This is a genomic window from Halopseudomonas pelagia CL-AP6 (genome assembly GCF_000410875.1).
GTDB classification, from domain to species: domain Bacteria; phylum Pseudomonadota; class Gammaproteobacteria; order Pseudomonadales; family Pseudomonadaceae; genus Halopseudomonas; species Halopseudomonas pelagia.
This window is the reverse complement of the sequence record NZ_AROI01000009.1, coordinates 288,358-343,856: the sequence shown is the minus strand read 5'-3', so window position 1 is coordinate 343,856 and position 55,499 is coordinate 288,358. Positions and strand designations below refer to the sequence as shown.

61 protein-coding genes and 1 pseudogene (2 of these 62 only partly in view) are annotated in these 55,499 nt (G+C 55.4%); 36 read left to right on the top strand and 26 right to left on the bottom strand.

Annotated features, from left to right (window positions below; all coding sequences use genetic code 11):
- A protein-coding gene (locus K787_RS22670; protein WP_022962500.1) for a MiaE family protein crosses the window boundary here: on the bottom strand, positions 1-392 show its 5' portion. The gene continues 244 nt to the left of window position 1, outside the view; only the first 392 of its 636 coding nucleotides appear in the window; it begins with the start codon at positions 390-392; its stop codon lies off the left edge, out of view.
- Between the two features lie 173 nt (positions 393-565).
- Here K787_RS22670 and K787_RS0109155 point away from each other — a divergent pair, with 173 nt between their 5' ends.
- On the top strand, positions 566-1,426 hold the full coding sequence (locus K787_RS0109155) for a universal stress protein (RefSeq protein WP_022962499.1): 861 nt from the start codon (positions 566-568) through the stop codon (positions 1,424-1,426).
- Positions 1,427-1,475: 49 nt separating this feature from the next.
- Here the strand turns inward: K787_RS0109155 and K787_RS0109150 are convergent, their stop codons facing one another.
- Complete coding sequence (locus tag K787_RS0109150) at positions 1,476-1,931, bottom strand: DUF1289 domain-containing protein (RefSeq protein WP_022962498.1); 456 nt, start codon at positions 1,929-1,931, stop codon at positions 1,476-1,478.
- A 367-nt stretch (positions 1,932-2,298) separates the two neighbouring features.
- Between K787_RS0109150 and acnB the strand changes: the two genes are divergently transcribed.
- The 3 genes from acnB to rimO all read left to right on the top strand — a co-directional run bounded on the left by acnB (position 2,299) and on the right by rimO (position 6,729).
- Positions 2,299-4,893 carry a bifunctional aconitate hydratase 2/2-methylisocitrate dehydratase gene (gene acnB / locus K787_RS0109145; protein WP_028614774.1) on the top strand — a complete coding sequence of 865 codons (2,595 nt, stop codon included), beginning with the start codon at positions 2,299-2,301 and terminating at the stop codon, positions 4,891-4,893.
- Positions 4,894-5,048: 155 nt separating this feature from the next.
- Positions 5,049-5,267 carry a YgdI/YgdR family lipoprotein gene (locus tag K787_RS0109140; protein ID WP_022962496.1) on the top strand — a complete coding sequence of 73 codons (219 nt, stop codon included), beginning with the start codon at positions 5,049-5,051 and terminating at the stop codon, positions 5,265-5,267.
- Positions 5,268-5,397: 130 nt separating this feature from the next.
- Positions 5,398-6,729 (top strand): 30S ribosomal protein S12 methylthiotransferase RimO, encoded by a 1,332-nt coding sequence (gene rimO, locus K787_RS0109135; protein WP_022962495.1) that lies wholly within the window; start codon positions 5,398-5,400, stop codon positions 6,727-6,729.
- A 263-nt stretch (positions 6,730-6,992) separates the two neighbouring features.
- On the opposite strand, the gene K787_RS0109130 is transcribed toward rimO, so the two are convergent.
- Entirely contained in the window at positions 6,993-7,979 is a 987-nt protein-coding gene (locus tag K787_RS0109130; protein ID WP_022962494.1) for an integron integrase, read from the bottom strand.
- Positions 7,980-8,341: 362 nt separating this feature from the next.
- Here K787_RS0109130 and K787_RS0109125 point away from each other — a divergent pair, with 362 nt between their 5' ends.
- Positions 8,342-8,866, top strand: coding sequence for a hypothetical protein (locus K787_RS0109125; RefSeq protein WP_152486811.1), 525 nt, complete (start codon positions 8,342-8,344; stop codon positions 8,864-8,866).
- A 122-nt stretch (positions 8,867-8,988) separates the two neighbouring features.
- Positions 8,989-9,342 (top strand): hypothetical protein, encoded by a 354-nt coding sequence (locus K787_RS25040; protein WP_152486810.1) that lies wholly within the window; start codon positions 8,989-8,991, stop codon positions 9,340-9,342.
- A 37-nt stretch (positions 9,343-9,379) separates the two neighbouring features.
- Here K787_RS25040 and K787_RS0109120 read toward each other — a convergent pair whose 3' ends face one another.
- Positions 9,380-10,333 carry an IS110 family RNA-guided transposase gene (locus K787_RS0109120; RefSeq protein ID WP_022962492.1) on the bottom strand — a complete coding sequence of 318 codons (954 nt, stop codon included), beginning with the start codon at positions 10,331-10,333 and terminating at the stop codon, positions 9,380-9,382.
- A 272-nt stretch (positions 10,334-10,605) separates the two neighbouring features.
- On the opposite strand from K787_RS0109120, the gene K787_RS24280 reads away from it, so the two are divergent.
- Positions 10,606-11,226: a hypothetical protein gene (locus K787_RS24280; RefSeq protein WP_022962491.1), complete on the top strand. Its 621-nt coding sequence runs from the start codon at positions 10,606-10,608 to the stop codon at positions 11,224-11,226.
- Between the two features lie 167 nt (positions 11,227-11,393).
- Entirely contained in the window at positions 11,394-12,086 is a 693-nt protein-coding gene (locus K787_RS0109110) for a hypothetical protein (RefSeq protein WP_152486809.1), read from the top strand.
- Positions 12,087-12,114: 28 nt separating this feature from the next.
- Here K787_RS0109110 and K787_RS22660 read toward each other — a convergent pair whose 3' ends face one another.
- From K787_RS22660 to istA, 3 genes are all read right to left on the bottom strand, one after another.
- Positions 12,115-12,480, bottom strand: a complete 366-nt coding sequence (locus tag K787_RS22660) for a transposase (protein ID WP_268870405.1) — start codon at positions 12,478-12,480, stop codon at positions 12,115-12,117.
- Between the two features lie 145 nt (positions 12,481-12,625).
- Positions 12,626-13,423 carry an IS21-like element helper ATPase IstB gene (gene istB, locus K787_RS0109100; RefSeq protein ID WP_022962488.1) on the bottom strand — a complete coding sequence of 266 codons (798 nt, stop codon included), beginning with the start codon at positions 13,421-13,423 and terminating at the stop codon, positions 12,626-12,628.
- Positions 13,420-14,439 carry an IS21 family transposase gene (gene istA, locus K787_RS0109095; protein ID WP_028614773.1) on the bottom strand — a complete coding sequence of 340 codons (1,020 nt, stop codon included), beginning with the start codon at positions 14,437-14,439 and terminating at the stop codon, positions 13,420-13,422. The genes istB and istA overlap by 4 nt, the downstream gene beginning before the upstream one ends.
- Positions 14,440-14,492: 53 nt before the next feature.
- Here istA and K787_RS0109090 point away from each other — a divergent pair.
- The 4 genes and pseudogenes from K787_RS0109090 to K787_RS0109075 all read left to right on the top strand — a co-directional run.
- Positions 14,493-14,733: pseudogene (locus K787_RS0109090) on the top strand (transposase); the annotation flags it as partial.
- Between the two features lie 35 nt (positions 14,734-14,768).
- Positions 14,769-14,930 carry a hypothetical protein gene (locus tag K787_RS25210; protein ID WP_022962486.1) on the top strand — a complete coding sequence of 54 codons (162 nt, stop codon included), beginning with the start codon at positions 14,769-14,771 and terminating at the stop codon, positions 14,928-14,930.
- On the top strand, positions 14,903-15,145 hold the full coding sequence (locus K787_RS25840; protein ID WP_152486817.1) for a lysozyme inhibitor LprI family protein: 243 nt from the start codon (positions 14,903-14,905) through the stop codon (positions 15,143-15,145). Before K787_RS25210 ends, K787_RS25840 begins: the two co-directional genes overlap by 28 nt.
- A gap of 30 nt (positions 15,146-15,175) precedes the next feature.
- Positions 15,176-15,436 carry a DUF2164 domain-containing protein gene (locus tag K787_RS0109075; RefSeq protein ID WP_022962484.1) on the top strand — a complete coding sequence of 87 codons (261 nt, stop codon included), beginning with the start codon at positions 15,176-15,178 and terminating at the stop codon, positions 15,434-15,436.
- Positions 15,437-15,638: 202 nt separating this feature from the next.
- On the opposite strand, the gene K787_RS0109070 is transcribed toward K787_RS0109075, so the two are convergent.
- On the bottom strand, positions 15,639-16,085 hold the full coding sequence (locus tag K787_RS0109070) for a DUF3010 family protein (protein ID WP_022962483.1): 447 nt from the start codon (positions 16,083-16,085) through the stop codon (positions 15,639-15,641).
- A 179-nt stretch (positions 16,086-16,264) separates the two neighbouring features.
- On the opposite strand from K787_RS0109070, the gene K787_RS0109065 reads away from it, so the two are divergent.
- Together K787_RS0109065 and K787_RS0109060 are read left to right on the top strand one after the other, a co-directional pair.
- Positions 16,265-16,513, top strand: coding sequence for a DUF3297 family protein (locus tag K787_RS0109065; protein WP_022962482.1), 249 nt, complete (start codon positions 16,265-16,267; stop codon positions 16,511-16,513).
- Positions 16,514-16,629: 116 nt separating this feature from the next.
- Entirely contained in the window at positions 16,630-17,112 is a 483-nt protein-coding gene (locus K787_RS0109060) for a YehS family protein (RefSeq protein ID WP_022962481.1), read from the top strand.
- Between the two features lie 490 nt (positions 17,113-17,602).
- Here K787_RS0109060 and K787_RS25835 read toward each other — a convergent pair whose 3' ends face one another.
- Positions 17,603-17,734, bottom strand: coding sequence for a phage integrase N-terminal SAM-like domain-containing protein (locus tag K787_RS25835; RefSeq protein ID WP_370736726.1), 132 nt, complete (start codon positions 17,732-17,734; stop codon positions 17,603-17,605).
- 286 nt (positions 17,735-18,020) lie between these two features.
- Between K787_RS25835 and K787_RS0109055 the strand changes: the two genes are divergently transcribed.
- From K787_RS0109055 to K787_RS22655, 6 genes are all read left to right on the top strand, one after another.
- Positions 18,021-18,566 carry a GNAT family N-acetyltransferase gene (locus tag K787_RS0109055; protein ID WP_022962480.1) on the top strand — a complete coding sequence of 182 codons (546 nt, stop codon included), beginning with the start codon at positions 18,021-18,023 and terminating at the stop codon, positions 18,564-18,566.
- A gap of 92 nt (positions 18,567-18,658) precedes the next feature.
- Positions 18,659-19,060 (top strand): fosfomycin resistance glutathione transferase, encoded by a 402-nt coding sequence (gene fos / locus K787_RS0109050; RefSeq protein ID WP_022962479.1) that lies wholly within the window; start codon positions 18,659-18,661, stop codon positions 19,058-19,060.
- Positions 19,061-19,133: 73 nt separating this feature from the next.
- Entirely contained in the window at positions 19,134-19,832 is a 699-nt protein-coding gene (locus K787_RS0109045; protein ID WP_022962478.1) for a hypothetical protein, read from the top strand.
- Between the two features lie 159 nt (positions 19,833-19,991).
- Positions 19,992-20,405: a nuclear transport factor 2 family protein gene (locus K787_RS0109040; protein WP_022962477.1), complete on the top strand. Its 414-nt coding sequence runs from the start codon at positions 19,992-19,994 to the stop codon at positions 20,403-20,405.
- Between the two features lie 113 nt (positions 20,406-20,518).
- Positions 20,519-20,935, top strand: a complete 417-nt coding sequence (locus K787_RS0109035; RefSeq protein WP_022962476.1) for a hypothetical protein — start codon at positions 20,519-20,521, stop codon at positions 20,933-20,935.
- Positions 20,936-21,156: 221 nt separating this feature from the next.
- A complete protein-coding gene (locus tag K787_RS22655; protein WP_022962475.1) occupies positions 21,157-21,771 on the top strand; it encodes a pyridoxamine 5'-phosphate oxidase family protein in 615 nt (204 codons plus the stop codon).
- Positions 21,772-21,829: 58 nt separating this feature from the next.
- Here K787_RS22655 and K787_RS0109025 read toward each other — a convergent pair whose 3' ends face one another.
- Positions 21,830-22,489 carry a TetR/AcrR family transcriptional regulator gene (locus K787_RS0109025; RefSeq protein WP_022962474.1) on the bottom strand — a complete coding sequence of 220 codons (660 nt, stop codon included), beginning with the start codon at positions 22,487-22,489 and terminating at the stop codon, positions 21,830-21,832.
- Between the two features lie 82 nt (positions 22,490-22,571).
- Between K787_RS0109025 and K787_RS0109020 the strand changes: the two genes are divergently transcribed.
- Genes K787_RS0109020 through K787_RS0109010 form a run of 3 tightly spaced genes read left to right on the top strand, consistent with a single transcriptional unit; the run spans position 22,572 to position 25,859 of the window.
- Entirely contained in the window at positions 22,572-24,047 is a 1,476-nt protein-coding gene (locus tag K787_RS0109020; protein ID WP_022962473.1) for a flavin-containing monooxygenase, read from the top strand.
- Positions 24,048-24,061: 14 nt separating this feature from the next.
- Complete coding sequence (locus K787_RS0109015; RefSeq protein WP_022962472.1) at positions 24,062-24,880, top strand: SDR family NAD(P)-dependent oxidoreductase; 819 nt, start codon at positions 24,062-24,064, stop codon at positions 24,878-24,880.
- 28 nt (positions 24,881-24,908) lie between these two features.
- The gene (locus K787_RS0109010) at positions 24,909-25,859 is read left to right on the top strand and encodes an alpha/beta fold hydrolase (protein WP_022962471.1); all 951 of its coding nucleotides are present in this window, start codon (positions 24,909-24,911) and stop codon (positions 25,857-25,859) included.
- Here K787_RS0109010 and rarD read toward each other — a convergent pair.
- A complete protein-coding gene (gene rarD / locus K787_RS0109005; RefSeq protein ID WP_022962470.1) occupies positions 25,854-26,762 on the bottom strand; it encodes an EamA family transporter RarD in 909 nt (302 codons plus the stop codon). The genes K787_RS0109010 and rarD overlap by 6 nt on opposite strands.
- Positions 26,763-27,049: 287 nt before the next feature.
- Here rarD and K787_RS0109000 point away from each other — a divergent pair, with 287 nt between their 5' ends.
- From K787_RS0109000 to K787_RS22645, 3 genes are all read left to right on the top strand, one after another.
- Positions 27,050-27,592, top strand: a complete 543-nt coding sequence (locus tag K787_RS0109000; protein ID WP_022962469.1) for a DinB family protein — start codon at positions 27,050-27,052, stop codon at positions 27,590-27,592.
- Between the two features lie 188 nt (positions 27,593-27,780).
- Positions 27,781-28,761, top strand: coding sequence for a transglutaminase-like domain-containing protein (locus K787_RS22650; RefSeq protein ID WP_201765102.1), 981 nt, complete (start codon positions 27,781-27,783; stop codon positions 28,759-28,761).
- A 119-nt stretch (positions 28,762-28,880) separates the two neighbouring features.
- Positions 28,881-29,924: a hypothetical protein gene (locus tag K787_RS22645; protein ID WP_022962467.1), complete on the top strand. Its 1,044-nt coding sequence runs from the start codon at positions 28,881-28,883 to the stop codon at positions 29,922-29,924.
- Between the two features lie 16 nt (positions 29,925-29,940).
- Here K787_RS22645 and K787_RS0108985 read toward each other — a convergent pair whose 3' ends face one another.
- On the bottom strand, positions 29,941-30,564 hold the full coding sequence (locus tag K787_RS0108985) for a Crp/Fnr family transcriptional regulator (protein WP_022962466.1): 624 nt from the start codon (positions 30,562-30,564) through the stop codon (positions 29,941-29,943).
- Between the two features lie 113 nt (positions 30,565-30,677).
- On the opposite strand from K787_RS0108985, the gene K787_RS0108980 reads away from it, so the two are divergent.
- Positions 30,678-30,866, top strand: a complete 189-nt coding sequence (locus K787_RS0108980) for a YgaP family membrane protein (protein ID WP_022962465.1) — start codon at positions 30,678-30,680, stop codon at positions 30,864-30,866.
- A 25-nt stretch (positions 30,867-30,891) separates the two neighbouring features.
- A complete protein-coding gene (locus K787_RS0108975) occupies positions 30,892-31,338 on the top strand; it encodes a DsrE family protein (protein WP_022962464.1) in 447 nt (148 codons plus the stop codon).
- A 79-nt stretch (positions 31,339-31,417) separates the two neighbouring features.
- Here K787_RS0108975 and K787_RS22640 read toward each other — a convergent pair whose 3' ends face one another.
- Positions 31,418-33,337 (bottom strand): alpha/beta fold hydrolase, encoded by a 1,920-nt coding sequence (locus K787_RS22640; RefSeq protein ID WP_022962463.1) that lies wholly within the window; start codon positions 33,335-33,337, stop codon positions 31,418-31,420.
- Positions 33,338-33,642: 305 nt separating this feature from the next.
- Here K787_RS22640 and K787_RS0108965 point away from each other — a divergent pair, with 305 nt between their 5' ends.
- Complete coding sequence (locus K787_RS0108965) at positions 33,643-34,911, top strand: DUF1835 domain-containing protein (protein ID WP_022962462.1); 1,269 nt, start codon at positions 33,643-33,645, stop codon at positions 34,909-34,911.
- 9 nt (positions 34,912-34,920) lie between these two features.
- Here the strand turns inward: K787_RS0108965 and K787_RS0108960 are convergent, their stop codons facing one another.
- Entirely contained in the window at positions 34,921-35,784 is an 864-nt protein-coding gene (locus tag K787_RS0108960; RefSeq protein WP_022962461.1) for an oxaloacetate decarboxylase, read from the bottom strand.
- Between the two features lie 177 nt (positions 35,785-35,961).
- Positions 35,962-38,049 carry an elongation factor G gene (gene fusA, locus K787_RS0108955; protein ID WP_022962460.1) on the bottom strand — a complete coding sequence of 696 codons (2,088 nt, stop codon included), beginning with the start codon at positions 38,047-38,049 and terminating at the stop codon, positions 35,962-35,964.
- A gap of 221 nt (positions 38,050-38,270) precedes the next feature.
- Here fusA and K787_RS0108950 point away from each other — a divergent pair, with 221 nt between their 5' ends.
- On the top strand, positions 38,271-39,053 hold the full coding sequence (locus K787_RS0108950; protein ID WP_022962459.1) for a pseudouridine synthase: 783 nt from the start codon (positions 38,271-38,273) through the stop codon (positions 39,051-39,053).
- Positions 39,054-39,262: 209 nt separating this feature from the next.
- On the opposite strand, the gene K787_RS0108945 is transcribed toward K787_RS0108950, so the two are convergent.
- Entirely contained in the window at positions 39,263-40,045 is a 783-nt protein-coding gene (locus tag K787_RS0108945) for an EAL domain-containing protein (RefSeq protein WP_152486807.1), read from the bottom strand.
- 738 nt (positions 40,046-40,783) lie between these two features.
- On the opposite strand from K787_RS0108945, the gene K787_RS22635 reads away from it, so the two are divergent.
- The 5 genes from K787_RS22635 to K787_RS0108920 all read left to right on the top strand — a co-directional run bounded on the left by K787_RS22635 (position 40,784) and on the right by K787_RS0108920 (position 44,151).
- Positions 40,784-41,137, top strand: coding sequence for a helix-turn-helix domain-containing protein (locus tag K787_RS22635; RefSeq protein WP_022962457.1), 354 nt, complete (start codon positions 40,784-40,786; stop codon positions 41,135-41,137).
- A 461-nt stretch (positions 41,138-41,598) separates the two neighbouring features.
- On the top strand, positions 41,599-42,810 hold the full coding sequence (locus tag K787_RS0108935; RefSeq protein ID WP_022962456.1) for an NAD(P)/FAD-dependent oxidoreductase: 1,212 nt from the start codon (positions 41,599-41,601) through the stop codon (positions 42,808-42,810).
- 29 nt (positions 42,811-42,839) lie between these two features.
- On the top strand, positions 42,840-43,043 hold the full coding sequence (locus K787_RS0108930) for a DUF3185 family protein (protein ID WP_022962455.1): 204 nt from the start codon (positions 42,840-42,842) through the stop codon (positions 43,041-43,043).
- Between the two features lie 102 nt (positions 43,044-43,145).
- Positions 43,146-43,751: a DJ-1/PfpI family protein gene (locus K787_RS0108925; protein ID WP_022962454.1), complete on the top strand. Its 606-nt coding sequence runs from the start codon at positions 43,146-43,148 to the stop codon at positions 43,749-43,751.
- A gap of 61 nt (positions 43,752-43,812) precedes the next feature.
- Entirely contained in the window at positions 43,813-44,151 is a 339-nt protein-coding gene (locus tag K787_RS0108920) for a zinc ribbon domain-containing protein YjdM (protein ID WP_022962453.1), read from the top strand.
- Between the two features lie 65 nt (positions 44,152-44,216).
- Here K787_RS0108920 and K787_RS0108915 read toward each other — a convergent pair whose 3' ends face one another.
- From K787_RS0108915 to K787_RS0108900, 4 genes are all read right to left on the bottom strand, one after another.
- Positions 44,217-44,681, bottom strand: coding sequence for a DUF3429 domain-containing protein (locus K787_RS0108915; RefSeq protein WP_022962452.1), 465 nt, complete (start codon positions 44,679-44,681; stop codon positions 44,217-44,219).
- A gap of 92 nt (positions 44,682-44,773) precedes the next feature.
- Complete coding sequence (locus K787_RS0108910) at positions 44,774-46,798, bottom strand: transglutaminase TgpA family protein (RefSeq protein WP_022962451.1); 2,025 nt, start codon at positions 46,796-46,798, stop codon at positions 44,774-44,776.
- On the bottom strand, positions 46,795-47,754 hold the full coding sequence (locus tag K787_RS0108905; RefSeq protein WP_022962450.1) for a DUF58 domain-containing protein: 960 nt from the start codon (positions 47,752-47,754) through the stop codon (positions 46,795-46,797). The genes K787_RS0108910 and K787_RS0108905 overlap by 4 nt, the downstream gene beginning before the upstream one ends.
- Positions 47,754-48,671, bottom strand: coding sequence for an AAA family ATPase (locus tag K787_RS0108900; RefSeq protein ID WP_022962449.1), 918 nt, complete (start codon positions 48,669-48,671; stop codon positions 47,754-47,756). The genes K787_RS0108905 and K787_RS0108900 overlap by 1 nt, the downstream gene beginning before the upstream one ends.
- Positions 48,672-48,825: 154 nt before the next feature.
- Between K787_RS0108900 and K787_RS0108895 the strand changes: the two genes are divergently transcribed.
- Positions 48,826-49,704, top strand: a complete 879-nt coding sequence (locus K787_RS0108895) for an alpha/beta hydrolase (RefSeq protein ID WP_022962448.1) — start codon at positions 48,826-48,828, stop codon at positions 49,702-49,704.
- On the opposite strand, the gene K787_RS0108890 is transcribed toward K787_RS0108895, so the two are convergent.
- From K787_RS0108890 to ureC, 6 genes are all read right to left on the bottom strand, one after another.
- Positions 49,674-51,119, bottom strand: coding sequence for a TAXI family TRAP transporter solute-binding subunit (locus tag K787_RS0108890; protein ID WP_022962447.1), 1,446 nt, complete (start codon positions 51,117-51,119; stop codon positions 49,674-49,676). The genes K787_RS0108895 and K787_RS0108890 overlap by 31 nt on opposite strands.
- Before the next feature lie 476 nt (positions 51,120-51,595).
- A complete protein-coding gene (locus K787_RS0108885; protein WP_022962446.1) occupies positions 51,596-52,183 on the bottom strand; it encodes a HupE/UreJ family protein in 588 nt (195 codons plus the stop codon).
- A 2-nt stretch (positions 52,184-52,185) separates the two neighbouring features.
- Positions 52,186-52,833: an urease accessory protein UreG gene (gene ureG, locus K787_RS22630; RefSeq protein ID WP_022962445.1), complete on the bottom strand. Its 648-nt coding sequence runs from the start codon at positions 52,831-52,833 to the stop codon at positions 52,186-52,188.
- Positions 52,834-52,875: 42 nt separating this feature from the next.
- Complete coding sequence (locus K787_RS0108875; protein ID WP_022962444.1) at positions 52,876-53,556, bottom strand: urease accessory protein UreF; 681 nt, start codon at positions 53,554-53,556, stop codon at positions 52,876-52,878.
- Positions 53,549-54,049: an urease accessory protein UreE gene (gene ureE, locus K787_RS22625; RefSeq protein WP_022962443.1), complete on the bottom strand. Its 501-nt coding sequence runs from the start codon at positions 54,047-54,049 to the stop codon at positions 53,549-53,551. Before ureE ends, K787_RS0108875 begins: the two co-directional genes overlap by 8 nt.
- A gap of 10 nt (positions 54,050-54,059) precedes the next feature.
- Positions 54,060-55,499: the 3' portion of an urease subunit alpha gene (gene ureC / locus K787_RS0108865; RefSeq protein WP_022962442.1), read on the bottom strand. 261 nt of this gene lie beyond the right edge of the window; only the last 1,440 of its 1,701 coding nucleotides appear in the window; its start codon lies beyond the right edge, outside the window; its stop codon occupies positions 54,060-54,062.

Below are 55,499 nucleotides of genomic sequence, written 5' to 3'. Positions count from 1 at the left end.
CAAGCAAAACGCTCACACGACCGCGCCTCGATAAAAGCACCAACGATCAGTGTGTCCACCAGCCTGCCTGGCTCGCTCGTGCGTATATGCTGACGCAGGCGCTGCGCATAGTGGCTGGCCGACAAGCCTCGGTATACGATGCCGCGCTGCTGCATCAATGCCGTCACTTGCTCAAAGTGGCGCAACTCCTCCCGGGCCAGGCGCGACATTTTCTGCAGTAAAACCGGCTTGTCGATATACCGGAACATCAGATTCAACGCAGTAGAGGCCGCTTTTTTCTCGCAATTGGCATGATCGATCAACAGCTCTTCCGGATGCCTTAGCGCCTGATCTACCCAGGCCTGGGGTGTGCGACAGGGTAGAAAATCAATCAATTCTTGCGGCAAGCTCATGGGCGGGCTGGGTCCGGGGCAGTTGGATTATCGGGCTAAAGGGTTGATTATCCATGACTAGCGTAGTGAGCGCACCCACTGCTCTTGATCCATATCAACGGCGAGTATATGAAAACCGGCTACATTTAACAGAGAAACCAAATAAGCGCCAAAGCGCAACAAGGGAGAAAGCCATGCAATCGATAAAACGAATTCTCGTCGTCATTGATCCTACCCAGACGGATCAATTGGCACTGAACCGAGCCAAGCTCATCGCTGGCGTTATTGAGTCGGATCTGCACCTGCTAGTGTGCGAAGACCGCCAAGATCACCTACCGATGCTGGATAAATACTGTTCCGAACTCAAGGCCAGCGGCATTGAGGCCACGAGCAGTCAAGCTTGGCACGGCAGCATGACCGATACCGTGATTCACGTACTGGGCAGCCAGGGCTGCGAACTGGTAGTAAAACAACACCTGCCAGACAGCCCGCTGAAAAAAGCACTGCTGACGCCAGACGACTGGAAGCTGCTGCGTTACTGCCCTGTCCCTGTGCTTCTGGTTAAAACCACTGCCTCCTGGATGAAAGGCAGCGTGCTGGCTGCGGTCGACGTGGGTAATCATGATGATCAGCACCACGTACTGCATGACACCATCGTCAGTCACGCGGCGGATATCGTCGAGATGATCAATGGCGATCTGCACCTGGTCAGCGCACACCCCGCACCCATGCTCTCGGCGGCTGATCCGATCTACCAGGTGCGCGAAAATATTGCCAACCGCTACCGCGACGAGGCACAGCGTTATGCCACCGCCAACGGATTGGATCTGGAGCATATGCACATCGATGAAGGCCCGGCTGACACCTTGATACCCAAGGTCGCGCGACACATCGGCGCGAGCGTAACTGTTATCGGCACAGTCGCCCGCAAGGGGATCGCTGGAGCATTGATAGGCAATACTGCAGAAGTGATACTCGACCAGTTGGACTCGGATATTCTGGTGCTCAAGCCTGAAGACACCATGGCCCACCTGGAAAGCATATTACAAAGATAAAGTCGTCGATTTAAGGCCATGCACCGCCAGTCGAGCAGTAGTATCGTAACTACTTGCCCGGCTGTGCGGAGGCATGACGCTGATAATAAGCTTCAGACAGGCCAAAGAAGGTTTGATCAATGTCGTCGCGCAACTGCTTTATGCTCAACTGCGCATAAGCGGGACGCACCCGCACCCCCGCGCCCTGCAGCGCGCCCTCTCCGCCCCGGACCAGTAATCTGTGTACGTGACAGGCCAGGGGCTGCTCATCCAGATAGATGATTTTGCGCTGGTCCAACGCCTGGCGCAGCATCAGCCCGGATACGATTTCAATACGCGCGCTGACCACCTGCGCCAGCAATTGCTCCAGGCGCAGCCAGACCGCAGCCTTTTCTCCCGAGGCATAGCTGTTCCACTGAATAATCTCATGACTGAAGCGTTTACAACCGCGGCAGACCTGATCGCCGTATACGGTGGAACAGAGGCCGACGCAGGGGGTTTTATCGGTATAGGCAAGTTCAGACACGTATTTTTCTCCACTGAGCAGGCGGCCAAGGGTAAACCAACGGTCGCTCTGCTTGAACTGTCTCAGACCAAGGTCATAGTGTCTGGCTGCTTAACTTTACCTCATGCTTGCTGTAGAATCAGCCCGCCGTTAGGGCTGTGTGTCAGGCGTCAACCGCAACCCCCTCCGTATCTGCCGCGCCAGCATCAGGTCAGTTACCGGGTTGCCCGCCACCCGTACCAGGCGCATGCCTGCACTCAGCCGTATCCGGCACGTAAGGGGAAGCACTGAATAACTCCCTTCATCAAGATGCTTATTCAGTGCTTCTCTGGGTCCGTGAGGATGACCGTTCCGCCACAAGCAGAACAGACTGATGAGGGTAATAATTGTGCTAGAAGCCTATCGCAAACACGTAGAAGAACGCGCAGCACAGGGCATCGTGCCCCAGCCGCTGAACGCCGAACAAACCGCCGGTCTCGTTGACCTGCTGAAAAATCCACCGGCTGGCGAAGAAGAGTTTCTGCTCGACCTGCTGACCAATCGCGTACCGCCAGGCGTAGACGAAGCCGCCTACGTCAAGGCTGGCTTCCTGTCTGCCGTCGCCAAAGGCGAAGTTACCTCACCACTGCTGACCAAAGTGCGTGCCGTCGAGCTGCTCGGCACCATGCAGGGTGGCTACAACATCGTCACCATGGTCGAATTGCTCGACAACGACGAACTGGCTGCTACCGCCGCCAAGGAACTCAAGCACACCCTGCTGATGTTCGATGCCTTCCACGACGTTGCTGATCGCGCCAAAAAGGGCAATGCCCACGCCAAGGAAGTACTGCAGTCCTGGGCTGATGGCGAGTGGTTTACCAACCGCCCAGCCGTTGCCGAAAAAGTCACCCTGAGCGTATTCAAGGTGCCTGGCGAAACCAACACCGACGACCTGTCCCCCGCTCCAGATGCCTGGTCGCGTCCGGACATCCCGCTACACGCCCTGGCCATGCTGAAAATGGCCCGTGACGGTATCGTGCCGGACGAGCAAGGGGCCATCGGTCCGCTGAAGATGATCGAAGAAGTCAAAGCCAAAGGCTTTCCGGTCGCCTACGTCGGTGACGTGGTCGGTACCGGTTCTTCGCGTAAATCGGCGACTAACTCGGTACTCTGGTATTTCGGTGACGACGTGCCCTTTGTTCCGAACAAGCGCGCTGGCGGCTTCTGCTTCGGTAACAAGATCGCTCCAATCTTCTACAACACCATGGAAGATGCTGGCGCTCTTCCGATCGAATTCGATGTCAACGACATCAATACCGGTGACGTCATCGACGTCTATGTGTATGACGGCAAGGTGTGCAAGCACGGTACCGACGACGTTATCACCACCTTTGAACTGAAGACCCAGGTGCTGCTCGACGAAGTCCGCGCCGGTGGCCGTATTCCGCTGATCATTGGCCGCGGCCTGACCGACAAGGCCCGTGCTGAACTGGGTCTGCCTGCTGCCGACCTGTTCCGCAAGCCCGACGTACCGGCTGCCAGCACCAAAGGTTTCACCCTGGCGCAGAAGATGGTTGGCAAAGCCTGCAATGTTGAGGGCGTTCGCCCCGGCACTTACTGCGAGCCGAAGATGACCACCGTTGGCTCCCAGGACACCACTGGCCCGATGACTCGCGACGAGCTGAAAGACCTGGCTTGCCTGGGCTTCTCCGCCGATCTGGTGATGCAGTCGTTCTGCCACACTGCGGCTTACCCCAAGCCGATCGACGTGACCACGCACCACACGCTGCCTGACTTCATCCACAACCGTGGTGGTGTTGCACTGCGCCCAGGCGACGGCATCATCCACAGCTGGCTGAACCGCATGCTGCTGCCTGACACCGTCGGTACCGGTGGCGACTCGCACACCCGCTTCCCGATGGGCATTTCCTTCCCGGCCGGTTCCGGTCTGGTCGCTTTTGCTGCAGCCACTGGCGTCATGCCGCTGGACATGCCGGAATCCGTTCTGGTGCGTTTCAAGGGCGAAATGCAGCCCGGTATCACCCTGCGTGATCTGGTGCATGCAATCCCCTACTACGCGATTCAGGAAGGTCACCTGACCGTTGAGAAGAAAGGCAAGAAGAACGTCTTCTCCGGTCGCATTCTGGAAATCGAAGGCCTCGACAACCTGACTGCCGAACAGGCATTCGAGCTGTCCGACGCTTCCGCAGAGCGGTCCGCTGCCGGCTGTACCATCAAGCTGAGCGAAGAGTCCATTGCCGAATACCTGAAATCCAACATCGTCCTGCTGCGCTGGATGATTGCCAACGGTTATCAGGATGCCCGTACCCTGGAGCGTCGCGCCCAGGCCATGGAAGCCTGGCTGGCTGATCCCAAGCTGATGCAGGCTGATGCCGATGCCGAATACGCCGCCGTGATCGAGATTGATCTGGCCGACGTAAAAGAGCCGGTCCTGTGTGCGCCGAACGATCCGGATGATGCCCGTCTGTTGTCCCAGGTGGCTGGTGAGAAGATTGATGAAGTCTTCATCGGTTCCTGCATGACCAACATCGGTCACTTCCGCGCTGCCGGCAAGCTGCTGGAGAAGAACAAGGGTGCCCTGCCGACCCGTCTGTGGCTGGCTCCACCGACCAAGATGGATCAGTTCCAGCTCACCGAAGAAGGCTACTACGGCATTTACGGCAAGGCTGGCGCACGCATGGAAATGCCCGGCTGCTCGCTGTGCATGGGTAACCAGGCACGCGTGGCGGCCAAGTCCACCGTGGTTTCCACCTCCACGCGGAACTTCCCGAACCGCCTGGGTGATGGCGCCAATGTGTATCTGGCCTCTGCCGAGCTGGCTTCGGTTGCTTCGATTCTGGGTCGCCTGCCGACCGTTGAGGAATACATGGGCTACGCGGCTGAACTCAACAGCATGTCCGCTGATATCTATCGCTATATGAACTTCAACGAAATCGAGTCTTACCAGAAAGCCGCAGCGTCCATCCCGGTCGCGCAGCTGTAAGCAGTAAGCAGGTTAAAAACCCCGCCTGGTGCGGGGTTTTTTTATGCGCACAAGGCCTGGCCAAAGGGTCTACAGAGCAATTCAATTGAACGTTTTAAAATGGCTCTGGTCCTATTTTTGAACATTTTGACAATCTATTTTTAAGAGAACACGATATGAAAAGAACCATTTTGGCAAGTATCTGCGCTTTGGGCATGCTCACTCTGGTTGGTTGTGCCAGCGATCACATCATCAGCACCAACGATGGCCGGCTGATAGAAAGCCAAACCAAGCCCGAGATTGATGAAGACACTGGCATGATCATGTACGAAGACCAGGATGGCCGCGTCAACCAGATCCCACAGTCAGATGTGAAGGAAATCAAGGAGCGCTAGGCCCCGAACTAAGTAGCAGCACTAAATAGCTGACCAATGGCAGTTCTTGCTGCTGGTCAGCTCGCAAAGCCGTCGATAGAATACGCCGTTCGAATTCTTCGGCTCCGGCCGCGCGCCCAAAAGGACCCACATGTCTACTACTGCATCGACCAATCCCAAAGTCGGGTTTGTTTCACTCGGCTGCCCCAAAGCACTGGTCGACTCGGAACGCATCCTCACCCAGCTGCGCATGGAAGGCTATGACGTGGTCGGCTCCTATGAAGATGCCGATGTGGTGGTGGTCAACACCTGCGGCTTTATCGACACAGCCAAGGCCGAATCCCTCGACGCCATCGGCGAAGCCATTGCCGCCAACGGCCGGGTCATCGTGACCGGTTGCATGGGCGTGGAAGAAAGCGTCATCCGCGATGTGCACCCGAGCGTGATGGCCGTTACCGGCCCGCAGCAGTACGAGCAGGTGGTCAACGCCGTACATGAAGTCGTGCCGCCCCGCGCTGATCACAACCCGTTGATCGATCTGGTACCACCGCAGGGAATCAAACTCACGCCCCGCCACTACGCCTACCTGAAAATATCCGAAGGCTGTAACCACAGCTGCAGCTTCTGCATCATCCCGAGCATGCGCGGCAAACTGGTCAGCCGCCCGATTGGCGATGTGCTGGGTGAAGCCGAGCGCCTGGCCAAGGCCGGCGTGAAGGAACTGCTGGTTATCTCCCAGGACACCAGCGCCTATGGCGTGGACATCAAATACCGCACCGGCTTCTGGAATGGCCGCCCAGTCAAATCACGCATGACCGAAATGTGCGAAGCGCTCAGCGAACTGGGCATCTGGGTACGCCTGCACTACGTCTACCCCTACCCGCACGTGGACGAGCTGATTCCGCTGATGGCCCAGGGCAAAATCCTGCCGTATCTGGATATCCCCTTCCAGCACGCCAGCCCGAAAGTGCTCAAGGCCATGAAACGCCCCGCGTTTGAAGACAAGACCCTGGCGCGCATCAAGAAATGGCGCGAGATCTGCCCCGAACTGACTATCCGCTCGACGTTCATTGTCGGCTTCCCCGGTGAAACCGAAGAAGACTTTCAGTACCTGCTCGACTGGTTGACCGAAGCCCAGCTTGACCGCGTTGGCTGCTTCAAATACTCCGCCGTCGACGGCGCCCCCGCTAACCTGCTGGCCGACGCCGTACCTGAAGAGGTCAAAGAAGAACGCTGGGAACGCTTTATGGCCCACCAGCAAGTGATCAGCAGCGCACGCCTGCAGCAGAAGATCGGCAGCGTGATTCAGGTCGTTATCGACGAAGTAGACGAGGACGGCCCCATCGGTCGCTCCATGGCTGATGCTCCGGAGATCGACGGCAACGTTTACATCGACACCGAACAAGACCTGCAGCCCGGCGACATGATCACCGTCAGAGTCACCGACGCTGACGAATACGACCTCTGGGCCGAACAGATCTAAGCCCACCACCTCCTGGAGATGGCCGAGTTCACCTCGGCCAACCCCTTCTTAAACGTCCATTGCTTCGCCGCACACACCACTTGGCATCATTGCAAAACTACGGCAATATCAGTCCAAAGCAAGGATGACGGTCAGCACCCCTTCCCTCCCAGGCATGGACGCCGGACATCCCTCTTGCACCCCATAATCCGACACGGCTACACCCTGCGCGACATTAACGTGCACAGGTGGGGCGGTAGCGTCTCCAAAAATGACCTAACCGTTCACACCCTGTCCAGCGGACTCGCCACTCCACGGGCGTGAGCACCGACCACATGCGTGTAGATCATCGTTGTATTCACATCAGTGTGACCCAGCAATTCCTGAATACTGCGAATATCCGTTCCAGCCTTTAGCAGGTTGGTCGCAAAGCTATGACGAAAGGTATGACAGCTGGCTTTCTTGTGGATGGCCACCTTGGACAAGGCCGCAGCCACAGAGCGGCGCACCTGCTGCTCACCTACATGATGACGGCGAACAACCTGGCTGCGAGGATCGACTGCCCTTTGCGGCGCAGGAAAAACGTATTGCCACTGTGGGCGGGTTGGCGCTTTCGGATATTTCTTGGCCAGAGCTCCCGGCAAATAGACCGCGCCGAAGCCTTCCCCCAGGTCACGCTGATGCAGAGCCAGGGCCAGATCGATTTGCGCACGCAACGGATCCAGCAAGGATTGCGGCAACAGTGTACGCCGCCACTTCTCGCCCTTGGCCTCGCGCACGAAGAGACATTGCTCGGCAAAATCGACATCCTGCACACGCAGACGCACAGCTTCCATCACGCGCAAACCAGAGCCATACATCAGGCTGACAACCAACTGATGCGCGCCATGCATAGCGGCAATGACTTGCATCGCTTCTTCATGAGAAAACACCACCGGCAGACGACGCCCTTTACTGGTCTTACTGAATTGCAAGTCACCCAGGTCGCGGCCGAGGAATTGCCGGTACAAATAAACTACCGCGTTAAGCGCTGTTTTCTGGGTGTTGATCGCTACGTTCCGCTCATTGGCCAGATAGCTCAACCAGGCATCGACCTCCTCCGCACCCATAGCCTCTGGATGGCGCCGCCCATGGAAGCGAATGAAATCAAGCACCCAAAGGCAATAGGTCTTTTCCGTACGATAAGCCAGGTGTTTGGCACGCATATGCGCGCGAAAGCGATCCATAAAGCGAAAGGGATGAGACGGGAGAGGAACCGGAATGTCGTCCATAAACTGCCTCCATGCTGTATATAAAACCAGCATTAACGAATAAGCAGTGCGGAACAACCATGAAAAGTGATCGTTGTGACCCATATCTCAGAAAAATTGCGGAGACGGCGCAATTACTATTGTATTTCAATGAGTTGAAAACGGAGTGGATATCGGGGATATGAGTCGCAGTGACCGTTTTGTCAGGTGGCTGTAAATCCGATTCGGGGCTGGGAACTGCGTATGACGGGACTTCCAGGTACGCTTGAGTTAAATTCCAAAAAGACAAAATGATCACCGACATATTGGTCGGTGTGACCACTATATAAATGTTAGCGCATAAAACTGAGAGGGAAAATTTGACTGATTTCCAGATCGCAATAATGACACTTTTGATCGGTTATTTTCTTGGCCAATCTACAGACTGGATAAAGTTTTACTTCACTGTGTGGAGGAAAATGTCCGCGATTAATGTAGAGATTGAGGATATCGTTTGCATACTGCAATACAAGAGATCTCGAATTGAAGAAATTGCCGGAATGATTGCAGATCCTAGAATGATAGGTAAGCCAGCCCCTGGAGAAATTAGCGAGCTAATGTATAGCAAACATTTCTCTGATATTTCACCTTATTATTCACGGAAAAAGAGATCAAGGATCTTCACGTTTTATCAAACGATCAAAACTTTTAATGAAGGCACTGCGGATCTTAAGTGCAGAGACCCCGAATACTTTAACAAGGGACTAGCTAACTTGTACTATTATGCGCTTCTTAGTATTGAGGCAGCCACAGATTTATCCAGTCCTGAAAATATTCCGGATCTACATAAAAAGGAAGCTCGTCTAAGGAAAGCAAATAAAGAAGTAGAGAGTTTTTGTATTAAATATAAGCTTTTAAATGGCGATTAAAGGCGCTAACAATCGGCTGCACAGCGACCGATTTTCCGCCGCTTCGCGGCTCCAAACCGGCGCGCGAGCAGGGCGTTATGTGAAGCCGCTCCAATTAAACTTCAAATGATGGAACTCTGAAAATGGTAACACAATACAAGTTAACCGTATGTCCTTCATGCAGCGGCTATGGGGAGTTGGAAACAAGCCCTGTGGTGTTGGCTGCTCAGTTGGCCTTAGACGTAGCAAATCTTGTAGGGGGGGGATCTGTTTATTCAAAAAATCCGATTCTTGTAGGTGCTATTAAACAACTTGAATCTGCATTAGAGAAAAGCAGGGAGATAGGTGGTTATCTTGATGGTAATGAAAATGCTTTTTTAGGTGCAGCAGCCAGTTACGCACGAGCAATTCAAGATCAACAAAATAATCAAAATAAATATACAAATCTCTTAGACACTTTGCATCGAATGTCACCTATCAAAGAAGTGTCAATATAGCGCACATAACAAGTGACTGTGGTGTCAACGAGCCAAATTAGGCTGTTTTTTCACGCCACGGCTCCTGGTTTTTCACCATGGTGTTGAGCATCACAATCATCTTGCGCATGCAGGCAATCAAGGCAACTTTTGGGAGCTTTCCCTGGGCTTTCAGACGCTCGTAGAAGTGTTTGAATACCGGGTTGCATTGAATCGCCGACAGCATGGCCATGAACATCACTGTCCGGACTCTATGACGCCCTCCTCGTATCCGTCGCTTGCCCGTCAGCTTGCCGCTGTCACGGTTCATGGGGGCAACACCGACCAATGCCGCAATCTCTTTTCGATTGAGCTCACCCAGCTCAGGAAGCTCGCTCAGTAGTGTGAAGGCGAGCACCTTGCCGACACCCGGAACGCTGGTCAGGATATCTGTTTTGGTTTGCCAATGATCGACCTTGGCGACTTCCTGCTCGATCTGGCGGGTGATGCTCTTGATCTGGGTCTGGAGCGTTTTGAGTAGACTCTTGATAGAACTGTGAAGCGATTTTGGCAGGATCTGAAGGCGGTTTTTCTCCATGGTTGACATCTCCATGAGCTGACTGCGCCGCGCCAACAGGTCTTTGATTTTCTGAGAGGATTTGTCTGGAATAGGTTTGAATTCTGGCTTCAGTGTAGCGGCATACTTGGCAATGACCTGAGCGTCGATGCGGTCAGTTTTTGCCAACACACCGATGGCCTGGGCATAGCGCCTAACACTGATGGGATTAACTACAATGATGGGCAAGCCAGCATGACTGCAGGCTTGAACCAGGGCATGCTCATGACGACCTGTGGCTTCTACCACGATCCGCTCAATGGGAAATCCTTTGAGGATTTTCACAAGCTCGCGGATATGGGCTTCGCTGTTAGGAATGGTAAAGAACTGTCCGGAAGGATGAAGGGCGATATCGAGTTTGGCTTTGCCGACGTCGACACCGATGTTGATCAGGGTTTGGTTTTCTGAATTGTTCATAATAAGCTGACTCTGCCTTGCTATACGGGCTCGAGGCCCCGATGACTGTTCGAGTTATCGCTTTAGAGTCATGCAGCGCTACCCACTTGTTATCGGTCTCTCGAAAGAGGAGCCGTCGCAACACCGAGCTGCTGCATGAAGGCCCCCGATGGCCGTCGGGGGTGGGCCTCAATTTACCCAAACACGGCAGAAATTATCCATACAAGTCAATGCAGTCGACCGCTGACGCGCCGGCTGATTGAAGCGTTAGGCATTAAGATGGAGTTGTCGTAATGGGCTACCACGACGTCGGGCCGCTTCGCATCTCACCTTCGCATACGGCTGATGACTGGTCTCAGCTTGTACCAGATGCCAAAGCTGATTGGGCGAGAGCGGTAGAGATTCTGCGGGATCGCATTGACGGAAGGTTCCTAGATCACGCTCGCAACTGTCTGCAGTCCGAAACGTCGGGATTCGTGGTCCTCGCCATCGATTGCATGCTAATCGAGGCGTTGGAGCAGTTTCGGCGAGGAATAGTCGATGGTCGTGGCCAGTCAGGGGAGCTCATCAGGTCTTTTCTGGCTGGTCCACGCTTCCAGCCTCATTTCTGTTCTGTAGCTGCAAATGCATTCTATGAGGACATCAGGTGCGGCCTCCTGCATCAAGCGGAGGCAAGGAGGCTCTGGCTCATCCGACGCTCCCAGGCTGAATTGCTTGTAACAAAGAGGGAAACAGACACCGACGTTGGATACATTATCGACGTAGTGAAATTTCACGAGGCACTCGAGAGTGCGTTCGATGACTATCTGAATGAGCTCGTAGATCCCGACCGCGAGCAGTTGCGGGAGAATCTCTGGACCAAGATGAACCACATCTGCCAAGTGCGGCGGCAGAGAGCGGGGCTGTTTGGATGAGTGGAAGTCTTATTTTGGGGGGACCCCTGTGATGCCTAACCATGCCATTAAGTTCGCGCACTCCGTGCACCGGACGTCGTTTCACTCGGCCGCTTATGGCGGGCGTTAGAATTTTGAGAGAGAGTATTTTGCGTAACTTGAAACTCAAAGTAGAAGATTCGCTTTCCATGGATACGAAGTTGTGGCGATATATCGATCTGGCAAAATTTGTATCATTATTGGATTCAGGTGCTTTGTGGCTTGCTAGGTCTGATACTTTTAGAGATCAAAGTGAGGGGCGGTTTCCAAGCGAGATGAGAACTGCCATTGAAAAAGCTTACGCAAGCTTCTGTGAAAAAAATGACTCACCGATAAATAGCGCTGATGATTTTCAAGAGTATTTATGCAGAAATGCTTATGTGAGTTGTTGGCATAAAAACGTCGATGAAAACATGGTCATGTGGGAGCTCTATGGCCGGGACAGCAACGCTGTTGCCGTACAAACAACTGTGGGAAAACTCAAATCGAATATCTCAACAATAAATTCTGGAGGTATAGAGTTTCATTTAAAAAATATTCAATATTCTAGAGCTGAAGATGTTGAAGGTAAGCTTAACTATAGCGCCCCATTTTTTATAAAACGGCCACATTTCAATTTTGAGCAAGAATGTCGTATTTTACTAAGTACATACTCAGCTATCAGCCCGAATAAGGATACTCCCCTCGGAGTATCGATGAAATTAAACGTCGTAAATGCTATCGAAAAAATATTGGTTCATCCGGATAGCCAAGATTGGTTCGTCAAAGTCGTTCAGTCTATTTCGGCTAAGTATGGTCTAAGCGCTCCTGTTGAGAGAGGAGAGTATGGCAACAAATTCTAACAAGTGACTGTGGTGTCAACGCGCAAAATTAAGCAGTTTTTTCACGCCACGGCTCTTGGTTTTTCACCATGGTATTGAGCATCACGATCATCTTGCACATGCAGGCAATAAGAGCGACTTTTGGCAGTTTCCCCTGGGCTTTCAGACGCTCGTAGAATTGCTTGAATACCGGGTTGCATTGGATCGCCGAGAGCATGGCCATGAACATCACCGTTCGGACTCTATGACGACCACCACGGATCCGACGCTTGCCCGTGAGCTTGCCGCTATCTCGGTTGATGGGTGCAACACCAACCAGGGCTGCGATCTGTCGTCGGTTAAGGTCACCGAGCTCAGGAAGCTCACTCAGTAGCGTAAATGCCATGACTTTGCCTACACCTGGGACGCTGGTCAGGATGTCGGTTTTGCTTTGCCAGTGATCGACTTTGGCAACTTCCTGCTCGATCTGTCTGGTGATGGTTTTGATCTGTCAACGACGGTTCAAAACTGACCCACTTATCGGCGATATCGTCGGTTTAAAACTGACCCACCCTTGGCGATTAATTGCTGGTTAATAGATCCTGGCTGCTGGCCGAGACCGGCGCTATACCCGCAGCGTTCTTGTCCTTCAGACGGTAGCTTTCGCCCCGGATCTGCACGATATGCGCATGGTGTAACAACCGGTCTAACAGCGCTGCCGTCAAGGTTGTGTCATCGGCGAAGGCATGGGACCACTGCGAGAACGGCAGGTTACTGGTTACGATGACACTGCCTTGCTCGTATCGCTTGGCGATGACATTGAAGAACAGATTGGCTTCTTCGCGGCCAAACGGCAGATAGCCGATCTCGTCGATGATCAGCAGCCGCGGAGCTAGCACGCTGCGCTTCAAGTACTGATCTAGGCGTTCCTGTTTGCGGGCTGTTGCCAGTTGCAGCATCAGATCGGCTGCGGCGATGAAGCGCGTCTTGATGCCTTGAGCGACGGCTTTGTGACCCAGGCTGATGGCGAGATGGCTTTTGCCAACGCCACTGGGGCCGAGGAGTACGACATTCTCCGCTCGCTCCACGAAGGCCAGACTTGTCAGTTCGTTCAGCTGTTTGCGTGGTGCGCCGCTGGCGAATTTGAAGTCATAGTCCTCGAAGAGCTTGCGCCCAGGGAAGCCGGCAAACTTAAGTAACGTCTCCCTGGAGCGCAGTGACCGTGCACCCAGCTCCAAGTCCAATAGCTGCTCCAGGAAGTCAGCCAGCGTGCCTTCTTGTGAGGCGCAATGGTCTGCCATGGCCGCCCATTCGTTAGCGAGCGTGTCGAGCTTTAGGCTCGCGCAGGCGTGTTGGATACGCTGATGTTGCAGGTTCATGGACGCGCCTCCAGCAGCCGGTCATAGGTGCTCAGCGGATGCTGGAAGCTCTCCCTGGGCATAGGCCGAGTGGTGGCTGGTATTTGCTCTAGGCCCCGTTTTGCCTGCCGTGGCAAAGGACTGAGCTGGAAGCGCTCCTGATCCAGCAATATCTGGGGCTTGATGCCGGTGGTGCCGTGGATACGTTGATGCGCCACACGCTCAAGCCAGGGACCTATGTGGGCGTTAGCCGTTGGGACGTCCAGCCGCAGGCCGGCCTGGTTCAGGGTCGCTGCCAGAGGCGTGATGAAGCTGTTCTTCAGATAGCCATTGAAGCGCTCAACCTTGCCTTTGGTGAGTGCTCTGTAGGGTCTGCAAGCGCGGGCGATAAAGCCGTAATCCCGCGCGGTCGCCAACAGTTGCGCATTCCAACGATGATGGCCTTCGCCGTAGGCATCGCGCTCAATCATGATGGTCTTGGCGTTGTCGAACAGGATCTCTTGGGGCACCCCGCCGAAGTAATTGCATGCCTCCTCGATACCGCGCAGCCAGTCATCCTGACGCTCATGCTCGGAAAACCGGACATAGGTGGCGCGGCTATAGCCCAGCGTGGCGACGAAGGCTTTAATCGTGCGCCGGTGGCGAGAAATGGTCGTGAAATCAACCTGCATCTGCTTGCCGGGCGGGGTCTCGAAGCGAACCACCGGATCAACCTCGACCGTTTTGAGCTCGGCAACGTAGTACTTGAGCTGGGAGATGCCGCCGGTGTAGCCACGAGCTTGAATCTCGCTAAGCAACACCGTTGCGGGTATCCAATGCGGCCTGGCAGCTTCGATTCGACCTAACAGATAAGGCTTGTAGGGCTCCAGCTTCGTTGGTCGCGGACTCCGGTCTGGATAGCTAGGTACAACGGTCAGATCTCGCAGGTACCGCCGTACGGTATTGCATGACACTCCGAGTTGCTTTGCGATGGCGCGAATGCTGTTGCCTTGGCCATGTAATACATGAATTTCCACGAGTCTCTCCTGAGTCAACATCGGCCGCCGCTCTGGTCATTTGATTAGGCGGCCATTTTGCTTCAGGTGGGTCAATTTTAAGTCGACGTTGGTGGGTCAGTATTACTCCGGCGGTGACAATTAACTACCAAGAGCAGCTCCAGCCGGGCACGTTCGAGTACGCTGTTGACTACCTGATCGACCACAAGCTGGATCTGTCGGTACTTCACCCGCGCTATCGTAATGACAACACCGGCCGCATGGCCTACGACCGGCCATCCTGCTGAAGATCATTCTGTTGGCTATTCCAAAGGCATTGCCTCCAGCTGCTGCCAGATCCGGCATTAGCCATCACTATCAGGAGTAACTGCATGACCAAATGGACGCTCGTAGCGCTTATTCTTTTCTGCATCAGCCTCTCCGCTCGCGCGGAAGTTAGCCTTTACAGCCAACGCTACATTTCCTGTGTGGACAATTCGGGCGGTATAGCCATAGAAATGCATAACTGCATTGTCGACAAGACATCAGGCTAAATGAGGCATATAGAACTCTCACTGGCAATCTCACCGGCAATCGAAAGAAAGAACTACTTGCCGCGCAACGACTTTGGATTCGGTATCGTGATGCGAATTGTAAAGTCTATGCATATCCAGATGGTGGCACCGCGTCTGCGGTTCATGCAGCTTCTTGCGAGCTAGAAATGACAGCTCAACGCGCCAAAGAGCTTGAAAACCTGTTTATTGCCTAAATAAATGTTATGTAATTCAAGGATCTCACGATGGACAAAATTGAATTTTCAAAGGACGAGAAGGAGATAATGATCCAGAAAGTCAAGATGTATTTTCGAGAAGAGTTGAACCAGGACGTCGGAAACTTTGAAGCAGAGTTTCTTATCGATTTCTTTGCCGAAGAGATGGGTGGCTTCTTCTACAACCGTGGCCTGTATGATGCCGAGACCATGATCTCAGAAAAAGTTTCTGAAATTTCCGATCTGTTGCTTCAGCTAGAAAAGCCAGTTTCGGTGGGTAACAAGGGGTGAATCGAAATTCCGGTTGGCGTACTACACCACGTAACCAAGTGTTCTAGTTTGTTCCGGGCCGAAGGGCCCTTCACCGGACAGCCTTGTAGCCGCTTCGCTCTGCCATAGCATGAGGGTCCCTACAGTTCGTCTTCAAGCGGAAGCAGAACAGCACCTTATTTTCCGCTGTGCCGCCGACTGGCTCCCGCGCGACTTGCAGCCTCTACTCTTCCTTGGAAGCGTACTTGTCTTTCATCAGATAGGCGTAAGCCGTATTGAAGGCAACCTCCTGATAGACCTTGAGGTCAGTTTCGGCATAGTCAATCTGTATCGGGTTGCGCTTCAATGATTCCTTGATATCGGTCGTGGACAGGATGATCACGTCCAGATCGCTGATCAGTTCGATGGCCGCTTCCAGCTTAAAACCCACCGCGCCGCCAGCAAATTTGCCCTTCATCGGTCGCTGGCGGATAACCACCCGGTCCACTTGGTAGTCCTGCATCAACTTGGCAAAGGTCTGCTGAAGATAGCGCAGCTCGCGTGTGCTGTTGATGTCTGTCAACGTCAGCCGCCTGGAGCGAAAATCAGGCAGCTCAAAAATTTCGTCTGTCAGCGACAACAAACATACATTCACATCATTACTGTTGATTTCAACGCCACACACTTTCATAGAGCACCCGATTTGGCTAGACCCGCGCATTGTAGCGCAAAATTCCTGGCCAATATGGGTGTTGCAGCCAAATTGCCTCCCAACGCCCGTTAACTGTGCTGAAACCCGTGTTGCGGTTCTTGAGTGCTCGTTCTTTACTGTCTAAGATAGCTGGCTGTATTCCAACTCAGGACCACCGCATGAACGATACTAAATCGCTACCTCCCTTACCGGATAGACTGTCGAGCAATCCCCGTAGCCCGCATTATGTAGAGGCGATTTTCGACCATAATATTGGCATTCTGTTGAACGGCAAGGAGCGTACCAACGTGGAGGAGTATTGCATCAGCGAAGGGTGGATAAAAACCCCTTCCCCTAAAGCATTGGACCGCCGCGGACAGCCACTACTGATCACGCTGAAGGGCACGGTTGAAGCCTTTTACAGTTAAGTGTTTTGCTGTTTCGGGCGTTCAAGCCCATCTAGCGACAACGTCTAAATTCAGCAAGACCAAGACCCCCAGTTACTGCCTAAAGACGTTTGGCTTATCTGAAAACCAGGAATTGCATGTTGACTAACAATGATATTTTACGCCGCTTACGTTATACATTTGATTTAAAAGACAGTGCGGTGGGCGACATACTCGCCTTGGCCGATATTGACGTAACCGAAGAGCAAGTAGCCGCCTGGTTAAAAAGAGAGGAAGACGACGACTGTCTCAAGATGAATGACCGTGAAATGGTCGCTTTTCTAAATGGCTTTATTAACTTCAAGCGTGGCAAGCGCGACGGAGCGCAACCACCGCTAGAAGAGCGTCTTAACAATAATATGGTATTGCAAAAATTGCGAATCGCTCTCAATTTGCAGGCTGAAGGCGTTTTACACGTGTTAGCGCTAGCCGACTTTCGTTTAAGCAAGCATGAATTAAGTGCTTTTTTTCGCAAGCCCGGCAATAAGAATTATCGAGAATGCAAAGATCAGATCCTTCGCAAGTTTTTACTCGGCATTCAACTTCAATTAAGACCCGGCGAGATTGATCCAGAGTCATAATAAAATCGTACACTTCGCCCGCCAAAAAGCCATTCATTATTAGTACGCATCACGGCTGCATTGATGACGTCAGTTGTTACTGACGTCGGCGCGTTGCGCCTAAACTAACGCTAGCGGCCTGCAACACCGTACAGTTTCAACGTCTACCTGCAAATGGCCGATCCCCTCAGCCTAATGCATCAATTCCGGGAAGGCCGAATTCCACCTCGGCCAATAATCTATCCCGTAACACCAGGCAACCCGCGTCACACAAACCTTGGCAGTACCCCAAAACTCCGGCACTATCCGGTGACTGCAAGCCCGCTTGTCAGCACCCTTCCCTTCCCGGCACGGATGCCCGATAAACCCGCCTGCACCCCTTACTTGTATGATCCCGCCCCTGCTGGTTTACGCTGAGCAGTATGGGCGGTAGCGTGCCTGAAAGCTGTTCATTAAACTGGCAACACATTGACGAGCCCCGCTCATGGCACCAATCACCTGCATTGCCTCCTCATGGGAAAACACCACAGACAAACGCTGCCCCCATATCCTCGGGATGTCGGCGCCCATGGAAACGAATGAAATCAAGCACCCAGAGGCAGTAAATCTTTTCAGTGCGATAAGCTAGGTGCTTCGCACGCATATGCGCCTTGAAACGATCCATGAATCGCACGGGATTCGACGGAGAGGAACCGGGATGTAGTCCATTGACCACCTCAATACTGTATACACAACCAGCATTGATCAAAAAACAGGACAGGGCAACACAGAACAATGATCGTTATAACCGACATCTCAGAACATAAATAGGAGTCGCGTTTTATGGGACTTATAGACGAGTCAAAGTTAAATTCAAAAAAGACAAAACGATCACCGACATATTGGTCGGAGCGACCACTATATAAATGTTATAGGGCATCACCTGACGTATGATTAGAACGGAAAGATTAATACTTCGGCAATGGGATGACGAAGACCTCTATCCCTTTTCACAGATGTGTAGGGATAAAGGCGTGATGGAGTTCTTCCCGAAGCTTCTGACGGAGGAAGAAAGCTACAGCATGGGGAGAAAAATCAAGTCTCTCATTGCTGAGCGTGGGTGGGGATTTTGGGCTGTAGAGATTCCTGGTCAAAGTAAATTTATTGGATTTGTCGGGCTGCACATCCCCAAAGAAAGCATGCCGTTCTCACCATGTGTTGAGATTGGCTGGCGTCTTGCTAAACGATATTGGGGCATGGGTTACGCGACAGAGGCCGCCAACGAATCATTGCGGTATGCTTTTACTCATTTGGGTTTAGATGAGGTGGTCTCTTTTACGACAGTGCGCAACATTCGTTCTCAAGCCGTCATGGAAAAAGTCGGAATGTCCTATGCCAGCAATTTTGAGCATCCGGACCTAGAACCTTCTGACCCGCTTCGCGAGCATGTTTTGTACAAGATAAACAGAGGCCAGTGGGAGCTACATGCCCTATAACCAAGCCAGGCACGGCGACCTACATTGCGGCTTCGCCTCCATTTCGTAGCCGCGCGTGCTGAGCAGCGTTACGTTTTCGCAAGGTGAAACGCATGATTACCGGCATCAATCACATCACCTTTTCGGTCCGGGACCTGAGTTTGTCGATCGAGTTCTATCGTGATCTTTTGGGAATGAAGTTGCATGTTTTCTGGGACACCGGCGCTTATCTGACAGCGGGCGATATGTGGCTATGTTTGAGCTTAGGCGCTCAGCCAGTGCCGGCCAAGGACTATACGCATATCGCTTTCAGTGTCAGCGAAGTGGAGCTTTTGGAGCTGCGAGCTAAACTGAACCGGGCTGGGATTGAAGAATGGAAGAAAAATACCAGTGAGGGCGACTCCATTTATTTACTCGACCCTAATGGGCATCGCCTTGAGCTTCATTGCGGAACATTGGCAACCCGCCTGGCTGAGCTGAGGTGCTCGCCTTATAATGGACTGGTGTGGTGCTGAAACGTAACAAACGGCTGTTGTCCGTTGACGCCCTTCGCGGATGGGCGTTAGACCCATAAAGAGGAGCACGTCTATGGCCGACAGCTCAATCGGAATTGTTGACGCCGCGAAGGGTCTCGCGCGAAATCCGCTCGGCATCATTGCTCTGTTTATCGTGCTCGTGTACGGGTTTGCTTCTTTGGTCACTGCCTTCGCAGGATCTTTCACACCTGAAGAGCGTCTGCCCCTGATCTACTTTTTAGTCCTTTTCCCTATCGTAGTGCTGGCAGTCTTCGCGTGGTTAGTCAGTGCGCATAGCGGCAAGCTTTTTGCTCCGGCAGACTTCAAGAACGAAGAGAACTTCGTGCGATCGGCGGGTATACCTTATGGCCTAGCAGGTATTGACGATCAGTCGCACATAAAGGCCGCATCCACCGCCCCGAGCATATCACTAGTTGCGCGGGCGACTGGGAGCTTCTTCTGGCTAGGTCATGATCTGATGTGGACTGCGGACGTACTTCTCCGGGAGGGTCCCCAAAAAGAAATTTCGATCGGATTGACCCAGGCGCGACATCACTTGGTCCAGGTAGGCTTGGAGGGAACGCCAATCGACGTCGAGCTCATCGCCTTGCGCGAGTTAGTCCAACAGTCAGAAGAGCTCTCTCTATCGCCGTCTGTACGGGACAAATATGCGAGTCAGATAGGTTCCATTATTGACCGGATCGGAATAACCGCGGAAGCTTCGCAAGGTAACTTCAAAGTGCCGCCGTACTGGAAGCGTATCCGTGCCTAAACCTTAAGTGATAGGGGTCTATCCCTTTATTGCACCGGACAGCGTTCGAAGGCTTGAGGTCATGGTTTTACGCAGAGATGGGGTTTGAAAGCACATCATTCATCATGTCCAGGTTTGTCGCATCCTCAAGACTTGTTTCACCACATCTGAGTACAGGCCATGTCAACTGAAAAGAATAGGGCAACTCTGGAGCATGTGTTTGCCGAAACTGCAAAGGGCAATGGACGCCCGTTCGTCGAGATGCTCGCCGATAACGTATCTTGGACCATCATCGGAACCACCGCATGGTCCAAGACCTATAGCGGGAAGCAAGCGGTACTCAAGGAGCTGCTCGGACCGCTGAACGCACAACTTGATGGCCCAAACATTATCAAGGCCTGCAATCTCGTCGCAGAGGGCGATACTGTAGTCGCGCAAGCACAGGGGCACAATCGCACCAAGTCGGGTAAGGAATACGCCAATACTTACTGCTGGCTGTTTCACTTCCGTGACGGCAAGGTTGTTAAGCTGATTGAGTACACTGACACCGCTCTCATTGAAACGGCACTGGAACCACCAGCCCTCGCTCCGTAACCACGCATCCCAATGCGGCCTCACCCCTCGTTCACCGCATCACAGATGTCGAATAAATGGCGAAGGTTCGCCGCTACGTAACGGAAACTCTGTCCTGTATCAAGGAGTAAACGATGTTGAAGCCGGTCATACAGGAAGAAACTACAGGCTGCGGTATTGCGTCTGTTGCCAACATTCTGGGCAAGACCTACTCGGAAATGAAGGACACAGCAAATGCTATGGGTATTCATGCTGAAGATAAATCGCTTTGGTCTGATACCCAGTATGTAAGGAAGATGCTGTCTCATGCTGGTGTAGAGACGTCTGCCGGGGAGATTCCCTTTGAATCGTGGAATGCGCTACCTGATTTGGCCTTGCTGTCCATCAAGCATCATCAGGAAGAGGGCAAAAATTTCTGGCACTGGGTTGTTTTCAAACGTGTAGATGGCCAGGCTTTTGTTCTAGATTCAGCAAGTTACCTCCCATCTAATATTCGAACGGACTTCAATGAAATGCAGCCCAAGTGGTTTATTGAGGTCAAGAATCCATAACCAGACCTTTGAATTCACTCCCTAATGTCACCGCCGGACGCACCCTCCTCGCTCCGTTGATGGCGGATGTTAGATGCCGCTGAACGTTGCTCACAGCCGTGCAGCTATAACAAGACTGTATTCAGTATTGTTGGCATGACATTGATTGTCACTGGTGTGGTAGTGATCAATGTTTATGCGAAAGTCAGTGTGCATTCCTAAAGCAAGGACAAGGACCATACATGAGCAAAAGGTACAAAGAACTGTCAGATAGTCACATTCAGTTCATTGGCGAGCAGCGGATCTACTTTGTTGGCACGGCGACAGAAGACAGCCGCATCAATGTGTCGCCGAAAGGAATGGACTCACTTCGCGTGCTCAGCAGCCAGCGCGTTGCTTGGTTAAATGTTACTGGAAGCGGAAATGAAACCGCTACACATGTTCAGCTGACCCCCCGTATGACCATCATGTTTTGCGCGTTCCAGGGGCCGCCAATGATCTTACGGCTGTATGGTGAGGCAAAGGTGGTACATAGGAATGACCCGGAGTGGGATGAGTTGTTCCCGCTGTTTAGCCCCCTGGCGGGAGCCAGACAGATATTTGACCTGCAGGTAGATCTGGTTCAGGTCTCGTGCGGAATGTCGGTTCCTTACTACCAATACGAGGGTGATCGCGATCTCCTTCTGAACTGGGCGGAAAAGCGCGGTGACGAGGGCTTGCGTCAGTATTGGCTTGAGAAGAACCAGGAGAGCATTGACGGCGCTGAGACTCACATCGCGGCGAAGAATATCGGAGGGTCTCCCAGCTCTTCCGTTGCGCCCGAGGATAAAAGGCCAACGTCTGAAAGTAAGGTGTAGATGCCAGTGACGTTGCTAACGAGTGCGTTAGCCTAGGGTGCCCAAATGGAGACTCCGGTCAGCCGTTGTCGTCAAGTAACGACACACCCAACTTAAGCGCGGTCTCGGTCACCACGTCCACCGGTGTGCTGTACCCGTTAGCCATCCAGTGCAGCGCGATATGGATCACGCCACCGAGAATGCCGGCCTGCAGTAATTCATCAAAGCGCCGACCGGGGCGCGCGAGCACGCGGGCGATATCATCGCTGGTGGCCTTCAACGCTTTTTCAATGGCCTCGTCCACTGCCGGGCTGATGCCGCGAATTTCGATCAGCAACAGACGGCCGATGGTCGGGTTGTCTTTCAGGCTTTGGAAATACGCCTGTAACATCGCCCTGCTGCGTACCACCGGATCCCTCCCCGCGGCCTTGGCCGCCGCCATATTATCTTCACGCATCCAGCGCGCCGCCTGCTCGTAGCAGGCGATCAGTAGCTCATCGCTGTGGGCGAAGGACTCATAGAAATAGCGCTGAGTCAGCCCCGCTGCATCACACACCTGCTTAACGCCCGAGTGCCGGTAGCCGTTCTGGCCATAGACCTGGATCGCTGCATCAATCAGTTGTTGCCGGCGTTGCGCCCGGCGCTCTTCAACCGCCGAGCCACGGTAGTGTCTTTTGTTCACGGTGGTGGCCGCGGTAGCAGCCGCGATGCTGCTTGGGTTGGAGGTAGTGGTATTCATGAATTGAATTCTGACAATAGGGATTGCCAAATTTTATATGACAATTTAGATTGTCACCACCACCCATTGTCGGGACATCCGCATGAGCACAGCACAACAACAATTCCAACCCGCGCCGCTGGACGTTCTCATCATCGGTGCCGGCCTCTCCGGTATTGGCGCGGCCCGCGCACTGACCGATCAATGCCCGGACAAACGCTACCTGATTCTCGAGCGCCGCGCGGCCATGGGCGGCACCTGGGACCTATTCCAGTATCCTGGGATCCGCTCGGATTCTGACATGTACACCCTGAGTTACAGTTATAAACCCTGGACCCACCGCAAGGCGATTGCTGACGGTGCGGACATCAAGCGCTATATCGAGGACATCGCCGAGGAATCCGGCATTACCAGCCATATCCGCTTCCAGCGCAAAGTGGTTTCCGCCAGTTGGTCGAGCGAACAAGCGCTCTGGACGGTGACCGCGCTCGCCACAGACGCGCAGGGCCAGGAGCATGAAGAAGTCACCCAGGCGCGCATGCTCTCAGTTTGTGCCGGTTACTACAGTTACGACGAGGGCTACCGCCCGGACTTCCCCAATGAAGCCGAGTTCAAAGGCCAGATCATTCACCCACAGTTCTGGCCGGCGGATCTGGATTACGCGGGCAAGCGGGTGGTGGTAATCGGTAGCGGTGCGACCGCGGTGACGCTGGTGCCGGCGCTAGCGCAAATGGCTGCGCATGTAACCATGCTGCAGCGCTCACCCAGCTACGTGGTGTCCCGCCCGTTGGAAGATGGTTTTGCTCGCACTCTGCAGAAATGGTTACCGATGCCTGCAGCACATTCCCTGGCCCGCTGGAGAAACGTACTGCTGGGCTCGTTCTTCTTCCGCATCGCCCGTAACAAGCCGGAGCTGTTCACGCAACGCCTATTGCACATGGTCAAGACCCAGGTCGGCCCCGAGGTGGACATGAAGCACTTCACCCCGGCCTATAAGCCATGGGACCAGCGCCTCTGCGCGGTACCCGACGGGGATCTGTTCCACGATATCCGCGCCGGGCGCGCGTCCGTGGTGACCGATACTATCGAGACCTTCACCGCAGACGGCATTCGCCTGGCCTCCGGCGAAGAGCTGCCGGCAGATATCATCATCACCGCCACCGGTTTGAAGTTGAATGCTTTGGGCGACGTGAATATCAGCGTAGACGGCCAACCAGTCGCCTTTGGCGAGCATATGGCCTACAAGGGCATGATGCTCAGCGACATCCCCAACCTGATCCTCACCTTTGGTTATACCAACGCCTCGTGGACGCTGAAGGCCGAACTGACCTCCAACTACACCTGTCGCCTACTGCGCTATATGGACCGCAAGGGCTATAAGGTAGCGGTGCCACGCCGGGATGCGGACGTGCAGGATGCGCCCTTTCTCAACTTCACCTCTGGCTACGTACAACGTGGCGAAGGCATGCTGCCCAAACAGGGCGACCGCAAACCCTGGCAGGTGCACCAGAACTACCTGCAAGACAAGCTGACCATTCAATACGGCCGGGTCGATGACGGCGTAATGCAATTTCAATAACAAGGATAAAAACCATGCAAGTAAACGATTGCGTTGCGGTACTAACTGGCGCGGGCAGTGGTATTGGTCGGGCTTTGGCCGTGGCTCTGGCGCAGCGCGGCTGCCATCTGGCACTGGCCGATGTAAATGCAGCAGCGCTTGCGGAAACCGCCGAACAGGCCCGTGCGCACGGAATACGCGTCAGCGAGCATCCGCTGGATGTGGCCAACCGCGCCTCCGTGGCCGCCCTACCCCAGGTTGTTATGGCCCAGCATGGCCAGGTCGATTTGCTGATTAACAACGCCGGCGTCGCGCTGGGTGGCAATTTCGACCAGATCAAGACTGAGGACTTCGACTGGCTAATGGCAATCAACTTCGACGCAGTGGTCTGCATGACCCGCGCCTTCTTGCCGCTGCTTAAACTGCGCCCGGCAGCGCGCATCGTCAATATATCCAGTCTGTTCGGTCTGATCACGCCGGCCGGGCAAACCGCCTATTGCGCGAGCAAGTTCGCGGTTCGCGGATTTTCCAATGCACTGCGTCTGGAACTGCACGGCGGCCCGGTCGGCGTCACCGTAGTGCACCCCGGCGGCGTTGCCACCGCCATAGCCACCAGCGCGCGCGCACCTGAAGGCGTAGACGCAGCAGAACATGCACACAAACTGAAACAGGCAGAAAAACTGCTGCGTATGCCACCGCCGAGGGCCGCAGAAATCATTCTAAACGGAATCGCGCGGGACAAGCCGCGTGTGGTTGTTGGTAATGATGCACGTATAGTGTCTTGGCTGGAGCGCCTGATGCCGGTCAATTACTGGCGCCTGTTGCCCGGTATTGCTACCCAGAAAACCAATTGAACCTGTCCGCCATAAAAGGAATTTCACGGTGAATTACTTTTTCAGTGCACTTATCATCGGCCTGTCGATGTTCCTCGGCGGGCTGTTTCTGTTCACCCTGTTCATCACCCTGCGCGTGCAAATGGGTCTGCCACCCGAAGGCCGCTTCGTAAGCGTGATGGGCAACCGCATTCACTACCTTGAGCAGGGTAAAGAGCAAAACAGCGCATCCACCATCCTGATGATCCACGGCCTCGGTGGTGTGGCACAGAACTTCAGCTACAGCGTGCTCGGTGACCTGGCCAAAACCCACCGGGTGGTCGCGATTGACCGCCCGGGGAGCGGCTATTCTGAGCGCCACCCGCGTTCATCCGCATCACTGGCAGTGCAGGCGGATGTGGTTGCGGGCGTGATCGACGCACTTGACCTGGGCAAGCCGTTGATCGTCGGCCACTCCCTTGGTGGCGCTGTCGCCTTGGCCACCGCCTTGCGGCATCCGGACAAAGTAGCTGGCCTCGCACTGCTCGCCCCGCTCACGCATATGCCCAAAGACACTCCAAAAGCCTTCGCCGCCCTGGGCATCACCTGGCCCTGGCTGCGCAAGCTGGTCGCCTGGACCCTGGCGACGCCCGTATCGATCCTGCAGAAAGACAAGGTGATGGATATCGTATTTGGCCCGGAAAGTGTACCCGAGGACTTTCCGGTACGCGGCGGCGGCCTGCTGGGCCTGCGCCCTGGCCAATTCATTAGCGCCTCGGCCGACATGAACGCCCTGGCGGACACATTGCCGATGATGCAGCAGCAATACCCTACCCTCGCGCTGCCAATCGCCGTTCTCTATGGCCGCCAGGATCGAATTTTGAATCATATGGAACAGGGCCAGGGACTCGCCGATGTAGCAGCAAACGCCGAGCTGGAGCTGATCGATGGCGGGCATATGCTGCCCATCACCCAGCCCGAGGTAACCGCCGACTTTATTCGCCGGCGTGCCACGCTATAGTGCAGCCTGGCGGCTTCTGGACGATTTCAGGATTTGCCAGGCCGACCAGGAATATAGTGCCAGCGCCAGCCAGATCAGGGCAAAACTGGCGAGCTGAACAGCACTGATCGCCTCCTTGAACACGAAGACAGCAATCAGAAACTGTATGCTTGGGTTGATGTACATAAGAAAGCCCACGGTGGCCAGGCGCAAACGCCGGGCTGCCCCGGCAAACGCGAGAAGCGGTATCGCGGTGACTACCCCGCTGGCCATCAGCAGCAATACCGTGCGCGAATCCTGAGTGAAGTGAGACAGCTCCAGCTGTGCCAGCGCAGCCAGTGCCAGCAAGGCCAGGGGCAACAACAGCAGCGTCTCCACAAACAGACCAGACAACCCATCCAGCAGTATCTGTTTGCGCAGCAGTCCATAGGTACCGAAACTCAATGCCAGAATCAGGGTGATCCAAGGCATCGTCCCGAGTAGCACTAGTTGCAGCAAAATCCCCGCAGCTGCCAGCCCCACCGCCACACCCTGCAACCGCGCCATGCGCTCACGCAGAATCAACATGCCCAGCGCGACGTTGATGAGCGGCGTCAAAAAGTAGCCCAAGCTGGCCTGCAGCACATGATGGGTTTCAACCGAGTAGATATACACGCCCCAGTTAAGCGCAATTAACACCGCACACCCCAGCACCTTGCCGAGCCGCCCTGGATGCGCCAACGCCTTCTTCACCGGCGCCCAACGGCGCATCAGGGTGATGACCAGCGCAAGAAACACGCAGGACCAGATAATCCGGTGAATCAGGACTTCATAAGCCGGCACGCCCTGGAACAACGCGAAGAACAACGGAAAGCAGCCCCACATCGTGTATGCGCTGACGCCGTAGGCAATGCCTTGATTGTTCTCGGTAAGTTTTACGGCCATTAAGCACTCGGTTCATTGGGTGGCAAAGTCCTACCAATTCTACAGCTCCCAAACTCACAGCGACCAGACGCCCAAGCGCCAGATCACATTTGCTATATTTCAATCTGCTTACCCTCCGAACCGGAACGGACCCTAGCTTGCTCCATCACCGCCTTTGAACAATCACCTGATCGCGGCCACAGGCGCTAAAAAACAAAATATCATGCAGCAATGCGAATCTTTGACGGCACGTAATACGAATTTGTAATCGACTGGGTACCCCCGCAAAAAAGACGAGATACTCTCTTATGAGCCTAAAACAGCACTTTGAAATGCTCGCTGCCTACAACCAGCTTATGAACTCAACAGTGTATATAGCTGCGAGCCACCTTAGCCCAGCAGAATTCGCCAAAGATCGTGGCGCCTTTTTTGCCTCGATTCAGGGCACACTCAATCATATTCTTGTTGGCGATACCATTTGGCTCAAGCGTTTTGCTACTCACCCCTCATGCCAGAACTCATTGCGACATGTGGTCGCTCTGCCAAGCCCTACCAGCCTGGATCAGATTCTTTTCCAGGAATTCAATAGTCTGTGGAAACATCGTGCATGGCTGGATCAACAGATTATCGACTGGGTCGACGCACTGCCTGAAGCGAAATTGGATGACGTTCTGAGCTACCAGAACAGCAAAGCGCTGCCATTCAGCAGACAATTTTCCAGCCTGATTCTGCATTTCTTTAATCACCAGACTCACCATCGCGGCCAGGTTTCGACTTTGCTATCTCAGGCAGGCGAAGATATTGGGGTGACCGATCTGCTGGCGTTGATTCCGGACCAACCCTCTATATAAATCATCCGGTAGACGACCGAGCATGTGTTTTATGGGTTGCGGCGGCCCGGCTATCTTCCTGTTCTGAGCTGATACAAGACCCACCTACGTCCAAACTGATTTCTCCTACGTTTTTGAACACGCAGCGCCTGCTGTAGTCCTATATACGCCACCTCTATTTGAGGCAGCCATCTGCGTTCGGGATGGTAATGTCCTGTACGGGGTTCAGCTCTGCCTATTTCCTCCGTTCCAACAGAGAACACATTGTCATGGTTCGATTAAAAATTTCGATTGAGCTGGCATATGGAGTGCTGGATGCATCTTGTGATTTCTTATTCAACGTTCATCCAGCCATCACAGAAAGCCAGCAAGTCCTTAGTGAGACGGTGACCATCAACCAACCCGTGCAACAGCACCTGTTCGTTCAGAAGGATGATGGTACACGGTGGCTGAAAATACGGGGCAACAGCGGAGCACTGGTGGTGCGTTATGAGGGTGTAGTGGAAATTCGTCACACCATAGCTCAGCCTGCGGCTCTGGAGGAGATGGCGGTAGCCGATCTGCCGATGGATTTATTTAGTTATATCTATCCCAGCCGGTATTGTCAGTCAGACCGCTTGCAGGCGCTGGCGAACCACGAGTTCGGTAATATGCCACCGGGATACAACCGTGTGCTCGCCATTCGCAATTGGGTATACCAGAGAACCAAGTTTACCTCGGGCAGCTCTGGCGGCAGCACCTCGGCTCTGGATACGCTCACCGACCATGTTGGTGTGTGCCGCGATTTTGCCCATTTGATGATTGCCACTTGCCGGGCCCTGAATATTCCTGCGCGCTTTGTCTCGGGCATTGACTATGGCGCTGACCCGGCCATGGGACCTTCGGATTTTCATGCCTACGTTGAGGTATTTCTAAGTGGCCGCTGGTACCTGTTTGACCCCAGTGGCGTATCACCAACAATGGGGCTGCTGCGACTTGGCACCGGCAGGGATGCAGCAGATGTGTCCTTCGCCACGATATTTGGCGCGGCAACCTCTACACCACCGGTAATTGCTATTGAGGCTGTCGAGGACGCACAGAACGGGCTTGTGTTACCGGTGCATCAGGCCAATGCATTATCAACCGCAGGCGCACCTAAAACACTTTTTACTGCCGCTGATGCGGCCGCAAACACCGCCCCACAAACTTAACAGGGAAAAAATGGGTCGCAGGCCGCAGGTAGTTGCGTGGTCTTGCCCATGAACGGCAACAAGCTGGATTCCTTCGAACAGGCTATAGTCAAGCTATCGAATAATATGCAAGGGATTCCATGCGCAAAACTCCTCTGCTGGCCCTGCTCCAGACCATGCTACTGCTCTACGTTGGCAGCCTGATTGCTGACGACTCAGACCTCCCGGACTGGACAGTGGAACGCATACGCCCGATGCACGAGGGGGTCTCGCGCTGGGTCGATTCAAGCTCACGCAACCTTGATGGATTTTTTGGTAGTGATGATGAAAGCCGTGAAGTCAGAAACAAGTCCTACCTGCGTATAGGCAATGATTTTGAGTGGGCTGAGTCCGAGGGGTTCAGCACCGACCCCAGCATTCGCTTCAAGCTTGACCTGCCCACCACCAAAGAGCGGCTGCGGCTAATCATTGAAAGTGAGCCGGAAGAATCGCGCGGCACCCTCAGCGAGCAGGGCTCCGCCCGTTTGCGCAATGACCAGACCAGCAGGGAAAGCACGGTAATTGGCCTTAGCCGGCTCAGTGACAAGGACAAGACCCGGCAGTGGGATACTCGTGTAGGTGCGGGGGTCAAGTTCCGCCTGCCCCTGGACCCTTATCTGCGCCTGAGCACCGAACGCCTGTGGAATCTGGGGGCTGGCCCCTGGCAGTTGGAGTCCTACAACCGGCTGTCCTGGTTCAACAGTGACGGCTATTCAGCCCGCAGCCGCTGGGATATTGGCAAACCACTGGATGACACACGCCATCTGCGATTCCTGACCAACATTCAGTGGCAGGAAGATGAAGATACACTGGAGCTTTCCGAATCGGTCGAGATCAATCAACGACTCAGCCGCCGCAGCGCCATGCGTTATGCCGCCGTCATCGTTGGTAACAGCGCCTCGAACCCGCGTATCAATGATTATTATCTGCTAACCCAATACCGCCGCAACCTGCACAAGGAGATACTGTTTGCTGACATCATCCCTGAGCTGCACTTCCCTAGGGAGGCCAACTTTGAGCCGCGCTGGGCACTTAGCCTGCGACTGGAGATGTATTTCAGCGGCAATGTCATAGACCGCCAACGGGAAAGGCGCGACAACGAGGACATGCAAGGACGTGAACAAGCATCAATCCAGCAACGCTGACAAAGCCTTAGCTGGCTCACAGACACTCGATATGACCCCGACCTAGGGCCACACGCCCTTGCCGCTCCAACTCCTTCAATAGCCTGCTTACTACCTCCCTGGCGGTGCCCAGCTCCACTGCCAGTTGCTGATGAGTGATAGTAATCACCCCCTGCTTTGCTCTGGTCGCGAGCCACTGCTCCAGCCGCTCGTCCATGCGACGGAATGCGACTTCTTCGACCAATAGCATGAGATCATCCAGGCGCCGGCCGTATGAGGCCATTACACCGCTGCGAAACTCCGCCGAAACGGCCATCATCTGATCAAACAGACGGCGCGGCACCATAATGGCCTCGCCTGCTTCTTCCACTACGGCCTCTGCTCTATAGCCATGCCCTGACATCAGGCAGCCGATGGAGAGCGTGCAGATATCATCGGCGCCCATACGGTACAAAACGATGCTGTTACCGGACACGCCTGTCATCTGTACCTTGATTGATCCGCTGAGCACCAGGGGTAGACCCGCACAGGGATCGCCGGCGCGGAAGATGATCTGACCTACCGGCAGAGCCAGGACATCAAGCGTATTTTGCGCCTCGCGTCGTATAGGCAGTGGCAGAACGTCAAGAATCGGGTGTGTTATCAAGGGTCCATTACCCATGTATTTTTTCTCCTGTGTGGCCCTGTGTGGCCCTGTGTGACTATGTCACTGAGCTCCCTGCTGCGCGGGCGTAGACTGATACACAATCATCCATAACCGTCGGGAGATACAGCATGAAGACTAACATGGGCGCTACAGACAGGATCATCCGTATCGTCGTAGGTGTCGTTCTTATCGCTCTGGTTTTTGTTGGGCCACAGATTGTCTGGGGCTGGATCGGGATTGTGCCGATTGTGACCGCATTGATCGGCTATTGCCCAGCCTACTCGCTGTTGGGCATAAAAACCTGCAAGACCCAATAATCCATCTAGAACAAGGAGTTCCCTCATGTTGAAATTACCCAAGCGCCTGTTGATACCAGCTTTTGCAGCACTGTCGCTAACATTACCAGTGCATGCTGAGAACCATCAGAACAGCATCGACGATGTCATGGTGATCCTCTCCGACAGCTCAACGCAAACGCAGGGAATGGCCATGGTATTGGGCAACACCATGGCCGACCAAGGGGCTAATGTACACGTACTGTTATGTGACAAGGCGGGTGATCTCGCGCTCAACGCGTACCAGGGCGAGAGCCTCAAACCGAATGATCTGACGCCTGGCCAGATGCTTCGCCGCCTGATCAAGCAAGGTGCCAGTGTTAACGTGTGTGCGTTGTACCTGCCCAATAGCGGCTATACCAGAACTGACCTGCTTGAAGGGGTGAACGTTGCCACACCGGTGGACATGTCTGCGCAAATGCTCAACCCAAGCTTCCGCGTCTTCAGCTTCTGAGGTTAATGCTGATCACGGGCATTGGACAAAAAAAGCCGTCTTCACAGGCGGCTTTTCCAGGTGCGCAGTTACTTAAACCTCAATCTACATAGTCCTTGAAATGCACTGAGATGGAGCGGATCTGGTCGGAAGGCCAGTTGGGCACATTCACTACCTGTGTGGTGTCGCTGCCCTGCTCACCACGCGGCGTAAGCTCAAGACTGATAACACCGTTCGGGCCGCCCGCTGCCGGCAAGAACATGTCCAGCCCGGAAATAAAGGGAAACCTGTTTAGTACGGGGTCTGGGGTGTCCAGATTGCTGACTCCATCCGCGCCTCTATCATGCAGGAACAGTGAGCTGAGACGTTTCAGTAGTGGCGCAACCTGCTCGGTAATGACGTTGCTGCCCTTCACCTCAAGCACATCGTTACCCTCCTGCAGATACCCCCAGAACTCCTTGTCGCGGCTGATAGCAATGTTGCTGTGGTTGGCGCTGCGGGTCAGCAATGCGCCGAGACCCGCTCCGGGCAACGAGGTATTCAAACGTATGTTGTAGCTGTCTGAGGTGACCGGCTCACGGTAGAAATAATGATCGTTGCCGGTGCCTTCACGAACCAGTGCGAATTCATAGCTGCCGCCTTTACTCAAGCGCACAGGCCCCCATTCGCCGACGCTGTCGAGCAGGGCCTGGTAAACCGGAGCGTCACTCAAGCGCGCGCCGGTGTCAGCGCTAATTTCAGTGATGCGCAGCTCGGCACCTTCTGCGCCGCTATTACGCGGGAAGATGTTGGCCCGCCCGGCAACCCATACATCTGAGCCTTGCGCCTGCGGTACCTGGGTTGTAGCTGGCGACCGCGCATTGAAAAAGGAGTACATGCGTTCGAACGAGCTAGCTGAGGTGGCTGCCTCGACATGCCCGACGGGAGCCTCCACTGGTGGGTAGACGTTCTCGGCGCCCACCACCTCACGATCAACATATTGACCCCATAAGGCCAAAGTGCGCACACCACCGGGCGGGCTGGCGGCTGGGGTGCCGTCGATGCTGATGTAGCTCGCCACCTTGGCCGCTCGCTGCGGATCGCTGAGATAAGTAAGGCTGACGCGAGTACCGTTGGAGTGGCCCATCAGGTCGACCTGGTCTGCGCCGGAACTGGCCAGCAGCCGGTCAATGATGGCCTCGATCCCAGCATTGCGCGCGTCCGTCATCGCCAGGTACTCGTCACTGTCAATAGCGGAGGTGTCGTACTCGAAGGTCGCCAGATAGTCACGTGGGTAGCCGTTGGCAATAAAGCGTTGGGCCTGTGACTCGAACTGTGAGGCAGAGCCTGCACCGCCATGGATAAATACCACCGGCCGAAGATCGTAGTCAATGTCGCGGCCGTTCAGGGCGTCGAGCGAGTCCTGCAGGTGCTGCCAGGCTTGGAGGGGGGTTCTGACTAGGCGGTGTTTGCCCTCGGCGTTCTCAGCGAAAACGTTGGCTTCATTCAACGCCGTCAGTAGCAACGCGGTAACGTTTTCAAACGCTGCTGTATCGGCAAAATCGATACTGGTCCCAGGGTTATCAGCCAGGTATTGGTTGATCTGTGCGATGATCGCATCGGTCAATTGGATGCCGTTGTTTAGATTAGCATCAGCATCAAGCGTCTGCAGCAGGCGGGAAATATTAAGCGCAACAGGGTCGGCAGAATCCGCTGCGTCGGCCACCAGGCTTGCTGGCGTCATGATGCGCTCACCGTAGCCTTCGCCCAGCTTGATCTCGCCTAGATGAAAGCTGACGGTCTCGCCCTGGCGATATTGGAAGCTACCGGATGCACTAGTCTCACCTTCCAGGCTAGAAGATTCGTAGCGCAAACCGACCACAGGGCTGTCGACAAAGGTGCCCTGCAGCACGTCGGAAGAGTCGTCTGAACCTGAGCCTGAACCGGAAAAGCAGCCGCCACTCATCGCCGCGACCAGGCCAAGCAAAGGGAGACCAGCCAGACGCCAAGCGCGGCTGATACGGGGGCTGTTGTTGTTCATCATATGCCTCGTTATTGGATTTATTGTAAGAGCAAACGCCTATTCAGGCTTGCTATAGAGACATATTACGGAAGTGATCATAGGAAAATACAAGGATGTGGAATATGAATGATCGTTCGTTCACTTTTGTTATGATTCACATGATCGCAGGCGTGCCTTGACAGAAAACCCCAATCACCCCAATCTAAGTCCCGCGCCGCCAGGCGTCCCGTCCGCGGAAAGGGCTGCGCCCACGGCAACACCCCATTCATGTTCCATACGAATCCCAGCCTGCTGGGCGGACACAGGCTTGTGAGGGAGTTCGTATGTCTGCAAACAGCCCCATCGGCCACGGCCGGTTCAATCTTGAGCAACAACGCAAGCGCGCCAAGGAGCTGCTCAAGGCCGCCAGCAACCAGCAACCCGACGCTATCGCCCGTCTGCTCGCGCATCTGCCCGTTCGAGAAGCGCCGCCAAAACTAAGCGATGCACAATGGGTGATCGCACGAGAAAACGGCTTTGCCAGTTGGCCGAAAATGAAGGCGCATATCGACGCGTTGGATTTTGCCAGCCGCCACGCGGGGTTGCATGGCGACCAGGACGCCCGCACCTTGCATATCCGCTGCGGCTCCGATATCCAGCATAGCCTCAAGGTCGCAGGTTTTACTGGCGACTTTCTGGAGTTCTCCGACCCTTTCTGTATCGGTCCGGTAACCGTGGCGGATTACGCTGCGCTGATGCCTGTGCGCGCGGAGTTTCTTGCTGGCGCCTTCGGCATCACACCTGCGGACTCGCTCGCACGATTGCAGCAAACCTGGTCGGTGCTGGAGCGGCTGGATGACTACGAGCGTCTGGTGCTGTGGTTTGAGCATGACAGCTATGATCAGTTGATCCTGGTCTGCCTGCTGCATCACTTAAACCGGCAGCGTCCCGGTGCAAACATCGAACTGGTAGCGGTTGATGCCGTACCTGGGATTGAACGCTTTATTGGCATCGGCCAATTGGCGCCGGATGTGCTCGCCTGGCTATGGCCGCAGCGCAAACCGGTTAACTGGGCCCTGCTGCAACTCGGCGGCGCAGCCTGGGAAGCGCTCTGTGCCGACACTCCGGAGCGGCTTATGGCTCTAATCAACTCCGGCACCCTCCCGCTGCCAATGCTGGGCATTGCATTGAAACGCCATCTAATGGAGTTACCCGCAAGCAACAACGGCTTAAGCCTGAGTGAACAGCTGACGCTGGAGATTCTGCGCGATCTGGGCGCAATGCCAGCCGGCAAGGTCTTCGCCCACTTGATGCGTGAACGCGAACCACTCCCCTACCTGGGCGATATGATGTTCTGGTGGCTGATCCAGCCGTTACTGGGCGCCGAAGAGCCAGCGATGCGCATCGTTGCCAATGAAGACGCCCAATGGCCGCAACGCGTTCTGGAACTGACACCGACCGGGTTAGCGCTGCTGCACAATGAACATGACTGGCACACCTGTGGGCCTGGGGAGCGCTGGGTGGGTGGTTTAAAGATTATGCCCGGCCAGGCACATTGGCGGTATGAGCATGCAACGGAGCAACCCCGCCATTGGCCCCGGCCAAGCGCTTAAAGCCCCGTTTCAGTCGTGCACATCCATAAATCTGACTGCCCAGACGCGGTTCTCCTCCAGCGTGGAATATTTGGTCGCCAGCTCTGACGCGTTCAATGTGCCCTCGGCAATCCCACGCTGCTCACGCAGGCAGTCGTAGGTCGCCTTGATCGCAGCGAAGTAGGCGGCGTGACCGTTGACCACAATGCGCACGCCATTGGCTGCCAGGCGTTCGCGATCGCGCAGCGAGGGGTTGTCGTAGGCAACCAGCATCAGCGGGATAGAGACATGCCGGCTGATCTGCTCCAAATGCTCGAAATCGCGGATACCAACAATGCAAATGCCGTCCGCACCGGTTGCCTGGTAGGCTTTGGCCCGCGCTATAGTGTCCTCAAGGCTGAGCTGGCTGGCGTTGGTACGGGCAAAGATACACATGACCGGATCAATGCGCGCATCCAACGCCGCTTCGATCTTGCCCACGGCCTCTTCCAGCGAGATCAGGTCCGTGGATTTATGCCCGTATTTGGCCGGCAGCAGCGTATCCTCAATGGTTAACCCGGCCACCCCTGCCCGTTCGAGCTCAGTCACCGTACGGATGACGTTCAGGGCGTTGCCATAGCCGTGATCGGCGTCGGCGATAATAGGCAACCGGGCGACTCGGCCAATACGCGTGGCCTGCTCGGTGAATTCACTCAGGGTGATCAACGCAAAGTCCGGCGCCGCCAGCACCTGCAGCGAAGCGACGGAACCGCCGAGAATGCCAACTTCAAATCCGATATCGGCGGCGATACGTGCGGACATGGGGTCGAAGGTTGAGGCGGTGTAATAGCACTGGTTGCTAGATAATAATGCGCGCAGATCTTTGCGCAGATCGTGCTGTGACGGCGTTGCCATTCCTTTACTCCTGGGAACAGGTGATGAGCTGACGTGGTATTTATCGTCTGAGGTTACACCAACTGGCTTGCCCGCAGCTTTCATCAGTGCTGATGACTTAGCCGCAGATCATGTACCCCGATTAATAAAAAACCCCGCCAGCTTTCACTGACGGGGTTTTGCAACTGCTAGAACAAATTAGTTCTTGGCAGCTTTCTTCTCTTTCTCTTTGGCAATGACTGTTTCAGCCACGTTGGCCGGGCAAGGCGCGTAGTGGGCGAACTCCATGGAGAACTGACCACGGCCTGAGGTCATGGTACGCAGAGTGCTGATGTAGCCGAACATTTCTGCCAGCGGAACATCGGCCTTGACGCGCACGCCAGTGGCGCTGATTTCCTGGCCCAGGATAATGCCACGACGACGGTTCAGGTCACCGATCACATCACCTACGTGATCTTCCGGAGCATAAACGTCAACCTTCATCATAGGCTCAAGCAGCTGCGGGCCAGCTTTCGGCATGGTTTGACGGAAGGCACCCTTGGCTGCGATTTCAAACGCGATGGCCGAGGAGTCAACAGCGTGGAAGCCACCGTCTGTCAACTTAACAACTACGTCCAGTACCGGGAAGCCGGCCAAAGGACCAATGCCCATCATCGAAGCGAAACCTTTTTCGATGGCCGGGAAGTATTCCTTGGGAACGTTACCGCCCACAACAGAAGAGGTAAAGGTGAAGCCAGTGTTCGGCTCGCCGGGCTTGATGACGTAGTCGATCTTACCGTACTGACCGGAACCACCCGACTGCTTCTTGTGCGTGTAGCTGTCTTCGATTTCACGGGTGATGGTTTCGCGGTAAGCAACCTGTGGCTGGCCGACAAGCAGGTCAACACCGTAGGTACGGCGCAGGATGTCAACTTTGATATCCAGGTGCAGTTCGCCCATGCCTCTCAGAATGGTTTCACCGGAATCGATATCGGTTTCAACGCGGAAAGTTGGGTCTTCAGCAACCATCTTGCCGATAGCAACACCCATCTTTTCAGTGGAGCCCTTGTCTTTCGGGGTGACCGAAATGGAGATAACGGGCTCAGGGAATACCATCGCTTCCAGAGTACAAGGGTGCTTGGGATCACACAGGGTGTGACCAGTCTGCACGTTCTTCATACCGACGATGGCGATAATGTCGCCTGCGGTAGCGAAGCTCAATTCGTTACGTTCGTTAGCCTGCATCTCAACCATACGGCCGACGCGCTCGGATTTGCCGGTGAACGAGTTAAGAATGGTGTCGCCCTTGCTCAGGGTACCGGAGTAGATACGGACGAAGGTCAGGGCGCCGAAACGGTCGTCCATGATCTTGAACGCCAGGGCGCGGAAGGGCTCTTCAGCGGACACAATGGCGAATTCGCCGTTGGCGTTGCCTTCTTCGTCAGTCAGCGGCTGCGGGTTAACTTCGTGCGGCGCAGGCAAGTAATCAACAACGGCGTCCAGCAGCAGCTGCATGCCTTTGTTCTTGAACGCAGAACCACAGTAAGTCGGGAAGAATGCCAGTTCCAGAGTACCTTTACGGATGCAACGCTGGATGTCTTCGATGGAGGCTTCTTCGCCTTCCATGTAAGCCATCAACAGATCGTCGTCCATTTCCAGAGCCATCTCGCACAGACGATCGCGATACGTCTCTACGTCGTCAACCATATCGGCTGGTACGTCAGTGACGGTGTAGTTCTCTGGCTGTCCGGTTTCGTCCCAGATGTAGGCTTTACGGGTCAGCAGATCGACAACGCCGGAGAAGGTATCTTCACGGCCGATGGGCAGGGTCATGATCAGCGGCTTGGCGCCCAGTACTTTCTCTACCTGAGTGGTTACACGCAAGAAGTCGGCACCGATACGGTCCAACTTGTTGACGAAGATCAGACGCGATACTTTCGAGTCGTTCGCGTAACGCCAGTTGGTTTCTGACTGGGGCTCAACACCGCCAGAACCACAGAATACGCCGATGCCACCGTCGAGTACTTTCAACGAACGATAAACTTCTACGGTGAAGTCAACGTGGCCGGGGGTGTCGATGACGTTGAAGCGGTGACCTTTCCAGAAGCAGCTAACGGCCGCTGACTGAATGGTAATACCGCGCTCGGCTTCCTGTTCCATGAAGTCGGTGGTGGATTCACCTTCGTGAACCTCGCCGAGCTTGTGAATGCGACCGGTCAGCTTGAGGATACGCTCGGTTGTGGTGGTCTTGCCAGCATCAACGTGGGCGAAGATACCGATGTTTCTGTAAAGGTTAAGGTCAGTCATAGCGCTCTCTGCATAAGCCGGGTTGGAAATAGGCCGCTACTATACAGGATTGTGCTTGGTTTTTGCCAAAGATTACGCAGTGAAAAAGACGGCCACCGCGAGAAATCGTTGGATGCTGTCGCCGCCCTGGGCGTTATAGGTACTCTGGTGCAGCCCTTAGCTGGTATAAAGCCTGTCTGGGCCCAGCAGTCCGGCACACCCAGGTATTTTCAGGAGCTCCAGTGTCACATTCAGATCTGCCCGCACCCTGCCCTGCCTTCTATGGCAACCCGTTGACCGAAGTCTATCGCGACCAGTGGCTGCTGGCGGTACATAAGCCCGCTGGCCTGTTGGTGCACCGCAGCCCGATTGATCGGCATGAAACCGAGTTTGCCCTGCAATATGCCCGGGCGATGAATGCTGGCGAGCATGTGTATCCGGTGCACCGACTGGACCGCCCCACCTCGGGGCTGCTGGTCTTCGCCCGCGATCCGAATACCGCCAGCGTGCTGGGTAAGGCGTTGATGGCTGGCGCAGTGCAAAAATCCTATCTGGCCATGGTCCGCGGCTGGCCGCAGCAAGAGGGCGTAATCAATCATCCACTGCGTGAACACCCAACGGACCGTCGCTGCAAGGATGAGCCTCAGCCGATACGCGATGCACTTACCCGCTATCGCCGGCTGGCAACGACGGAAATCCCGGTGGCGATCGAAGGCTACCCGGTCAGCCGCTACAGTCTGGTCGCACTGCACCCGGCTACCGGACGCAAGCACCAATTACGCCGGCATATGCAGCACATCAGCCACCCGATTATTGGCGACACCAATTATGGGCGTACCAAACATAATCACTATTTTGCCCAGACCTTTGGCCACAGCCGTCTGATGCTGGCAGCAACGGCGATGGTGTTCACCCACCCGGTCACCGGGACAACGCTTAAACTGCGGGCAGAACCGGATGCGAGCTTTATGCAGGTACTGTCTATCTTTGGCGATATTCTAGCCACGCGGGGCTCTCTCCCATGACCTTGAATTAGTCCTGATCGCGAGGCTGAACTACTATTCTCGTCTTCTTGAAGCCTCCGTGTGTGTAAAACCAGCCAGTATCGCTAAAGAGCTTATATCTTAAAGCCCGGTAGAACGCACTTATGACAGGTGCGTGATAGGATCGAGCTTTCCTGTAAGCCCATCCAAATCCTCTCCCTGAGCTAAAATGACGCTCTGGATTCGCCACCTCACGGCACACGGGCCAATTCCTTGTATCCCCCATAATACCCGCCCAGCATATAGTGCACTGGGAGCGCTTTTACCACGCGCTCCTGCCACGCCGTTTCAATATCCGTTGCCACCAATTTTACGTCGAGGTGATTATGAATCTCTCTAACGACCTCACCCGCATACATCAAATCGGTGTAATTTATTGAATCTTGATCGACAGGCATGCCTATAGCGAAGGGATCGAGAAGAAGGTAACCAAGTGCCCGAAGCATGAACTCAGGCAGACTTACATTATTGACATACGAACTATAATGCATACCCAGCGCCACCCCGTCGTCCCGCAACTCTGCAACATTCCGGCAGAATGCTTTAAGGCGTTTAGATTCATCCTGTGACTGGCCTAAAATCACCACTAACTGCCCCCCCAACAAACGCACCCTGTTAGCGGCAGCACTGAGCTGCCTACAAACATAGGCTGACAAAATCAGCTGACTCTTCAAATGTAAAAAATAAATATTTTCGCGCTTTGGCTTATCGCTCAATAATTGCTGATGCTTAATGCAATCCAACTCTACCGCCTTCAGAAAGTCTAAAAATGACGTCAACACCATTTGATTTTTCCAGCGTTGCTTTGGCATGGCCCACTCAGAAAACTGAAAGCTTTGATCAACTTCTTTATAGCAACCTCCCACCACCTGATCATTTCTTGAAAATACAGGCCTGCGCACAACACCTTTAACACCGTTCAGCATTCCTTTTTGCCTGCCACTTGCCCTACACTTTTCATTAATGAGTCTCATCCCTTTTCCCCAAACAATTCTGACTTACATTAACCCCGCCAATCACGCTCATCTTGCATATATACCGCAGGGCAAAACATTGCTCATCTACGCGGTAATCGTCGGCATTCCACTCATCATAAAAAGAGCTTATATCTAAAAACGTCAGCTTTTATATCGACCATATTTGTGACGCGCATCAACGCATCAACCCGCTTCCTGAGGCAGTATCAACTCTTCGAAACGAGGATATTATACTCATATTGAGTACGTCAACAGAATTAGTACTCATCCTAAGTACTGACTTGCAAGCCATTGTTTTTATGGAGGATACTCATGATTTCCGCTTATGCTGCGGGTACTAAATGCTGCTTTTTGTGCGGTACAATTTTTTCAGCTGTGAGAAATACTGCAATTGAAGCCTGAGGTACGAACGGTTTTCAGTTGCATCCAAGCCGGAGATGGTGAGCTATGATCAAAAACTCACCCTCATACGCTTACCAAGGACTCATCCCTGTTACGCCATGCACCGGGCTGTTAGCGGCGCACCGAGTAGTCTCAACACTAAAAGGAAAAGTTCTTTTCCCAGCCAATAACTTAGCCTAGAGTATTGTTATGGGTGCCGCTTAACAGTACTCAAAATGAGTAACGATTAACAGTTAACCAGGACTTGGATGCTTCCTAAAACCAATTGAATCGCACGAATTAGGTAACGGTTCTATCTATTTTTGAGCAGACACTAATACAACAGATGCGATCATGAGCAAAAACATAAACGTACCCTTTGAATTCGATGCGATCCTTGGTCGCCTGATGGATATCTATCAGGTAAAAAAGCACATTGATCTTTGCAAAAAGCTCAACCTGAGTCCGCAGACACTGAGTACGTGGCGAGGCCGCAACAAGGTTCCTTTTGAGCTCTGCGTTAAAGTTGCGTTAGACAAGGATGTATCGCTTGACTGGCTTTTGCTGGGCAGGGACGAGGGGGCAGCCACGAATACGCCAGACACTCAGAACCGATGCGCCCTACAAACGGTAGACGCATTACGCATGCATGAGTTGGAGGTGAGAATCAAAGAACTTGAATATAGGGTATTGCACGTTAAAAAATAGCGATGAAACGCATTCACCTCAACAAACAATAGTGACGGAATCTCGGCACTCCGAGAGAATAGGCTAAACGGAGACGCCGTACTGACTCGATATTAAATAATCAACTCCATCACGTTCAAACTTAAACGCACCTCTCAGCCACTCTTCATTGCCGCAATGAAAACACGACGAGCCTACTGCACTTCGACCCTGATGCGGACCTACCTTCGAGTGAAAAAACACTTTACCTTAATAGTCACTTAGACGTCCGTCCTGGGCGCATACCAAGCAACCATCAACAGCCTCTTACATTGAGCGCGTGAATAAAGACGACCCCCCCTAACCGCAAGCAACTCGATTCAGCCTGTGGATCATTAGAGCGTTTAGATTTTTTTACATTCACTCAGCGGTTTCAACAAAGGCGCTGTCCAATGATCGGCACAGCATGCGCACGCGGCCTACCTTCATAACAGGAGTTGAGCATGGATCTGAAAAGCGGCTATCCCTTCTGGGCGGTCAAGAACGGTTTGATGAGTGTATTTCCCAAGCTCAAGTCTGACGTCAGCTGTGATGTGGCGGTTATCGGCGGTGGAATTACCGGCGCGCTGATCGCCGATGAGCTGGGCAATAACGGTTTCGACGTGGTCGTTGTTGAACAGCGCGACGTGGCCTGGGGCAGCTCAGCGGCCAGCACGGCATTGCTGCAGTATGAGATTGACACGCATATGGTCGATCTGGCCAAGCAGTACGGTGAGTTTCATGCGCTATTGGCTTATCAGGCTTGCGCCGATGCGATCACCGATTTGCGCGTTCTGGCTGAAGAGCTGGGCGACGTCGATTTCAATATGCAAGAAAGCCTCTATTACGCTAGCAGACGTCGTGACAAGGCAGCATTGCGAGAAGAGTTTGATCTGCGGGTCAAGCACGGCTTTGACGCCGAGTGGCTGGAAGCCGCTGATATCAAAGAGCGCTTTGGTTTCAAGGCGCCCGGCGCGATCCTGACTCGCCTGGCAGCGGTTATCGATCCTTATCGTATGGCTTCGAAGTTGCTGACCAGGCTGGTAGAGCGCGGCGGCAACGTTTTCGATCGTACCTCGATCGAGACCATAGAGCCGGCCGAGAACAGCGTGACCCTGCGCACGCCGGAGGGCCTGCAGATTCACTGCAAACATGTGGTTATCGCTGCCGGTTACGCTTCGCAGAAATGGCTCAAGCAATCGGTAGCCAAGAACCGCAGTAGCTATGCATTTATTACTGACCCGATAGACAAGTCTGCCCTGGGCTTGCTGGCCTCGACCATGGTCTGGGAGTCGGCCAGACCCTATCTGTACATGCGCACGACCGGCGACGGCCGGTTGCTGGTGGGTGGCGATGATGACGATATAGACATTCCAGCCCGCCGCGACAAGCGCGTTGATGGCAAGGCCAAGGGCCTGAGCAAGAAGGTACAGAAGCTTTTCCCCGAGCTGCCACTGCACCCGGCATTCTCCTGGGCCGGCACCTTTGCTGAAACTGAAGATGGCCTGCCGTTCTTTGGCGAGCATCCCGAGCACGGACCACGTGTGCAGTTCGCCATGGCCTACGGTGGCAATGGGATAAGTTACAGCATGATAGGTGCCGGGCTGTTACGGGCCAACATCGAAGGCCGGCCACATCCGCTAGCGTCACTATTCGGATTTGCGCGCGTAGGTTAGTCTTAGGGTTAACTAAAAAGGAGAAGACCATGGGAAGTCAGAAGTTGGTAGGCGTTGTATTGCTGGTGGTGGGCATACTGTTGCTGGTGTTCGGTCTACAGTCATCGCAGTCACTGGGCGATCAACTAACAGAAACCTTCACCGGACGATTCACTGACGGAACCATGTTTATGATTATTGGCGGTGCTGCCGCGCTGGCCGCAGGTGCTTTCCTGACCTTTTTCCGCAAGTAAGACCGCGGCGTAGGTTTGTCTGGTTTTAAAATAATAAGGGCCGGCTAACCGGCCCTTATCAATTGCGCCGTTGGCGTTACCTGAGCGATAGAGGCAAACCTCATGACCATCAGTATTGGCATTTTTATGTTTGACAAGGTCGAAGTGCTCGATTTTGCCGGACCCTTCGAGGTGTTCACCACGGCCGCTCGCGTAGCAAAAGCCAGCCAGGGTGAAAATACCAGAGTATTTGAGGTATTCACCATCAGCAGGGACGGCAAGCCAGTCACAGCACGGGGCGGCTTGGTAGTGCAGCCAGCCTACAGCTTTGCCAATCAGCCGTTGGTTGATGTGCTGCTGATTCCCGGCGGCGTGGTATCGGCCGAATTGGCGCGCCCGGAGGTGATCCAATGGATTCAGCGCACCAATAATGGTACGCAGTTGACTGCATCGGTCTGTACCGGCGCCATGCTGCTGGGCAAGGCTGGCCTGCTGGATCGCCTGAGTGCCACGACTCACTGGGAAGACACGGCCGAGCTGCAGAGCCTGTTTACCAAGGTCAAGGTGGTTTCAGGCGTACGCTGGGTGGATCAGGATGCGATTGTGACTTCTGCCGGCATCTCTGCTGGCATCGACATGAGCCTGCACCTAGTCGAGCGTCTGGTCAGCCGCGAACTGGCAGAGCTGACTGCGCGGCAGATGGAGTTTGATTGGACAGAGAATCGCTGAGCGGTCATCATTCCGCGCAGGTTTTCCGTTCGCCTTTATGTAATCGAAACAAGGTCTCGCTATGACATTACCCCACTGCCCCGAATGCAACTCCGAATTTACCTATGAAGACGGCGAGATGTTCGTCTGCCCTGAATGTGCCAACGAATGGGCCAAATCTGGCGGCGACGAGACCGCCAGCACAGAAAAAGTGATCACCGATGCCAACGGCAATCCGCTCCAGGACGGCGACAGCGTGACGGTGATCAAGGATTTGAAGGTCAAGGGCTCGTCATTGGTGGTCAAGGTAGGCACCAAGGTCAAGAACATTCGCCTGGTGGACGGCGACCATGATATCGATTGCAAGATCGAGGGTGTTGGTGCAATGAAACTCAAATCAGAATTCGTCAAAAAATCCTGAGGGCTGCCTTGAGCACGGGGCCGGTGGCCGCGTGCTCAGTGGCATTCGACCTTCAATTGTCAGCTTTAATGGTCAACCCAGGTGGCCACCCAGGCTACTGCCAGCGAGATGGTCACGACGATGCTCAGCGGCTTGCGTAAGGCCGGATACCATACAGGCGCAAGACCGTGATTCACCGCCCACAGATCGGCGAAATACAACGCCCCGAAGGCCAGGAAGAACACTGGCAGGGCGAGATTGATCGGTAGACTGAGCGCAAACCAGCCTAACAACGGCGGTATGACCGACAACCCCAGTTGTATGGGTGCCTTATCGCTGGACTCTTCCGCACGCATAGCCAAGCCCCAGTGGATGGCACCCATAAAGGCGAGAATAACCGCAGCGTAGCTGAGCAGCTCCTCCATCACGCGGCTCCGCCACGCCTCGGGGATCACCCACAGACCCAATGCACCACCGATGAAGGGCGCTAACCCGGCCAGACCGAGAACGACGGCCAGAGGAGGTGGGCGAATTGCGCTGAAAGGATGCATGGGTACTCCATTGTATACTTCGGGCGTTGATTGTTGACGCCCGTGCGGCGGTTGCAGACATTATAGGCTGCGCCGGTCACCGGACAAACCCTCTATTCCAACAGGACACTCGCGCTAGCCGGACGTTTGCGCGGCAATTGGCGTAACAGCAGAGCGAGATGGCGATTCAATTTTGCCTGCTGCTGACGATTAGGTCGCGCAGCACCGAGTCCGTACATCTGCTGCACATACTCGTCAAAGAAGGCTGCCAGGACCTCACGCTGCGCGGGCAACGCAATAGCCAGTCGAGCTTGCCAGACCCGCGGCCCTTCGCCACGCAGCGCTCGCAGATGCAAGCGCGCAAGCCGCCGATCCAGTCGCTGCCAGGCCCGTTGCCGCGAATCACGGTGTTGGCGTCCAGGCCGCAGGGTCCACAGCGCCAGCGGGATCATCACAGCGGCTGCTGCCAGCAGCAGAATAACGCCTACTCTCTGCCAGTCAGTAGTGCCCAACCAGCGCTGAAAGAACGCCATCTGCCGCTCGCTCTCGAAGCCCAGAACGCGCAATTGCCATTGGTAGTTCAGATCATCCCAGCCTAGCCGCAGGGCGTTAACCCAGTTGATATTCCGGTAGCGCGCTGACGCCATCAGCGAGTCTTCCAAAAAACTGCCCTCGCCTTGCATCGCCGCTTGCAAGCCGCGCTCGATACGCTCCGGTGCCACTTGAAAGGTCGGATCAACCGAGACCCAGCCCTGCCCCGGCAGCCAGGCTTCGACCCAGGCATGGGCATCAAACTGATGTACCAGCACGTAGTTACCGCGCGGGTTCAGTTCGCCGCCCTGGTAACCCGCCACCACCCGCGCGGGAATGCCAGCAGCCCGTAGCACGAAGGTCATGGCGCCAGCGAAGTGCGCGCAAAAACCACGTTGGCTATCGAACAGAAATTCGTCATTGCTGTGCTGGCCAAGCGTGGGTGGCCGCAAGGTGTAATGGAACGGCTCGCGGTTGAAGTGCCGCAGCAGCGCCTGGAGCAAATCGCCGTCGTCGGGGTATTGGCGACGCAGTTCTGCTGCCCAGGCCCGGCTGCGCGGGTCGACGTCTTCGGGCAGACCGGTATAGAGCCGCCATTGCAGCGGGTCCAGCTCTTCTGCTTGCAATACGCTGTCAGGATAGGAGATGGCGGTATAAGTTGTGGTTTGGCTGATGGGACGCTTGGACTGCAACATGAAATCGCGGGTTAACACCAGTGCGTCATCTTCCGTCGTCGCGCCACGCAGACTGAAAACCCAGGGTTGCTGAGTCGCGCGCGTCATGACCTGATACTCCAATGCCTCGCCCTGCGGCGTCCAATCTCCAGGACTGCCACCGGATGCCAAACTGGAATGACTCCAACGCCGACCATCGAAACGGCTGAGCGTCAACGCGCGCCAATAGAGCTCGGAGTGCGGGGGAATGTCATCAGTAAAACTGGCGCGAAAGGCCAGCTCGCCCGAGCGCGCCAGATTGGCGATATCCGCCGGGGCCATGCTTTCGGCCAAGCCCGTGGCGGCGGACTGCCCCGGCGCATTGACCGACCACAGCGGGCCGATCCGCGGGAACAGCAAGAACAGGACCAACATCAGGGGGATGGCCTGCACCAGCAGCACAGCCCCGGTCTTGAAGGCACGGGCCGGATCGTTGCGCCCAGGAGTTTGATGCAAACCCACCAGTGCCGCCACCAGCACCAGCAGCGAGAAACACTGATACAGCGCCAACAGAATGCTTTGATCGAACAGGAACGCTGTAGCGACAATAAAAAAACCCAGGTAGATCACTACCATGGCATCCCGCGGATTGCGCATTTCCAGCAGCTTGAGCATGAACAGCAGCAACAACAGCAGCACAGCGGCGTCCAGGCCGATCAGAGTCCCTTGGGAGGTGAATACGCCGAGCACCGTCAGGCCGATGGCGGCTGCCTTGAACAGGGTCCCGGGGTAGCGCCAGCGCATGCGTTGAATTTGCACGCGCCACAGCGCGCAGCCCAACCAGAGCGCCGCCACCCAGATCGGCAAACGTGGCAACTGCGGCAGCAATACTACGATCTGCGCGGTCAACAGCCAGGCCAGACTATTTCGCGGGATCAAGGCATGCACTGTCATGCCGACCTCCCGTACAGTGCCAGCGCGCGCAGGCACTGGTCACGATGCATCTCACCCATCGCCGGGCCCCGGTGCACACCGGCCAATAGCAAACCATAAGGCCGCGACTGCTGCTCCAACTGCATGACCCAACCACAGAGACAGCTCAGACGCTGCTCCAGTTCCAGGCCGGGGGCCTGTTCCAGGTCAAGCCACAGAGTGTCCTGCAGGGGTTCGGCAAAGACCTTGCTATGCAAGCCTTGCCCGCGCGAATAAGCACGCCAGTCCAGCCGGCGCCGGGAGTCCCCGGGCTGGTAGTTGCGCAGCCCCTGAAAGTCATCCACGCCTTCGCCCAGCGGTTGGTCCCCGTCCCCATCTGCGGCGCCGCGTTTGGCCGGCAGCGGTATGTTCAAGGGTTTGGGATAGACCAGCACTTTCCAGTCCAGATCGACCAGACTCCAGGCCACAAACCAGCCTAGCGGATAGCGGGTTTCAATACGTAAGCGCCCAGGGCTGAACCAGCCGCGTTGCTCGGTCGGATGGTAGAGATCAACACGGGTGTCGCTATTCTTGCGCACATCCAGGCGCTGTGGCTGGGTGTGTGGCCAACTGAGTATCAGCCCCTGATGCTCATGACGTGGAGCCCGTAAGCGGATATGTAGCGGTGCCGCCTCCCCGGCAAAGACCGCGTGGCTGCCTGACGCATGCAGTTCCAGGCTCGCGAGGTTACGGTAGGTATGGTGCAGCGATACCCAGAACAAACTGCCAAGGATAAAGGTCACCGCATACACCAGGCTATTCTGATAGTTGATTGCGCCCATCAGCATGATGCCCAGCAACAACAGCAACCCGAGCCCGGCGCGCGTGGGTATGATAAAAATCTGCCGGTGATTCAAACGCACTTGCGATGCCGCCGGAATACGACGCTTCAGCCAGCGATTAAACAACCCGGTTGCGCGCCCACCCAGCAGCTTCATCAGACCGCCTCGACCTCATTGACCAGCCACTGTGCCAACCCACCTCCGCCGTGGCCGGCCGGGTCTTCGCTAGCGCGCAATCGGTGGCTGACAACCGAGGGCAGCACTGCTTGTACGTCTTCGGGTATCACGTAGCTGCGGTGCTCGAGCATGGCCCAGGCCCTGGCTGCCGCCAGCAGTCCGAGACTCGCGCGCGGCGACAAACCCCAGGCACAGACCTGGCTTTCACGCGTACGGTTTACCAGCCGCAGGATGTAATCGATGATCGCCGGGCTCGCGGTCACTTCCGGCACGGCGCGCTGCAAACGTTTCAGGTTCTCGCGGTTGAGGATTGGTTCTATGGCGTCGAGCCGCGTATTGCGGTCATCTCCCATAAGCAGAGACCTCTCCGCTGCCGGCGAGGGATAGCCCAGCGACAGGCGCATCAGAAAGCGGTCTAACTGCGACTCGGGCAGCGCAAAAGTGCCCGACTGGGAGACCGGGTTCTGTGTGGCAATCACAAAGAATGGATCGGGCAAAGGCCGGGTAGCACCGTCGACGGTCACCTGCCCCTCCTCCATAGCCTCCAGCAAGGCGCTCTGACTCTTGGGTGTGGCCCGGTTGATTTCATCGGCAAGTATCAGCTCGGCAAAAATCGGCCCGGGGTGAAACACGAACTGCGCGGTATTGCGATCAAACACCGAGGTGCCGAGAATGTCGCCGGGCAGCAGGTCACTGGTGAACTGGATCCGCTGATAACTCATGCCCATTACCCGCGCCAACGCCTGGGATAAAGTGGTCTTGCCCATACCGGGAAAATCCTCAATCAACAGGTGCCCCCGTGCCAGAATGCAGGCTACTGCGAGTTTGACCGCGTGATGTTTACCCAGCAGAACCTGATCTACTGCTGCCAATGCACGATTGAGCACATCCTTCATGGTTTCCCCTTGTCCACTCTTAACCGCTTATGCACGCATGTTAGGTTCTAGCTCGCCCACACGAAAGCGAAATGCAACGACTTGTAACAGCTTACGGTTTTTACTCTACAGCGCTTGCGGCATGATCAGCGCTAAGCCGTCATGGATACCTCGCATGTCTTCAATCAAACAAAGCCTGATTCTTGCCGCAGTGGCGTTGGCGCTAGCGGGCTGCTCGCCCCTGGCGCCACTGAACTTTGTCATCTCCGACAAGCATTACACCTTACTTGCCGATCAGGCCTACGGCGATAACGAGCGTCAGAAGCTGGACCTGTACTTTCCGCTGGAGAATGTACAACAAGCGCCGGTGGTGATTTTCTATTACGGCGGAAGCTGGCGCAGTGGCGAGCGCGGCAATTATGCCTTCGTTGGCGAAGCACTCGCCGCCCACGGCATGATTGCGGTGATCGCCGATTACCGGGTTTATCCGGAGATTGCCTATCCAGCATTTCTGCAAGACAGTGCGGCGGCGGTGGCCTGGGTCGAGAAAGAACGCGCCCAGTGGCAAGATGAGCCCCAAGCGCTGTTCGTTATGGGCCACAGCGCCGGCGCTTACAATGCGGCGATGCTGGCATTGGATGATCGCTGGATGGCCGAGCACGGCTTAACCAGTGACATCTTTAGCGGCTGGATCGGCCTATCAGGCCCCTATGACTTTATCCCGATTATTAACCCGCAAGTGAAACCGGTATTTCATCACCCGAACACCCCGGAAGATTCGCAGCCGCTCTACCATGCCAAAGCAGGCAGTTCGCCTGCACTGTTGCTAGCAGCCACACCGGATAAACTGGTAGACCCCGAGCGCAATACCCTGCAGCTGGCAGCCAGGCTGAAAGAGGCAGGAGTAAGCGTGCAAAGCGGTACGTTCGAGTCACTGAATCACTTCAGCATCCTGCTGGCGATGGCTCGGCCCTTTCAGGGCTGGGAGCCAATCATCCAGCAGGTACAGCAGTTCGTATTTGATCAGGCCGGCTCGCAAGCCACTGCTGATTGACCTGGCTCCGGCTCGGGGCGCATGGCCTTGAGGCGGTTGATCATATAGCGGATATGCAGGTGTAGCTCATACAACTCATGGGCATAAGACAAGGGCACATCCACGCGAGTCAGCTCATCTTCGAGGTTATGCAGACCCTGTATCTCCTCTTCAAGCCGATCCATGATCTGGTCCTTGACGATCAAATGGTCGATGCGCCGCAGCTGTTCATACCAGCGGTAAACCCGTGAGCGAATGCGCCAGATATAGATCGGCCCCATGCTGCGTATCAATGGCATCAAGATGACGATCAGCGGAATCACCAATACGATATACCGATCAACGATTGAGGCGATCCAGAACGGTAGATAACGCTGCAGGAAGGGCGTACCGCTCTCATGGTAATACTCGGCCTCCGCGCTCATATCCAGCTTCATCGGCAGGGCCGCCGGATACTGGCCTGGCGCATCCAGCAGATTGCCATCGCGCAACACTTCCTTGGCGGCGCTAAGTACCAATGCCGTCAAGGCTGGATGGAAATATTCATTGCCTACCAGGGTCGCAACCGGCGACAGCAGGCTGATATCCTGAGCGGGCACATTACGTTGAATGTCCAGTAGCCCCTCGGGAACAGTCAGATCCTCCAGATATGGCAGGCGCGCGGCAAAGGCCCGAGCCTGGCTCAAGTTGACCAGCTCGATACCCGGCTTGCTAATCAGCTCGCGAATCAGACTGTTGTCTGCTGGTAATACAAAAAAGGCAGCGTCAAGTTCTCCTGCGTACAAAGCATCTGCAGCGGCGCGGCCGGCCAGCGATTGCCACTGACCGTCGCCCTGGGAATCCCAACTGGCGGTATCGCCCTGCACCTCGAACAAGCTGCGTACCACCGCCCAGGTACCGCTGCCCGCGCCGCCCAGGGAAACACGGCGGCCGACCAGGTCGCTGAGGCGCCGAATCTCGGTATTAGTGTTGGCCTCGGTGCCCTTTGGATTATCGGTCGCGACCTCCACCTCCGGTGCCGAGCTAGGAGTAGAGATAGGGTCGGAATCAGTACGCTGAAAAAGCCACAGAGGTTCGTGGTAAAGGGTAGCCAGCCCCTCAAGCTGATCGCGCTGGCGGCGCTCGACAAGTTGCTCAATGCCGCTTTGGATAATACCCAGCTGGACATCGCCGGAGCCATCGGTAAGCCGTTCGAGATTATCCAGTGAACCGCGGCTGGTGTTGAGCTGCAACTCCAGCCCTTCTTCTGCCAGGCGCTCCTTCAGTGCCAATCCAAACTGATGATAACCACCGGTTTCGGCGCCTGTGGTCATGACCACAGTGCGCGGTGGCGCAGGATCAAGAAAACGAAACAGTACCCAGACGATCAGGGCCACCAGCGGGACTATCCATAGGTTGGCGCGAACAAACAGCCCGGCCTGTTTCAGAACATGCATGCGGATCCTCCGACGTTGTAATCTTGGTTTGAGTCTAAACGGCGAAAGAGTTCACGGCTATGTGCAGCGTCGCGCTGGTTTTTGGGCGCATTGGCGATGAAGGAGGTTCGGTGCTGCGGGGGGTTGCTTGGTAGGGGCGGAACGGGTCTTGGGGGATGCTGGTCTTGGTGGGAGCGGCGGCCTCGCCGCGAAGAGCCAGCAACGCATCAACCCCAGGTGAACGCGCTTACCAAAATGGATGATCAGATTCCTGTGGGAACCGCGGCCTAGACGCGAATTCGGTGTTAGCTGCATTCGCGGCGAGGCCGCCGCTCCCACCAAAACCAGCGCTCCCATCCAGACCCGCATCCCCACCAAAACCAGGGCCGCCATGGAGGCCGGCAGCCTCAGCAAGACCAGCCTCCCATCCAGACCGGCACCCCCACCAAAACCAGCGCTCCCGCGCTGGCAAGCATTCACGCCACAGGCAAGATCCGTTACATCCCGGCGGCCATGCTGATACCGACAGCTCCGATAACGGCGCCCATTACCCGCGAGACCACCGGCCAGGAGCGCTGCTGCAGCCAGGCACCAGCCAGCAGGCCGACCATGTGCAGGCCGGCAGTCGCTACGGCAAAGCCCAACGCGTAGGTCATGGCACTGGCTTGAAGCGGCATTTCCGCACCATGGGCAACGCCATGGAATAGAGCAAAGATCGATACCAGTGCGGCACTGATCGCCAGCGGCACCTGACGCGCCCAAAGCAGAAAAAGACCCAGCACCACAACAGAGGCAACAATCCCCGGTTCAACCCCAGGCACGGAAAGACCGAGCATGGCCAACGCGCCACCAACCAGCATCACCCCGACGAACAGCAGCGGCAGCATCCAGCGTGCCTTACCGCCCAATTGCGCGCCCCAAAGGCCAACCGCGAGCATCGCCAACAGGTGATCAAGGCCAAATAGCGGATGGCCCAAACCACTCATCAACCCGCTTACGTTCTCGTGCCCGGGATGCGCGTGGGCCAACCCAGGAATGGCGAACACGCCGACCAGCACCATCAAACGACTTGAAAACCCTTGCATGTTCAAACTCCTTTCGCCTGTTGAGTGTTCTCGGGCAGCGGCTTGAGCATGCCCTGACGAACGATAAAGGCAATGATGTCTTCGACACCTTTGCCGCTTTTCAGATTGGAAAATACGAAGGGCCGCTCGCCGCGCATTTTTGCTGCGTCACGATCCATGACATCCAGATCGGCGCCCACCAGCGGTGCCAGATCGGTCTTGTTGATAATCAGCAGGTCCGAACGGGTGATCCCCGGCCCGCCCTTGCGTGGAATCTTGTCGCCGGCGGAGACGTCGATCACGTAGAGCGTCAGATCCGACAACTCCGGGCTGAAGGTCGCCGCCAGGTTATCCCCGCCGCTTTCGACAAAGATCAGTTCGACTGCCGGAAAGCGTTCCTGCAGTTCAGCAATCGCCGCCAGGTTCATCGAGGCATCTTCACGGATCGCGGTATGCGGGCAACCACCGGTTTCAACACCCAGAATACGATCGGCTGGCAGCGCTTCATGGCGCAGCAGGAAGTCAGCATCTTCACGGGTGTAGATATCGTTGGTGATGACCGCCAGATCGTAATGCGGGTACAGGCGCTCGCAGAGTATGCGCACCAAGGCGGTCTTGCCGGAGCCGACTGGGCCGCCGATGCCGACGCGCAGGGCTGGTTTGGAACTCATTGTGGTACTCCTTAGCAAAGAATCGGGATAGAAAAAATCGGGTCAGGATCGAAACAATCGGGTGTATTGCTGTTCATGCCGGGCACTGGCGAAGGCTAGCCCCGGCAAGCCGGCGCCCAACTCCTCATCAGCCAGCTTTCCAGCTAATTCGACAATCGGCGGCAACCCCGGTAGCAGCCGGTCAAGCAAGCGCTGGGCGTCGGTCTGGCCCAATGGGATCAGTTTGGTCGCAGCGCCGGTCTGATTTTCCAGCCAGCTCCAGAGCACGCCTAGCGCCAGCGCGTTGGGTCCGGTGCGCCAGTGCTGTCCGGCCATGGCGAAAGCGCTGATCAGCGCCAAAGGCTCACCGGAGGGCCAATCCAGCGCCGCTGGAATCAGCAGGGATTTCATCAGACGCAGTAGCGCTCCGCCCTGCTGGCTGTCTTCCAGGTATAGCTCGGCGGTTTCGCGGCTGGCCAGCAGCCAATCGTTCCAGGCCGTAAAACCGTTTTCGTTCCGCTGCTCCAAGGCGGCGTACTGGCGCAACAGCACTGGGATATCCAGGCGTCCAAGCGATCGGGTGGCCAACGCCGTCAGCCAGCCGGCAGCGGAATCCAGGTCCGTTACCCAGTCCTGCTCGATCGCGTATTCCAGGCCCTGGGAATAGGCGTAGCCGCCAATCGGCAGCGCCGGACTGGCCAGTTGCAACACCCGCAAAAGCGCTGCATCGGCAATATCAGCCATGCTCGTGGCCACCCAGGCGCAAAAAAGGCGCCGCTTGCACTGGCCCTGCTGGCGTCGCGACGCTGTGGCCATGGCTATGGTAAGCGCCGGGCTCGGGATTAAACGGCGCGACGATTTCTTCCACGTCGAGACCAAAACCACGCAGCATGCTGTCCAGCACATGGTCGCGCAGGTAACGCAACTGGCCCGGCTGAATCTCCAACGGCACATGACGGTTGCCCATGTGGTAGGCGGCGCGTGACAGCAGCAATGCGTCATCGCAGAAGACCCTCGACAGCGATTCGGATGCCGCGTGAATCATGATCACACTACCGTCATCGCCCTGCAGCCGCTGCCCTTCGGCGAGTACGCGCCCGCGCGGCAGAAACAAGCCGATCTCGACGCCGCCCTGGGTCTGCGCGCGCAAGCGACTGCGTGTGCGCTTCTCGTAGGTCAGTTCAAGCACATGGTCGGCTGGGCCTGGTTCATCCAGCCATTGATGGCATTCGATCATTACGCACTCCCTAGAACAGATAATAACGCTGGGCCAACGGCAGGGATTCGGCCGGCTCGCACAACAGCTCAACACCATCAGCCTTGACCACATAGGTCTGCGAATCGACGCTGATCACCGGCTGGTAATCGTTAAGCTTCATGTCCGCCTTGCTGATGCTGCGAGTTTTGCTGACGGCTTCCAGCCGCCGGTTCAACCCGAGCTTGCCGGCGATATCGGCATCCAGCGCTGCCTGACTGACAAAAGTAATACAGGTGCTGTTCATCGCGCTGCCGAAGGCGCCAAACATCGGCCGGTAATGCACCGGTTGCGGGGTGGGAATCGACGCGTTGGGGTCACCCATCGGGGCCGCAGCAATGGAGCCGCCCTTGATGATCAGGCTGGGTTTAGTCGCAAAAAATGCTGGCTTCCATAACACCAAATCAGCCAGTTTGCCCACCTCGACCGAGCCGACCACATGGGAGATGCCCATGGTGATTGCCGGGTTAACGGTGTACTTGGCGATATAACGCTTGGCGCGGAAGTTGTCCGACCAGTCGTCGTCCTCAGGTAGCGGACCACGTTGCACCTTCATCTTGTGCGCGGTTTGCCAGGTGCGCGTGATCACCTCACCCACGCGGCCCATAGCTTGGGAGTCGGAGGAGATCATGCTGAAGGCGCCCAGATCATGCAGGATATCTTCGGCGGCGATGGTTTCGCGGCGGATGCGCGAGTCAGCAAAGGCGACGTCTTCGGCAATTGCCGGGTCCAGGTGGTGGCAGACCATCAGCATGTCCAGATGCTCATCCACGGTATTGATGGTGTAGGGCCGGGTCGGGTTGGTCGACGAGGGCAATACATTCGGCTCGCCACAGGCCTTGATGATGTCCGGTGCGTGGCCGCCACCAGCACCCTCGGTGTGGTAGGTGTGAATCACTCGGCCCTTGATCGCCGCCAGGGTATCTTCAACAAAACCCGACTCGTTCAAGGTGTCGGTATGGATAGCCACCTGCACATCGTAGGCTTCAGCCACACTCAGGCAGCAGTCGATAGCCGCTGGCGTGGTGCCCCAGTCTTCGTGCAATTTGAGGCCCATAGCCCCCGCTTCCAGCTGTTCTTCCAGCGCATCCGGCAGGCTGGCGTTGCCCTTGCCGAGAAAGCCCAGATTCATCGGGAAGGATTCGGCCGACTGCAGCATCCGGGCGATATGCCAGGCGCCGGGTGTGCAGGTAGTTGCGTTGGTGCCTGTTGCAGGACCAGTGCCGCCGCCGAGCATGGTGGTGACTCCGGAGGTGAGCGCCTCTTCAATCTGCTGTGGACAGATAAAGTGGATATGCGCATCAATGCCGCCGGCAGTGAGAATCAGGCCCTCCCCGGCGATGACTTCGGTACCGGGACCCACGATGATATCTACGCCGGGCTGAATATCCGGGTTACCGGCCTTGCCGATCTGGCTGATCATGCCGTTCTT

Coding starts and splice junctions, on each gene's coding strand:
- K787_RS0109155 (WP_022962499.1), top strand. CDS start 566: ATGCAATCGATAAAACGAATTCTCGTCGTCATTGATCCTACCCAGACG.
- K787_RS0109140 (WP_022962496.1), top strand. CDS start 5,049: ATGAAAAGAACCATTTTGGCAAGTATCTGCGCTTTGGGCATGCTCACT.
- rimO (WP_022962495.1), top strand. CDS start 5,398: ATGTCTACTACTGCATCGACCAATCCCAAAGTCGGGTTTGTTTCACTC.
- K787_RS0109130 (WP_022962494.1), bottom strand. CDS start 7,979: ATGGACGACATTCCGGTTCCTCTCCCGTCTCATCCCTTTCGCTTTATG.
- K787_RS0109125 (WP_152486811.1), top strand. CDS start 8,342: ATGACACTTTTGATCGGTTATTTTCTTGGCCAATCTACAGACTGGATA.
- K787_RS25040 (WP_152486810.1), top strand. CDS start 8,989: ATGGTAACACAATACAAGTTAACCGTATGTCCTTCATGCAGCGGCTAT.
- K787_RS0109120 (WP_022962492.1), bottom strand. CDS start 10,333: ATGAACAATTCAGAAAACCAAACCCTGATCAACATCGGTGTCGACGTC.
- K787_RS24280 (WP_022962491.1), top strand. CDS start 10,606: ATGGGCTACCACGACGTCGGGCCGCTTCGCATCTCACCTTCGCATACG.
- K787_RS0109110 (WP_152486809.1), top strand. CDS start 11,394: ATGGATACGAAGTTGTGGCGATATATCGATCTGGCAAAATTTGTATCA.
- istB (WP_022962488.1), bottom strand. CDS start 13,423: ATGAACCTGCAACATCAGCGTATCCAACACGCCTGCGCGAGCCTAAAG.
- istA (WP_028614773.1), bottom strand. CDS start 14,439: ATGTTGACTCAGGAGAGACTCGTGGAAATTCATGTATTACATGGCCAA.
- K787_RS25210 (WP_022962486.1), top strand. CDS start 14,769: ATGACCAAATGGACGCTCGTAGCGCTTATTCTTTTCTGCATCAGCCTC.
- K787_RS0109075 (WP_022962484.1), top strand. CDS start 15,176: ATGGACAAAATTGAATTTTCAAAGGACGAGAAGGAGATAATGATCCAG.
- K787_RS0109070 (WP_022962483.1), bottom strand. CDS start 16,085: ATGAAAGTGTGTGGCGTTGAAATCAACAGTAATGATGTGAATGTATGT.
- K787_RS0109065 (WP_022962482.1), top strand. CDS start 16,265: ATGAACGATACTAAATCGCTACCTCCCTTACCGGATAGACTGTCGAGC.
- K787_RS0109060 (WP_022962481.1), top strand. CDS start 16,630: ATGTTGACTAACAATGATATTTTACGCCGCTTACGTTATACATTTGAT.
- K787_RS25835 (WP_370736726.1), bottom strand. CDS start 17,734: ATGCGTGCGAAGCACCTAGCTTATCGCACTGAAAAGATTTACTGCCTC.
- K787_RS0109055 (WP_022962480.1), top strand. CDS start 18,021: ATGATTAGAACGGAAAGATTAATACTTCGGCAATGGGATGACGAAGAC.
- fos (WP_022962479.1), top strand. CDS start 18,659: ATGATTACCGGCATCAATCACATCACCTTTTCGGTCCGGGACCTGAGT.
- K787_RS0109045 (WP_022962478.1), top strand. CDS start 19,134: ATGGCCGACAGCTCAATCGGAATTGTTGACGCCGCGAAGGGTCTCGCG.
- K787_RS0109040 (WP_022962477.1), top strand. CDS start 19,992: ATGTCAACTGAAAAGAATAGGGCAACTCTGGAGCATGTGTTTGCCGAA.
- K787_RS0109035 (WP_022962476.1), top strand. CDS start 20,519: ATGTTGAAGCCGGTCATACAGGAAGAAACTACAGGCTGCGGTATTGCG.
- K787_RS22655 (WP_022962475.1), top strand. CDS start 21,157: ATGAGCAAAAGGTACAAAGAACTGTCAGATAGTCACATTCAGTTCATT.
- K787_RS0109025 (WP_022962474.1), bottom strand. CDS start 22,489: ATGAATACCACTACCTCCAACCCAAGCAGCATCGCGGCTGCTACCGCG.
- K787_RS0109020 (WP_022962473.1), top strand. CDS start 22,572: ATGAGCACAGCACAACAACAATTCCAACCCGCGCCGCTGGACGTTCTC.
- K787_RS0109015 (WP_022962472.1), top strand. CDS start 24,062: ATGCAAGTAAACGATTGCGTTGCGGTACTAACTGGCGCGGGCAGTGGT.
- rarD (WP_022962470.1), bottom strand. CDS start 26,762: ATGGCCGTAAAACTTACCGAGAACAATCAAGGCATTGCCTACGGCGTC.
- K787_RS0109000 (WP_022962469.1), top strand. CDS start 27,050: ATGAGCCTAAAACAGCACTTTGAAATGCTCGCTGCCTACAACCAGCTT.
- K787_RS22650 (WP_201765102.1), top strand. CDS start 27,781: ATGTCCTGTACGGGGTTCAGCTCTGCCTATTTCCTCCGTTCCAACAGA.
- K787_RS22645 (WP_022962467.1), top strand. CDS start 28,881: ATGCGCAAAACTCCTCTGCTGGCCCTGCTCCAGACCATGCTACTGCTC.
- K787_RS0108985 (WP_022962466.1), bottom strand. CDS start 30,564: ATGGGTAATGGACCCTTGATAACACACCCGATTCTTGACGTTCTGCCA.
- K787_RS0108980 (WP_022962465.1), top strand. CDS start 30,678: ATGAAGACTAACATGGGCGCTACAGACAGGATCATCCGTATCGTCGTA.
- K787_RS0108975 (WP_022962464.1), top strand. CDS start 30,892: ATGTTGAAATTACCCAAGCGCCTGTTGATACCAGCTTTTGCAGCACTG.
- K787_RS22640 (WP_022962463.1), bottom strand. CDS start 33,337: ATGAACAACAACAGCCCCCGTATCAGCCGCGCTTGGCGTCTGGCTGGT.
- K787_RS0108965 (WP_022962462.1), top strand. CDS start 33,643: ATGTCTGCAAACAGCCCCATCGGCCACGGCCGGTTCAATCTTGAGCAA.
- K787_RS0108960 (WP_022962461.1), bottom strand. CDS start 35,784: ATGGCAACGCCGTCACAGCACGATCTGCGCAAAGATCTGCGCGCATTA.
- fusA (WP_022962460.1), bottom strand. CDS start 38,049: ATGACTGACCTTAACCTTTACAGAAACATCGGTATCTTCGCCCACGTT.
- K787_RS0108945 (WP_152486807.1), bottom strand. CDS start 40,045: ATGAGACTCATTAATGAAAAGTGTAGGGCAAGTGGCAGGCAAAAAGGA.
- K787_RS22635 (WP_022962457.1), top strand. CDS start 40,784: ATGAGCAAAAACATAAACGTACCCTTTGAATTCGATGCGATCCTTGGT.
- K787_RS0108935 (WP_022962456.1), top strand. CDS start 41,599: ATGGATCTGAAAAGCGGCTATCCCTTCTGGGCGGTCAAGAACGGTTTG.
- K787_RS0108930 (WP_022962455.1), top strand. CDS start 42,840: ATGGGAAGTCAGAAGTTGGTAGGCGTTGTATTGCTGGTGGTGGGCATA.
- K787_RS0108925 (WP_022962454.1), top strand. CDS start 43,146: ATGACCATCAGTATTGGCATTTTTATGTTTGACAAGGTCGAAGTGCTC.
- K787_RS0108920 (WP_022962453.1), top strand. CDS start 43,813: ATGACATTACCCCACTGCCCCGAATGCAACTCCGAATTTACCTATGAA.
- K787_RS0108915 (WP_022962452.1), bottom strand. CDS start 44,681: ATGCATCCTTTCAGCGCAATTCGCCCACCTCCTCTGGCCGTCGTTCTC.
- K787_RS0108910 (WP_022962451.1), bottom strand. CDS start 46,798: ATGACAGTGCATGCCTTGATCCCGCGAAATAGTCTGGCCTGGCTGTTG.
- K787_RS0108905 (WP_022962450.1), bottom strand. CDS start 47,754: ATGAAGCTGCTGGGTGGGCGCGCAACCGGGTTGTTTAATCGCTGGCTG.
- K787_RS0108900 (WP_022962449.1), bottom strand. CDS start 48,671: ATGAAGGATGTGCTCAATCGTGCATTGGCAGCAGTAGATCAGGTTCTG.
- K787_RS0108895 (WP_022962448.1), top strand. CDS start 48,826: ATGTCTTCAATCAAACAAAGCCTGATTCTTGCCGCAGTGGCGTTGGCG.
- K787_RS0108890 (WP_022962447.1), bottom strand. CDS start 51,119: ATGCATGTTCTGAAACAGGCCGGGCTGTTTGTTCGCGCCAACCTATGG.
- K787_RS0108885 (WP_022962446.1), bottom strand. CDS start 52,183: ATGCAAGGGTTTTCAAGTCGTTTGATGGTGCTGGTCGGCGTGTTCGCC.
- ureG (WP_022962445.1), bottom strand. CDS start 52,833: ATGAGTTCCAAACCAGCCCTGCGCGTCGGCATCGGCGGCCCAGTCGGC.
- K787_RS0108875 (WP_022962444.1), bottom strand. CDS start 53,556: ATGGCTGATATTGCCGATGCAGCGCTTTTGCGGGTGTTGCAACTGGCC.
- ureE (WP_022962443.1), bottom strand. CDS start 54,049: ATGATCGAATGCCATCAATGGCTGGATGAACCAGGCCCAGCCGACCAT.